Source organism: Nocardioides sp. T2.26MG-1, assembly GCF_950101795.1.
Lineage (GTDB): Bacteria > Actinomycetota > Actinomycetes > Propionibacteriales > Nocardioidaceae > Nocardioides.
The window spans coordinates 55,658-112,824 of record NZ_CATNLZ010000035.1; the positions used below are offsets into that span (position 1 = coordinate 55,658).

Sequence of the window (57,167 nt, forward strand, 5' to 3'; positions counted from 1 at the left end):
ATCGGCGACGCGGCCCTGATCCCGCTGCGAATCTTCCGGATCCGGGCGGCCGCGGTGACGATCTCGGCGAGCGTGATCGTCGGCATGGCGATGTTCGGCGGCATCATGCTGCTGCCGCTCTACATGCAGATCGCCCACGGCGCCTCGCCGACGGAGTCGGGCCTGCTGATGCTGCCGATGGTGGTCGGGATGATGGCGGCGTCGATCGGGTCCGGTCTGGTGATCTCCCGGACCGGGCACGTCCGGCTGTTCCCGATCGTCGGCTCCGGCGTGATGGTGCTCGGGCTCGGGCTGCTCTCGCTCGCCGGCGCCGACACGCCCCTGGTGCTGATCAGCCTCTCGATGTTCGTGCTCGGCATCGGGCTGGGCAACTGCATGCAGCCGCTGCTGCTGATCGTGCAGAGCGCGGTGCCGCCCACCGAGATCGGGGTGGCCACCAGCTCGGCGACGTTCTTCCGCCAGATCGGCGGCACGCTCGGCGTCGCGATCTTCCTCTCGGTGCTGTTCGGCGGCGTCGGCGGCAACATCGCCGACGCGATCGAGCACGACAGCCGGAGCCCCGCGTGGCAGCAGGCGGTCGCCGAGGGACACGGCCCGACCCCCGAGCTGATCGCCCAGGTCCAGGACGACTCCTCGGTCATCGAGCGCATGGATCCGGTGATCGCGCACCCGTTCAAGGTGGGCTTCGCCGAGTCGATGGACCTGGTGTTCCTGCTGGCCGCGGGCGTGGGGGTGCTGGCGTTCCTGATCCTGCTGCTGCTGCCACCGGTCGAGCTGCGGGCCACGTCCGCGAGCGCCGCGGCCCGCGCCGAGGCGGCCGAGCCGCCGGTCTGAGAACGAGAACGCGGGGCCTTCTCGTTCGAATGTGAACGCGCCCGAGAAGGCCCCGCTGCCGGTCAGCGTAGCCAATCGCGGATCGTCGGTGGCGCGCGCCGTCGGGCGGGCGAGTCCGGGCGGGTCCGGCCGGGTCTGTTTGGATGGTGCCATGAGCGACCGCGACATCGAGCCGGAGATCGTCGAAGCCGTCCTGAGTGTGGGCAACCGCTACGGAGCCAGCGGGCTGGAGGACCTCATCGCCCTCGCCGAGGAGCAGCTGGAGGTCGCCCGCGCGGCGCTCGCGGCGCTCGAGGAGATCGCCGCCGAGCCGGAGTGACGCCCCGGACGACGGTTCGCCCGCGGGTGGACGCCCGACGTACGCTGGATCCTTCGCCCATCCGTCGTCACGCCGTCCTGCGAGGTTAGTTCTGATGTCCGCGTCCGCGAACGTCCCCGAGTCGGTCTTCCCCCGCCTCGAGCCCCGGCTCCCGTCGGTCTCCAAGCCGATCCAGTACGTCGGCGGCGAGCTCAACTCCACCGTGAAGGACTGGGACTGCGGCGCCGTCACGCCCGAGGGCGAGACCGTCCGCTGGGCGCTGATGTACCCCGACGCCTACGAGGTCGGCCTGCCCAACCAGGGCGTCCAGATCCTCTACGAGGTGCTCAACGAGCGCGACTGGATCGTCGCCGAGCGCACCTACGCCGTCTGGCCCGACATGGAGCGGGTGATGCGCGAGGGCGACGCCCAGGGGCCGATCCCGCAGTTCACGGTCGACGCCCACCGGCCGGTGCGCGCCTTCGACCTGTTCGGCCTGAGCTTCTCCACCGAGCTCGGCTACACGAACATGCTCAACGCCCTCGACCTGGCCGGCATCCCGCTGCACGCCGCCGACCGCGGCGACGACGACCCGATCGTGCTCGCCGGGGGACACGCGGCGTTCAACCCCGAGCCGATCGCCGACTTCGTCGACGCGGCCGTGCTGGGCGACGGCGAGGAGGTCGTGCTCGCGATCTCCGAGGTCGTCCGCGAGTGGAAGGTCGAGGGCCGCCCGGGAGGTCGCGACGAGGTGCTGCGCCGGCTCGCGGTCAGCGGCGGCGTCTACGTCCCGCGGTTCTACGACGTCGTGTACGCCGAGGACGGCACCATCGAGGCGGTCGTCCCCAACCGGCCCGGGATCCCGTTCCGGGTCCGCAAGCACACGCTGATGGACCTCGACGCCTGGCCCTACCCCGCGAAGCCGCTGGTGCCGCTCGCCGAGACCGTCCACGAGCGGTTCTCGGTGGAGATCTTCCGCGGCTGCACCCGCGGCTGCCGGTTCTGCCAGGCCGGCATGATCACCCGCCCCGTGCGTGAGCGCTCGATCAAGACCATCGGCGACATGGTCGAGAACGGCATCCGCAAGTCCGGCTTCGAGGAGGTCGGCCTGCTCTCGCTGAGCAGCGCCGACCACACCGAGATCGGCGACATCGCCAAGGGGCTGGGCGACCGCTACGAGGGCTCCAACGTGTCGCTCTCGCTGCCGTCGACCCGCGTGGACGCGTTCAACATCACCCTGGCCAACGAGTTCTCCCGCAACGGGCGCCGCTCGGGCCTGACGTTCGCCCCCGAGGGCGGCTCGGAGCGGATGCGCCGGGTGATCAACAAGATGGTCACCGAGGAGGACCTGGTCCGCACCGTGGCGGCGGCGTACTCCCACGGCTGGCGGCAGGTGAAGCTGTACTTCATGTGCGGGCTGCCCACCGAGACCGACGAGGACGTGCTCGCGATCGCCGACCTCGCCAAATTGGTCATCGCCAAGGGCCGCGAGGTCTCCGGGCGCAACGACATCCGGTGCACGGTCTCGATCGGCGGGTTCGTGCCCAAGCCGCACACGCCGTTCCAGTGGGCCGCGCAGCTCGACCACGAGACCACCGACGAGCGGCTGAAGAAGCTGCGCGACACCGTCCGCGACGACAAGCGCTTCGGCCGCGCGATCGGGTTCCGCTACCACGACGGCAAGCCCGGCACGATCGAGGGACTGCTGTCCCGCGGCGACCGCAGGGTCGGCGCGGTCATCGAGCAGGTGTGGCGCGACGGCGGCCGGTTCGACGGGTGGAGCGAGCACTTCTCCTACGAGCGCTGGGTCTCCTCCGCGGACGCCGCGCTGGCCGGCACCGGCGTCGACTTGGCGTGGTTCACCACGCGTGAGCGGGAGTACGACGAGGTCCTGCCGTGGGATCACCTCGACTCCGGGCTCGACAAGGACTGGCTGTGGGCCGACTGGGAGGACGCGCTCGCGGCCGCCGATGGCTCCGACGTCGAGGTCGAGGACTGCCGCTGGACGCCCTGCTACGACTGCGGCGTCTGCCCCGAGATGGGCACCGAGATCCAGATCGGCCCCACCGGCCAGCAGCTCCTGCCCCTCTCCGTCGTCTGAGCCATTCGTTGATTCGTGACTTCTGACGTTGAGTCGGGAGTTGTGACGACCGAGTCCGGACTTCTGGCGGCCGGGGCTGCCACAACTCCCGACTCGACGGTCACAACTCCCGACTCGACGTGCAGAAGTCCCGACTCGACGTGCAGAAGTCCCGACTCAACGGGGGGAGGCGAGCTGGTCCTCGACGTAGCGGACCCGACCGACGTACGCCGCGAGCGCGAACAGCGGGAGCACCAGCACGAGCAGCATCAGCAGCGGCACGTTCCACCCGCCGGTGGCGTCGTGCACCACCCCGATCAGGAACGGCCCGATCGCGGCGACGAGGTAGCCCACCGACTGGGTGAACGCCGAGAGCGCCGCGGTCCCCTCGGGCGTGCGGGCCCGCAGCCCGATCAGGGTCAGGATCAGCGGGAAGGTCACGGTTCCGATGCCGACCAGCACCGCCCACAACGGGGCGAGCGAGTACGGCGCCGCCATCAGCCCGACGTACCCCACGGGATAGGCCGCGATCACCGCGAACAGCACGCGACGCGGGTCCGCGCTGCGGGCCAGCACGTTCGGCAGCCACAGCGAGAGCGGGATGCTCGTGCCGGCCACGACGCCCGCCAGCAGGCCGGCGACGCCCGCCGAGTAGCCGCTGTCGCGCCACAGCTGGGCGAACCACCCGAAGATCACGTAGGCCTGCAGCGACTGGAGACCGAAGAACAGCGCCATCGCCAGGCCCAGCGGGGTCCGGGCGACCGCGCCGAAGGTGATCGTCCGCCGAGCGCGCTCGAGGTGCCGGTCGTGGGCGATCAGCGACACCCACGGGACGGCGGCGAGCACCGCCAGCGCGGCCCACGCCCCGAGCCCGGAGCGCCACCCGCCGAACGCGTGCGAGATCGGCACGGTCAGCACCAGTGCCGCGGTGAGGCCGATCGACAGCGCGGTCGTGTAGATCGCGGTGACCCGTCCGATGTGGTCGGGGAAGTGCAGCTTGACCAGCGAGGGCAGCAGCACGTTGGCCATCGCCATCCCGCCGAGCGCGAGCAGCGACAGCAGCAGGAACACGGACTGGCTGTGCGTGAGCGCGCGGCCGGTCAGCCCGGCGATCGACGAGAGGATCGCCAGCAGCGTGACCCGGTGGACGCCGAGGGCCCGCGCCGCGGCCGGGGCGAGCGCCCCGAACACCGCGAACGCGATCACCGGCAGCGACGTGAGCAGTCCGGCCGCCGGCCCGGACATCGAGAACGAGTCGCGCACCTCGGCGAGCACCGGCCCGACGCTGACCGCCGTCGGGCGCAGGTTGAAGGAGAGGAGGACCAGCCCGACGAGGACGAGTGCTGACGTACGACGGGCAGGGGTGCTCACTCGCACCATCGTCTCATCCGGCTGTCGGCGGCACGGGGCAGGATGTCGCCATGCGAGTGGTGAGCGACACCGAGCGCCGCGCCCGGCTGGGCCGTCGGCACGCCCTGGCGCCCGGTCACCGGGCGACCGATCCCGAGGCGGCGACCCGGGCGATGACGGTGCTGCACGCCACCGAGGCGCCGACGGTCTACCTCTCGCTCTGGGCGCGGGTCGACGGCGTGACGGTCGCGGACGTCGACCGGGCGCTGTACGCCGACCGCACGCTGGTCAAGCAGCTCGCGATGCGCCGCACGCTGTTCGTCTTCCCGCGCGACCTGCTGCCGGCGGCCTGGGGGAGCGCCTCGGCCCGGGTCGCCGCCACCCACCGCAGCCAGCTGGCGAAGGTGGTCGAGCAGGCCGGTCTCGCATCCGACGGCCGGGCCTGGCTCGACGCCGCCGAGCGTGCGACGCTCGCCCATCTCGCGGGCGACGTCGAGCGGTCCGCGCAACAGCTGCGGGAGGAGGTGCCGGAGCTCGCCGGCCGCCTGGACATCGGCAAGGGCAAGTACGCCGCCAACGTCTCGGTCGCCCCGCGGGTCCTCACCCAGCTCGCGGTCGAGGCCAAGATCGTGCGCGGCAGCAATGCCGGCCACTGGCGCACGGCCCGGCCGCAGTGGACCGCGATGGAGACCTGGCTGGGTGAGGTGCCGGTGCCGGCCAAGGAGCGCGAGGGCTACGCCGAGCTGGTCCGCCGCTGGCTGGCCACCTTCGGGCCGGGCACGGAGGCCGACATCGTCTGGTGGCTCGGCGCGACCAAGACCGCTGTCCGCGCGGCCCTGGCCGACGTCGGCGCCGTGGAGGTCGGGCTCGACGGGGGAGCGGTGGGCTGGCTGCTGCCCGACGACCCGCTCGTCGAGGAGCCCGAGCCGCCGCTCGAGCCGTGGGCGGCGCTGCTCCCGGTCCTCGACCCCACGGTGATGGGGTGGAAGGAGCGCGCGTTCTACCTCGGCCCGCACGGGCCGGCGCTGTTCGACGCCAACGGCAACGCCGGCACCACCGCCTGGTGGGACGGCCGGGTCGTGGGCTGCTGGGTCCAGGACGCCGACGCCGTCGTCGTCCTGCACCTGCTCGAGGACGTCAGTGCGGAGGGTCGCGCGGCGCTGGCCGCGGAGGCCGAGCGCCTCACGGCCTGGCTCGACGGCCACAAGGTGAGCACCGTCTACCCCTCGGCCGCCATGAAGCAGGCATTGTCCCCGTAGCCTTGGGCGGTGCGCGACCAGCCCGAGCAGCAAGCCCCACCCGTCCAGCGGCTGCGGATCCGCTACGCCAAGCGTGGCCGGCTCCGGTTCACCAGCCACCGTGACTTCAGCCGTGCCTTCGAGCGCGCGATCTTCCGGGCCCGGGTGCCGATGGCCTACTCCTCGGGGTTCAACCCGCACCCCCGGATCTCGTACGCCGGCGCCGCGCCGACCGGGTCGGCCAGCGAGGCGGAGTACCTCGAGATCGGGCTCGCCGAGGTCCAGGACCCCGAGGTCGTGCGTCGGGCCCTCGAGGAGTCGCTGCCGGACGGCCTGGACGTGGTCGAGGTCGTCGAGGCGCCGGGGGGATCGCTCGCCGACCTGTTGGAGGCGAGCCACTGGCTGCTCGACCTCGACGTCGCGCCGGAGGCGGCCGGACCCGCCGTCGAGACGTTCCTGGCGGCCGAGACGGTGCCGGTGCAGCGGATGACCAAGAAGGGCCTGCGGGACTTCGACTGCCGCGCCGCGGTGGTGGCGCTCGCGGCCGAGCCGCGGGACGGCGGCACCCGGCTCGACCTGGTGCTGCGGCACGGCGTCCCGTCGGTCCGCCCCGACGACGTGCTGGCCGGGCTCGCGTCGGTCGGGGGGCTCGAGGTCGCCGGGGCGCCGTTGCTGACCCGGCTGGCCCAAGGTCCGCTCGATCCCGCGACCGGCGAGATCGGCGACCCGCTGCACCGCTGACCCTCGACGTTGGGGGTCCTCACCTCGACGTGTGCGATACTCGCTGTGATCGGCCCGGACACCCTGTCCGGAACGATCCGACGACGTTCTCGCCGGCCCACCCAGGGTCGGCACGCTGGTTGGACTTCGTCTCACCAGACCGCGACGCGGCCCGGTAGGTCGGTGACAGCGACCCATCGCGAGCTCCTCAGGACACAGGCCATGCGACCGCGGCAGGCGAGACGACGTGCACAAGTGACGCACCGCGGAGGGTGTCGCCGCCACACGAAGGCTTTGCGTCGCCGGCTCTGAACACTCGGGTGGGCGACGTCGGACTCGCCCGGCGCGGAGCGCACGGGCCTAGGAGCACACACGATGCCCGACGACCTCCAGCCCGGAGCAGAATCACCGGCCACCACGCCCGACACCACGTCGGAGCCGTCGGAGGCCACGGCCGGCCGGCCGGCGAAGAAGGCGGCCGCCAAGAAGACCGCCGCGCGCAAGACCGCGGCGAAGAAGACCGCGAAGAAGGCCGCCGCGCCGGCGGACGCCTCCGACACGCCCGCGTCCCCCGTCGACGTCCCGCTGCCCGAGCCGGTCGCCGACGCGCCCGGTGTGACGGCCGGTGAGACGGCGGGTGACGCGCCGGTCAAGAAGGCCGCCGCGCGCAAGAGCACCGCCAAGAAGGCGCCCGCCAAGAAGGCCACCACCAAGAAGACGCCCGCCAAGAAGGCCGCGACCGAGGCCGCGCCGCTCGAGGAGTCCGCGACGCCGCCGCACGGCGACCCGCTGACCGAGACGACCGAGACCAGCGACGCGCCGGCGGCGCCGGCGGTGCTGTTCCAGGCGCCCGAGCCGACCAAGGCCGCGAAGAAGGCCACCACCAGGAAGGCCGCCGCGAAGAAGACCGGCGCCAAGAAGACCGCAGCCAAGAAGGTCGGCGGGCGCGAGTCCGCCGAGGAGGTCGAGGACGCCGAGGAGACCGCGCTCGCCGCGGAGCCCCCGGTCGAGGCCCAGCAGCCCGACGGCGAGGACACCGGCGACGCCGGTGACACCGAGGCCGAGGGCGGTGACGGCACTGCCCGTCGGCGTCGCCGCCGCGGTGGCCGCCGCCGACGCAAGCCCGGCGACGGCGAGTCCGGGCAGAACGGCGCCTCCGACTCCGCTGCCCAGGACGACGACACCGACCAGGGCGACACCGAGCGCGCCGAGGCCGCCGGCGGCGAGGACTCCGCCGGTGACCAGGCTGACCAGGGCGAGCAGGGCGGCGAGGGCACCTCGCGTCGCCGGCGCCGCCGGCGCCGGTCGGGCGAGGACGGCGGTTCGTCGTCCGAGGACTCCGAGGGCACCGTCACCCGGGTCCGCAACCGCCGCTCGGCCGAGGACGAGATCACCGCGGTGTCCGGCTCCACCCGCCTGGAGGCCAAGAAGCAGCGCCGCCGGGAGGGCCGCGAGGCCGGCCGCCGGCGGGCCCCGATCGTCAGCGAGGCCGAGTTCCTGGCGCGCCGCGAGTCGGTCGACCGGGTCATGGTGATCCGCCAGCGTGAGGACCTGATCCAGATCGGCGTGCTCGAGGACCGGGTGCTCGTCGAGCACTACGTGGCCCGCGAGTCGCAGACCTCCCTGATCGGCAACGTCTACCTCGGCCGGGTGCAGAACGTGCTGCCCTCGATGGAGGCGGCGTTCATCGACATCGGCAAGGGCCGCAACGCGGTGCTGTACGCCGGCGAGGTCAACTGGTCGGCGCTCGGCCACAAGGACGGGCAGCCCCGCAAGATCGAGTCGGTGCTCAGCTCCGGCCAGTCGGTGCTCGTGCAGGTCACCAAGGACCCGATCGGCCATAAGGGCGCCCGGCTCACCAGCCAGATCTCCCTGGCCGGCCGGTTCCTCGTCTACGTGCCCGACGGCACGACGAGCGGGATCTCCCGCAAGCTCCCGGACACCGAGCGCAACCGCCTCAAGACGCTGCTCAAGGAGATCGTCCCGGACACCGCCGGCGTGATCGTCCGCACCGCGGCCGAGGGTGCCAGCGAGGACGAGCTGACCCGCGACGTCGAGCGGCTCAAGGCCCGCTGGGAGGACATCGAGAGCAAGGCCAAGGGCAGCGCCCCGCAGCTGCTCTACGGCGAGCCCGACCTGACCCTCAAGGTCGTCCGCGACCTGTTCACCGAGGACTTCTCCAAGCTGGTCATCCAGGGCCAGGACGCCTGGGACACCGTGCAGGGCTACGTGCAGCACGTCGCTCCCGACCTCGAGAAGCGGCTCGAGCGCTACGAGCCCGGAGCCGACGGCGCCGGTGGCAAGGCGGACGTGTTCGCGGAGTACCGCATCGAGGAGCAGATCTCCAAGGGCCTGGACCGCAAGGTCTGGCTGCCCTCGGGCGGCTCCCTGGTCATCGACCGCACCGAGGCGATGACGGTCGTCGACGTCAACACCGGCAAGTTCACCGGGTCGGGCGGCAACCTCGAGGAGACCGTCACCAAGAACAACCTCGAGGCCGCGGAGGAGATCGTCCGCCAGCTCCGGCTGCGCGACATCGGCGGCATCATCGTCGTCGACTTCATCGACATGGTCCTGGAGTCCAACCGTGACCTGGTGCTGCGTCGCCTGGTCGAGTGCCTGGGGCGTGACCGGACCCGCCACCAGGTGGCCGAGGTGACCTCGCTCGGGCTGGTGCAGATGACCCGCAAGCGGATCGGCACCGGTCTGCTCGAGGCGTTCAGCGAGAACTGCGAGCACTGCCAGGGCCGCGGTGTCATCATCCGCGAGGCTCCGGTCGAGCCCAAGCGCGGCGAGGACGACGCTCGTCGTGGTGGTGGCGGCGGCGCGAGCGGCGGCGGACGCCGCAGTCGCGGTGGCCGGGGTCGCGGCGCCGACCAGGACGTCAGCGCCACGCCTCCGAGGCCGCCCACGCCGCCGACGCCCAAGGACATCGCCGCGATGGCGCGCCCGGACGGCGCCGGCGACACCGAGCCTGCGGCCGAGGCCGACGCCGGTCCCGCCTCCGCCGTCGAGACGGCCGCCGAGGCTCCCACCGAGCAGACGCCGCCCCTCGCGGCCGACGAGACGCCCGAGCGCCCGGACGCCGAGCCCGTCGTTGAGCCCGTCGCTGAGCCCGTCGTCGAGCCCGTCGTCGAGTCCGTGCCCGAGCCGCCCAGGGTCGTCACCCGGACCCGTCGCCGTGCGGCGAGCCGGCCGGCCGGCCCGCCCGTGGCCGACGCGGCGGCCGAGGTCAGCCCCGTTGCCGACGTGGCGCCCCCGGGCGCCATCGGCAGCGTGGGCGTGCCGCCGATCACGGGCGCCGTGGAACCCGGCACCGCCGACGCCGAGCCCGGAGAGGGCTCGGTGATCGAGCACGTGCCGGTCAAGAAGAAGGGTTCGCGCAAGCGCTGAGCTGCCTCGCGTTTTGCCGTGAGGGTGCCCGGTCCGTAGTATTGATCCTCGGTGCGTCCAGGCGTGCCTTTCTCTGTGCGGCGCCCGAGTGTGTGCGCCCCAGGCCCCGACGTAACGCAACAGACATGACGAAGGAGACCGCGGTGTACGCGATCGTGCGCGCAGGCGCCAAGCAGCAGAAGGTTGCCGTCGGCGACGTCATCGAGATCGACAAGGTCGCCACGGCGGCCGGCGACTCCGTGAAGCTTCCCGTGGTCCTCGTCGTCGACGGTGAGACCATCACCTCGGACGCGAAGGCGCTGGACAAGGCGTCGGTGACGGTCGAGGTCCTCGGTGCGACCAAGGGCCCCAAGATCATCATCCAGAAGTACAAGAACAAGACCGGCTACAAGAAGCGCCAGGGTCACCGCCAGAAGTACACCCAGGTCAAGGTCACCGACATCTCCCTCTGAGCTCACGCTCCGAGACAGCTCCGAGACAGCTCCGAGACAGCAAGGACACGAAATGGCACACAAGAAGGGCGCCGCGTCCACCAAGAACGGCCGCGACTCCAACTCCCAGCGCCTCGGCGTCAAGCGCTACGGCGGCCAGGCCGTCAACGCCGGCGAGATCATCGTGCGTCAGCGCGGCACCCACTTCCACCCGGGCAGCGGCGTCGGCCGCGGCGGCGACGACACGCTGTTCGCGCTGATCGCCGGTGCGGTGCAGTTCGGCACCCGTCGGGGCCGTCGTGTCGTGAACATCGTCCCGGGCGAGTGACCTGACGCTCGCACCCCGCACCACCTCGAAGGGCGTCCCGGTCTCGGGACGCCCTTCGCGTTTCATCGTGACATTCTGAGAGAAGGCACCATGGCAGTCCCGACCTTCGTCGACCGCGTGACGTTGCACGTCAGCGCGGGACGGGGCGGCCACGGCGTCGCCTCCGTGCACCGCGAGAAGTTCAAGCCGCTCGGCGGCCCCGACGGCGGCAACGGCGGGCCCGGGGGCTCGGTGATCCTGCGCGTCGACACCGACGTGACCACGCTGCTCGACTACCACCACAGCCCCAAGCGGCGCGCCGAGAACGGCGGCCACGGCGCGGGTGCGCACCGCAACGGCGCCCACGGCTCCGACCTGGTGCTGCCGGTCCCGGACGGCACGGTCGTCACCGACCGCCGGGGCAACGTGCTGGCCGACCTGGTCGGGCCCGGCACCGAGCTGGTCGTCGCCCAGGGCGGGCGCGGCGGGCTCGGCAACGCCGCGCTGGCCTCGGCCAAGCGCAAGGCGCCTGGCTTCGCGCTGCTGGGCGAGCCCGGTGAGGAGCTCGAGATCGTCCTCGAGCTCAAGGTGGTCGCCGACATCGGCCTGGTCGGCTTCCCCAGTGCCGGCAAGTCCAGCCTGATCGCCGCGATGTCGCGTGCGCGCCCCAAGATCGCCGACTACCCCTTCACGACGCTGGTGCCCAACCTCGGGGTGGTCACCGCCGGCGACACGACGTTCACGGTCGCCGACGTCCCCGGGCTCATCGAGGGAGCCAGCGAGGGCCGCGGCCTGGGCCATGACTTCCTGCGCCACATCGAGCGGTGCGCCGCGATCGTGCACGTGGTCGACACCGCGAGCATCGAGCCGGGCCGCAACCCCGTCGACGACCTCGACGTGATCGAGAACGAGCTGGCCCGGTACGGCGGGCTCGAGGACCGGCCGCGCCTGGTGGCGCTGAACAAGGTCGACGTCCCCGACGGCCGCGACATCGCGGGCTTCGTGGTCGACGAGCTGCGCGAGCGCGGCCTCCAGGTCTTCCCGGTCTCCGCGGCGTCGGGGGAGGGGCTGCGCGAGCTCACCTTCGCGATGGCGGCAGTGGTCCAGGCCGCCCGTGATGCGAAGCCCGTGCTCGAGGCCACGCGCATCGTGCTGCGCCCACCGTCCGCCGACGGCAGCGACTCCTTCACCGTGACCTCGACCCCAGACGGCTGGCGGGTGCTCGGCGATCGGCCCGAACGCTGGGTGCGGCAGACCGACTTCAGCAACGACGAGGCCGTCGGCTACCTCGCCGACCGTCTCAACCGGCTCGGCGTCGAGAAGCGCCTGGTGGAGCTCGGCGCCGAGGAGGGCGATGCCGTGCTCATCGGCGACCCGGACAACGCGGTCGTGTTCGACTTCAAGCCCGGCATCGACGCAGCGGCCGAGATCCTCAGCCGCCGTGGCGAGGACCAGCGGTTCGAGGAGTCGCGGCCCGCCGCCCGCCGCCGGCGCACGATCGACGAGCTGATGCCCGAGCGCGGTAAGGGCGAGACGCGCGCCGACGTGGCCCGCCGCCTCGACAAGCCGGAGACCTATGGACCGCAGTCCTACGAGATCGGCGGCAAGGACGACCCCGACTGGGCCGAGAACGCCCCCGCGGACGAGTAGGGACGGGGAGTCGTGAGCGTGCGCCGCGAGGTGACGGAGGCCAAGCGGGTCGTCGTCAAGATCGGGTCCTCCTCGCTCACCACGGCTGCGGGCGGCATCGACCCGGGCCGGGTGCGTGAGCTCGTCGACGTGCTCGCGAAGCTGCGCGCCCGCGGCGCCGAGGTCGTGCTGGTGTCCTCCGGTGCGATCGCGGCCGGGCTGGCCCCGCTCGGCCTGCGTCGGCGACCCAAGTCGCTGCCCGCCCAGCAGGCCGCGGCCTCGGTGGGTCAGGGCCTGCTCGTGCACCGCTACACCGAGGAGCTCGCCCAGCACGGCGTGATCGCGGGACAGGTGCTGCTCACGGTCGACGACGTCACCCGCCGCTCGCACTACCGCAACGCCTATCAGACCTTCGCCAAGCTCCTCGAGCTGGGCGTGCTGCCGATCGTCAACGAGAACGACACGGTGGCGACCAGCGAGATCCGCTTCGGCGACAACGACCGGCTCGCCGCCCTGGTCGCGCACCTGGTCCACGCCGACCTGCTGGTGCTGCTCTCGGACGTCGACGGGCTGTACGACGCGGACCCGGCCGCGCCCGGCAGCTCGCTGGTGCCGGACGTCGTCTCGGTCGACGATCTCGGCGACGTACGCATCGGCAAGGCCGGCGCCGCCGGTCTTGGCACCGGTGGCATGCAGACCAAGCTCGACGCCGCCCGGATCGCCACCGGTGCGGGGATCCCCGTCGTGCTGACCTCCGCCGAGCGCGCCGCCGCGGCCCTCGCCGGCGACCCCGTGGGCACGCTGTTCCACACCACCGGCCGGCGCCGCCCGACGCGGCTGCTCTGGCTCGCGCACGCCACGGAGCCGAAGGGCACGATCGTGCTCGACCCCGGGGCGGTGCGGGCGGTCGTCGAGCGGCGCGCCTCGCTGCTCGCCGCGGGCATCACCGGGGTCACCGGCACCTTCGTCGCCGGCGACCCCGTCGACCTCACCGGCCCCGACGGGGTGCCCGTCGCCCGGGGCCTGGTGAACTTCGACGCCGAGGAGATCCCGCACCTCCTCGGCCGCTCGTCGCACGACCTCAAGCGCGAGCTCGGGGCGGGCTACGAGCGCGAGGTCGTCCACCGTGACGACCTGGTGCTGATACCTGCCCGGTAGTTTCGCCCCGTGCGTGCGCGGGTGGTGGTGTTCTGGCTGGCGCTCGCCGTGCTGCTCGTCCCGGCCGTGCTCGTGACGACGGCCCGGCTCGTCGAGCCCGGGACCGGGTTCTGGATCCAGCTCGAGGCCTTCACGCCGCTCTGCCTCGTCCTGTACGCCGCGGCGCTGCTGGTCGCGTCCGCCAGGCTGGTCGTGCGGAGGCGCCGGCGCTCGGCGACCACCGCCGTGGCCGTGCTGGCGGCGCTGGGCCTGGGCGTGCACTGTTGGTGGTTCGCCCCGATGGTGTCCGGCGCGAACCCGCCGCCCGCGGAGGGCGCCGAGACGCTCACGGTGATGACCGCCAACATCGCGCAGGGCGACGGCGACCCGTTCGAGCTGGTGCGGGTGGCCAGCCGGGAGCGGGTCGACCTGCTGGTGGTCGAGGAGATCACCGCCGCGGAGCTGGCCGACATGGAGCGCGCCGGGCTCGACGACCTGCTGCCGCACCGCGTCGGCGAGCCGCGCAGCGGCAGCAGCGCGACGATGGTGTTCGCCCGCGCCGAGCTCGCGGCGGCCGAGCCCACCGACACCTGGCTCGACGGCTGGGTGGTGACGATGGGTGACCTCGTGGTGGTCGCGACCCACCCGCAGGCCCCCACCGAGCCGGACCTGTGGCGGTCCGACCACGCGGCGCTGCTGGACGTCGTCCGCGATCGCCACCCCGACCTGGTCCTCGGCGACCTCAACGCGACCGTGGACCACGCTCCGCTGCGGGCGCTCGCCGACGCGGGCCTGCGGGACGCCGCCGAGGTCGCCAACGCGGGCTGGCAGCCGACCTGGCCCGCCGGTCGCCGGTGGGGGATGCTGCCGCCGGTGCCGCCGCTGGCCGGGATCGACCACGTGCTCGTGGGTCCGCGGCTGGCCGTCGTCTCGGTGCGGACCGTCGGCCTCCCGGGCAGCGACCACCGCGGGGTGGTGGCCGAGGTCGCCCGGAAGTGAGTTGCGCAAACCGGGTTGCAACTGGGGGTTGCAACCCGGTTTGCCGGACCACTATCGTCCGGAACACGTCCGCGCCCGGGAGGGGCGCGGCTCTCGGGAGGAGACCCACATGTCCATCCGCATGCCCGCACGACCCGCTGCACGACTCGCCGCCCTGGGCGCCTCCGCCGCCCTGACGGGCGGCACGTTCCTGGTGGCGGCCCCGGCCGCCGAGGCCGTGCCGGTCTCGCTGAAGAGCAGCTACACCTGCGCCACCGCCCTCGGCGACCAGACGATGGCGGTGACCATCAAGATCGACCTGCCGGCCAAGGTGAAGCGCGGCAAGCCCGTCGCGAGCCGCCCGGTCAAGATGACGGTCGTGATCCCGGAGACCCTGGTGACCCCGATGCGCGACGTGCTCGGCATCACCGCGCTGTCCGGCTCGGCGAGCGACATCCGCTACAGCGTCGGGGCGAAGAAGGTCCCGCTCGCGAACGTGAAGATCCCGCAGACCGACGTGCCCGACAGTGGCGCGATGACGCTGCGCGCCAGCGGGACCGCCAAGGGGTTCAGGCTGACCAAGCCCGGCAGGTACGTCGTGAAGATCCCCACGTCGTTCACCTTCAACGCCGCCAACCAGGACGGCCAGCCGGTCCCCAGCTCGCCGTTCCCGTGCACCGTCGCGGACGGCGCGCCCACGAAGCTCGGTGTCATCAAGGTCACCCGGTAGCGACCTCGCTCGGCCACCGGCCGAGCGGGTTGGGCTGGTCGTCGTGCCGCGCCGTACGCTGGGCGGTGCGATGACCAGCCCGACCGTCTACCTCGACCACGCCGCGACCACCCCCATGGTGCCCGCGGCCGTCGAGGCGATGACCGCCCACCTGCTCCAGGTCGGCAACCCCAGCTCGCTGCACGCCTCCGGCCGGCACGCCCGCCGCGTCGTCGAGGAGTCGCGGGAGACCATCGCGCAGGCGCTGAACTGCCGGCCGGGGGAGATCGTGTTCACCTCCGGCGGCACCGAGGCCGACAACCTCGCGGTCAAGGGCATGTTCTGGTCGCGCCGGGCGGAGGACCCCCGGCGCACCCGCGTGCTGACGACCGCCGTCGAGCACCACGCCGTGCTGGACCCGGTCCGCTGGCTCGGCGAGTCGGAGGGCGCCGACGTCGAGCTGCTCCCCGTCGACGATCGCGCCCGGCTCGACGTCGAGGCGCTCCGCGCCGCCGTCGAGCGCGACCCGGCAGGCGTCGCGCTGATCTCGGTGATGTGGGCCAACAACGAGGTCGGGACGCTGCAGCCGATCGACGAGGTGGTGGCGCTCGCGGCCGAGCACGGCATCCCCGTGCACACCGACGCCGTCCAGGCCGTCGGGCACGTGCCGGTCGACTTCGCGACCTCCGGCGTCGACGCGCTGACGCTCACCGGCCACAAGCTCGGCGGGCCGTACGGCGTGGGCGCGCTCGTCGTCGGCCGTGAGATCTCGGTGCGGCCGCTGGTGCACGGCGGCGGCCAGGAGCGCGACATCCGCAGCGGCACCCTCGACACCCCTGCGATCGCCGGGTTCGCCGCGGCCGTGGAGCTGGCCGTCAAGCAGCAGGCCGAGCACGCGGCCCGCGTCGGCGCGCTGCGCGACGACCTGGTCCGTCGCGTCATCGACGCCGTCCCCGACGCGCACCTGCACGGCGCTCAGCTGGACTCCGGGCAGGCGCGCCGGCTCCCCGGCAACGCCCACCTCGGCTTCCCCGGCTGCGAGGGCGACTCGCTGCTGATGCTGCTCGACGCGCGCGGCATCGAGTGCTCCACCGGCTCGGCCTGCTCCGCCGGCGTGCCGCAGCCCTCCCACGTGCTGCTGGCGATGGGCTGCACCGCCGAGGCCGCGCGCCACTCGCTGCGCTTCTCGCTCGGCCACACCACCACCCAGGCCGAGGTCGACGCCGTGGTCGAGGCGATCGGGCCGGTCGTCGAGCGGGCCCGCGCGGCGAGGCGCTGACGTGCGGGTGATCGCCGCCATGTCGGGCGGCGTCGACTCCGCCGTCGCGGCCGCACGCGCCGTCGAGGCGGGCCACCACGTCACCGGCATCCACCTCGCGCTGTCGCGCAACCCGGCGTCGTACCGCTCCGGCGCCCGCGGCTGCTGCACGATCGAGGACAGCAACGACGCCCGGCGCGCGGCCGACGTGATCGGCATCCCGTTCTACGTCTGGGACCTCAGCGAGCGCTTCCACGAGGACGTCGTCGAGGACTTCATGGACGAGTACGCCGCCGGCCGCACGCCCAACCCGTGCCTGCGGTGCAACGAGAAGATCAAGTTCGCCGCCGTCCTCGACCGAGCGCTCGGGCTCGGCTTCGACGCCGTCGCGACCGGCCACTACGCCCGGCTGCACACCGGACCGGACGGCCTCGTCGAGATGCACCGCGCGGTCGACCACGGCAAGGACCAGTCCTACGTGCTCGGTGTGCTCGACCAGCAGCAGCTGCGGCACTCGCTGTTCCCCCTGGGCGACTCGACCAAGGCCGACGTGCGCCGCGAGGCCGCCGAGCGCGGCCTGCTGGTCGCCGACAAGCCGGACAGCCACGACATCTGCTTCGTCGCCGACGGCGACAACGCCGGCTGGCTGCGCGAGAAGCTCGGCGACCGCGCGCCCAACCACGGCGGCGCGATCGTCGACGAGTCCGGCGAGGTGGTCGGCGAGCACACCGGCACCTACGGCTTCACGATCGGCCAGCGCAAGGGCCTGCGGCTCGGACGCCCGGCCGCGGACGGCAAGCCGCGCTTCGTTCTCGACATCGAGCCGGTCTCGGGCACGGTCACCGTCGGCCCGCGCGAGCGGCTCGCGGTCCACCGGCTGCGCGGCATCCGCCCGCGCTGGTGCGGCACCGTCCCCGGGCGGCTCGAGGGCACGGTGCAGCTGCGCGCCCACGGCGAGGAGCTGCCGGCCCGGGTCGACGTGGGGGAGGACGGGGTCGAGATCGAGCTGCTCGAGCCGGCGTACGGCATCGCCCCCGGCCAGGCGGCTGTCGTCTACGACGGCACCCGCGTGGTCGGCTCGGCCACCATCGCCGCGGCCGAGCGGGTTCCGGCGTGACCTCCGCGAGCGGCGTCGGATCCTGGCCCGGCGACGACCAGACGGCGTACGACGAGGCCGTGCGCGCCGTGCTCGGCGAGCTGGCGACCGACCACGGCCTGCCGCACCTGCCCGAGGTCCCCGGCCGCGGCGCGGCCGCGTCGATGACCGGGCGCGCGCTCGCGGTCGTGGCCGAGCTGGGCGTCGACCTCCAGCCCGCCGGCTGGCGGCTCACCGGCACCCAGGGCACGTCGGGTGTCGACCACCGCCGGGCCCGCAGCCTGCTCGCGCAGGACCTGGACTCGCTCGAGGAGCAGGCGCAGGACTGGACCGGCGCGTTCAAGATCCAGGTGGCCGGGCCCTGGACCCTGGCCGCCACCGTCGAACGGCCGCGCGGCGACAAGGTGCTGGCCGACCACGGCGCCCGCCGCGAGCTGGCCCAGGCCCTCGCCGAAGGGCTGGGCGACCACGTGCGCGACGTGCGCCGCCGGCTGCCCGGCGTCGAGCGGCTCGTCGTCCAGGTCGACGAGCCGGCCCTCGCCGCAGTGCTGGACGCTCGGGTGCCGACCGCGTCCGGGTTCGGCCGGCACCGCACGATCCATCCGCCCGAGGCGTCCGAGGCGCTCGAGTGGGTGCTCGGCGCCATCACCGCGGCCCAGGCGGAGCCGTGGGTGCACACTTGCGCGGCCGGTACGCCGCTCCGGCTGCTGCGCGGCGCCGGAGCCCGGGGCCTCTCGGTCGACCTCGCCGTGGCGACGGCGGCCGACCACGACGTGCTGGCCGAGGCGCTCGAGGCGGGCGAGTCCGTCGCGCTCGGCGTCGTACCCACCCTCGACCCCGCCGAGCCGCCCTCGGACGCGAGCCTGACCGAGGGGGCGCTGCGCTGGCTCGACATGGTCGGGCTCGACCCGGCGGAGGTGGGCGAGCGGCTGGTGCTCACCCCGTCCTGCGGGCTGGCCGGTGCGTCGCCGGCCTGGGCGCGCCGGGCGCTGGCCCTGCTGCACACCACCGCCGCCAACCTCGGCTGACCGACGCGTCCCCTGCCGGGTCGGTCGGCGCGGACGCCTCACCCGCGGACCGATCGGGGACCGGTCATCTGCGGGCGACGCCGCCCGCGCATCGGGGCCGCTCCAGACGGGTACCAGGCCCGCATGAGCGACCTGACCGGCAAGACCGTGGCCATCATCGCGACCGACTTCTTCGAGGAGGCCGAGCTCGTGGAGCCGCGCGACGCCCTGCGCGACGCGGGAGCGACCGTGCGGATCTACTCCACCGGCACCGACCCGATCCAGGCCGTCGAGGGCGACACGACGCCGACCCGGAAGGTCGAGGTGGACGGCACCCTCGACGACCTCGACGTCGGTGCCGTCAGCGCCGTCGTGGTGCCGGGCGGCACCGTGAACGCCGACCGGATCCGCACCGAGCCGCGGGCGCAGGACATCGTGCGCCAGGCGGTCGAGCTCAAGATCCCCCTGGCCGTGATCTGCCACGGGCCCTGGCTGCTGGTCTCGGCTGGGCTGGCCCGTGGCCGCCGGCTGACCAGCTATCCCAGCCTCGCCGACGACGTCCGCAACGCGGGCGGCACCTGGACCGACGAGGAGGTCGTCGTCGACGGCGCCCTCATCACCAGCCGCAACCCCGGCGACCTCCCGGCGTTCGTCAAGGCGCTGGAGGACGCCCTGTCCTGAGCCGGCTCGGAACGCGACGATGCCCACTCCCGCGAGCGGGGGTGGGCATCGTCTCTGTGCCACCGAGTGGGAGGGGACGTGTCAGCCCACGTGCGCAGGGGCCTCGGGTCCGTCGGTGGCGAGCTCCTGGTGCTTGACGTTGAGGAAGACCCAGGTCACCAGCGAGGCGACGACCATCAGGCCGGCCCCGAGCAGGAACGCGTCGGTGGCGCCCTCGGTGAAGATCTGGGTGAACGCCACCTTCTGCGCCAGCCCGGCCTGGGTCGGGTCCAGCTCGGCGGCGGCCTGCGCCACCCTCGGCATCAGGGTCGCGCTGCGGTCGTCCATCGTCTGGGTGGCGATGGTGCCGAGCAGCGAGAGGCCGAGCGCGCCGCCCACCTGCTGCATGGTGTTGAGCACGCCGGAGCCGATGCCCGAGTCCTCCACCCGCAGGTGGTGCACCGCGGTCAGCGTGAGGGGCACGAACACCAGCCCCATGCCGAACGCCATCATCACGATGAACGGCAGCAGGTCGGTGGCGTAGTCGCCCTGGACGTCGCCCACCGGGAACGAGGTGTCGTAGGGCAGCCGGGAGAACCCGAACAGCGCGACCGCGGCGAGCAGGGTGCCGACGCCGGCCAGGTACCGCGGGTCGATGCGGTTGGCGAGGTTCGACGAGATCCCGGCCGCGGCGACCAGGCCGAACACGAAGGGCAGGAACGCGACACCGGCCTTGATCGGGCTGTAGCCCATCACGGTCTGGATGTACTGGCTGAGGTAGAAGAACATCGCGAACATCGCCGCCGGGGCGAAGAACATCGCCACGAAGCTGGCCGCCCGGGTCCGGTTGGTGAAGACCCGCACCGGCAGCAGCGGGTGCTCGACGCGGCGCTCGAGGCTCAGGAACAGGCCCACCAGCGCGACACCGGCCGCGAGGCTGGCGATCGTCCAGGCGTCGCCCCAGCCGTCGGTGCCGGCCCGGCTGATGCCGTAGACGAGACCGAGGACGCCGAGGGTGCCGGTGACGGCGCCGGGCAGGTCGAGCTCACCGGGGTGGGTCTCGGACTCGGCGAGGAACCGGGGCGCGAGCATCGCGGTCAGCACGCCGATCGGGGTGTTGATCAGCAGCGTGAGGCGCCAGCCCTCGACGTCCATGCCGAGGAACGTGTCCATGCCGGTCAGCCAGCCGCCGAGCAGCAGGCCGACGGCGGCGCCCACGCCGGACATCGCGGCGTACACCCCGAACGCCCGGTTGCGGGCCGGGCCGGCCGGGAACGTCGTCGCGATCAGCGCGAGCGCGGCGGGGGAGGCGAGCGCGGCGCCCAGGCCCTGGAGGCCACGGGCGGCGAGCAGCAGCGGCTCGTTGGTCGCCAGGCCGCCCAGCAGCGAGGCGATGCCGAAGATGATCAGGCCGAGCATGAAGACTCGGCGACGGCCGTAGAGGTCGCCGAGCCGGCCGCCCAGCAGCAGCAGGCTGCCGAAGGCCAGGGCGTAGCCGGTCACGATCCAACGGAGGTTGGCGTCGGAGATGCCCAGGTCGCCCTGGATGTAGGGCAGCGCGATGTTCACGATCGTGCCGTCGAGGACCACCATCAGCTGGGCGATCGAGATGAGCACGAGCGCCCAACCGAGGTGGAGGTTCTTGCCGGGTGGCGCGGTGGTCTCCGCGCTCGCGGTGCTGGTGACTTCGGTCATCAGTCTTCCTGTTCCTTGAGGGAGTCCTTGTGGGACGGGGAGGAGGTGGTCGTCTGGAGTGAGGCCGAGCCGCAACAGGTGGCGGCCGGGAGGATGATCTGGTCGATCACGCGGGTGATGAGGTCCTCGCTGGGCTGCTCGCCCATCACGAACACGCGGTGCAGCACGATGCCGGCCAGGGCCGGCTCGAGCAGCGAGAGGTCGACGTCGGGGCCGATCTCCCCGCGCTCTCGGGCGCGCTCCCAGACCTGCTGGGAGAGCGCGATCTTGGGGCCGACCACCTCGCGGCGGAAGGCCTCGGCGAAGTCGGCGTCGCGGGCGATCGCGGTGAGCACGCTCGCGAACGTGGCCACGGTCTGCTGGTCGACGAGACCACCCATCCCGCAGAAGATGCCCTGGAGATCACCGCGGAGGGTCCCGGTGTCGGGGAGCTCGGTGACCCCCTTGGAGTGGTGGAGTGCCTCGATCACCAGGCTGACCTTGTTGTTCCACCGGCGGTAGAGCGTCGCCTTGGAGGCCTTCGCCTTGGCGGCGACGGCGTCCATGGTGAGCCGGTCGTAGCCGACGTCGGCCAGCACCTCGAGCGTGGCGTCGAGGATCTCCTGCTCGCGGTCGCCCTCGATGCGGGGGCGCTCGATCGGGGTCATCGTGTCCTTCGGCTGTCGTTAACCTGCATGAAACGAAACGGTTTCGTTTCATCGAGAACAGCGTAGGCGCGCGGGCCATTCCGTCCCAACCGACTTTTCGTGAACTTCTTCCCGGCACGCCTGGAGCCGGTCTAGACCGGAGCGTGGCGGGCGGGTCTCGGCGACTGTCGGTCGGCCCCGGCACAATGGCTCCCGTGACCGACCCACGCGACGAGCACCGCCTGCTGGCCGAGGAGATCGAGGAGGCGCGCTGGCGCTACTTCGTGCTCGACAGCCCCACGCTCGACGACGCCGACTACGACCGCCGGATGCGACGCCTTCAGGAGCTCGAGGAGGAGTTCCCGGAGCTGCGCACTCCCGACTCGCCGACGCAGAAGGTCGGCGGTGCGGTCTCCACCGAGTTCACCCCGGTCGCCCACCTGCGGCGCATGGAGAGCCTCGACAACGCGTTCTCGCTCGAGGAGGTCGAGGCGTGGTACGCCCGGCTCGGCCGCGACGGCATCGAGGCGCCGGCGCTGCTGTGCGAGCTCAAGGTCGACGGGCTCGCGATCAACCTGCTCTACGAGCAGGGCCGGCTGGTGCGGGCGCTCACCCGCGGCGACGGCACCACCGGCGAGGACGTCACACCCAACGTCAAGACCATCGACGCGGTCCCGCACCGGCTCACCGGCACGGAGGAGTTCCCGGTGCCCGAGCTCCTCGAGGTGCGCGGCGAGGTCTTCTTGCCGGTGGCGGCGTTCGAGCGGCTCAACGAGTCGATGACCGAGGCCGGCAAGCCGGTGTTCGCCAACCCGCGCAACGCCGCCGCCGGCTCATTGCGCCAGAAGGACCCCCGGGTCACCGCCTCCCGCGACCTGGGCATGGTCTGCCACGGCATCGGCGAGCGGCGCGGCTTCGAGCCCGTCGCCCAGTCCCACGGCTACGAGGCGCTGGCCGCCTGGGGCCTGCCGACCAGCGACCAGGTGCGGGTGGTGCCCACCCTGCGGGAGGTCGAGGCCTACATCGACAACGCCGGCGAGCACCGCCACTCGATCGTCCCCTACGAGATCGACGGGGTCGTGATCAAGGTCGACGACGTGGCGCTCCAGCGCCGGCTCGGCTCGACCAGCCGCGCACCCCGCTGGGCGATCGCGTTCAAGTACCCGCCCGAGGAGGTCAACGCCAAGCTGCTGGAGATCCGGGTCAACGTCGGCCGCACCGGCCGCGTCACGCCGTACGCCGTCATGGAGCCGACCAAGGTCGCGGGCTCGACCGTCGAGAACGCCACGCTGCACAACTACTACGAGGTCGAGCGCAAGGACGTGCGCCCCGGCGACACCGTGATCCTGCGCAAGGCCGGCGACGTGATCCCCGAGGTCCTCGGGCCGGTGCTGCCGCTGCGCCCCGAGGGTCTGCCCGCCTGGGTGGGGCCTACCGAGTGCCCGGCCTGTGGCACCACGCTGGTCGAGCAGAAGGAGGGTGACAAGGACCGGCGCTGCCCCAACCACCAGTTCTGCCCCGCGCAGGTGCGCGAGCGGGTCTTCCACGTCGCCGGTCGCGGCGCGTTCGACATCGAGGGCCTCGGCTACGAGGCCGCCGTGGCGCTGCTCGACGCGGGGGTGATCGCCAACGAGGGCGACGTGTTCGACCTCGACGAGGCCAAGCTGCTGCGGGCCCCGCTGTTCACCCGCGCGCCGAAGAAGGGCGAGGAGGGTCCCCAGCTCAGCGCCAACGGCCAGCGCCTGCTCGACAACCTGGCCAAGGCCAGGCGGGTGCCGTTGTGGCGGGTGCTGGTGGCGCTGTCGATCCGCCACGTCGGCCCGACCGCGGCCCGGGCACTGGCCCAGGAGTTCGGCTCGATGGCCGCGATCCGCGGCGCCAGCGAGGGGGAGCTGGCAGCGGCCGAGGGTGTCGGGCCGACGATCGCCGAGGCGGTCATCGAGTGGTTCAAGGAGCCCTGGCATGTGCAGATCGTCGACACGTGGGAGCGCGCCGGCGTCACGATGGCCGACGAGCGGGACGAGTCCGTGCCGCGCACCCTCGAGGGGCTGACGGTCGTCGTCACCGGCTCGTTGGTCGACTTCAGCCGCGACTCCGCCAAGGAGGCGATCCTGGCGCGTGGCGGCAAGGCCGCCGGGTCGGTGTCGAAGAAGACCGACTACGTCGTGGTGGGCGACAACGCCGGCTCCAAGGCGGACAAGGCCGAGCAGCTCGGCGTGCCCGTCCTCGACGAGGACGGGTTCAAGGCGCTGCTGGAGGGTGGGCCCCAGGCGCTGTGAGGGCTCACCCGACGTACGCCGGTAGGCCTGGGTCGAAGGTGAACCTCGTGTACGGCGCCTCGGCGGTCTCGTCCTGCGGCCACCTCGCGGTGCCGGTGTAGGCCGTGCCGTCGAGGGACACCTGCACCGTGTAGGTCACCGACCTGCCGGGGAGGGTGTCCAGCTCGGCGGGGGTGAGCTCGCGGCCCCGGAAGGCCACGGATCCGTCCGCCGCACAGCGCGACTTCTCGCGGCGCAGAGGGACGGTCACCGAGGCGCCGGATCGGTCGGTCGCCGTCCACGTGGCCGCAGCTTCCACCGGGGTGCGCTCCAGGTCGGTGAGGAACAGCTCGGGCCCGCCGTACGGCGCGACCCGCCTGCCGTCCTGGTCGGTGAACAGCGAGCCGGTCGCGTGGGGCTTGGGCATCGATCCGTCGGCCGGCGTGGTCCAGCGGACCGAGGCCACCGCGTCCCCGCCCGTTGGTGACCGGCCGAACACGTCCACCCGCCACTCGCCCGTGAGGCCGGCGGGGTCGACGCGGAAGACGCGGTCAGTCAAGGGCTCGGCGCGGACGGTGATGGTCCGCCCTCCGCACTCGTCGTCGACCGGGTTGAAGCTGACATCGTGGAACGTCCAGCCCGGGTAGTCGAGGGCGAAGTAGAGGGCGTCGGGCGAGCCGACCGAACGGACCGGCCGGGCAAGGCCCGGCGCGCCGTCCCAGCAGCCATTGCCCAGGCAGGCCGTCCACGGCTGCTCGTCGAGGACCCGACCCTGCTCGGTGAGGAAGTGGAAGATCTGGTCCTCCCACCGGAAGTCCGACGGGTCGCCGGGAGGTCCCGGTGCCAGCGCGCCGACCACATCGCGCTCACCGTCCGCCAGGTGTGCCGAAGGTGCGCGGGCGGGGACGCCGGAGGAGTCCGGTCCGGGTGGTGAGGCCCCCCGGGTGCCACATCCAGCAGCGGTCGTCGCCAGGACGAGCAGGACCAGCAGTCGTCGCGCGCGCATGACGCTGTGACGGTGCCGGCGCCGACGTGGTTCCCCCCCGGCCCGGACGGCCGGGGTGACTTGTGGCCCAGGGGTCGGGACATCCGACTCTCGTGACGTGGGTCTCACCCGGCCCATGCTCGGGGCATCAGCATCAGGTCCACGCACTGGGAGGTCGTCATGGTCGTGATCGCGTTGATGGTGGTCGGAGGCATCGTGATGGTGACCCTCGCGGCCTTCGCCCTGCTCCGCGGCTGGGGCACCGAGGTCAGCCGCACCGAGGCCGAGCTGCACGAGCCCGACGCCCATGCCGAGGTCGTCGGCGTCCCGCCGGGCCAGGACCCTGCGGTGCTGATGGCCGCGCTGCACGGCGCCGGCTTCGTGGCGATCGAGGAGACCCCGGAGCGGTTGCTGGTCGGCTGCCCGCAGCCCGGCGACGCCGAGCGGGTCCGCGCCCTGGTTGCGCACGCCCACCAGCACTGACGAGCGTTCAGGACTCGTACGGGTTGCCACCGATCCGGAGGTCGCCCGACGGTTGGTCGAACCGACGCGTCCGGCAGTTGCCCGAGATCGGTTGGCACACGGACAGCGAGCCCGCCCGCACCGTGAGGAGATTGCCGTCCGGGGTCCAGCCGAAGTCCTCGCCCGGGTCGGTGATCTCACGGGTCTCCCCGGTCGCGACGTCGTGCACCACGTCCTCGATCTCGTCGGTGGACTCCGACTCCGACCCATTGGGGAAGCTGCGCATGAAACGGCCATCGGGCGAGAAGAACGCATACCAGCCGCGACGCAGCCGCACCGTGCCGAGCGCCCGCGAATCCTCCATCGCCCGGATCGTCCAGGTCGACCCGCGCTGGACCGCGTAGCTGCCATTCTGGATCTCGTAGGTGCGGTCGGTCGCCGGCACCTCCTGGACGGCTCCGGTGCGCCAGTCGACCTCGGTCCAGTGCCCTTCGAAGTGGACCCAGACCAGGTCGCCGTCGATCGAGACCGGCGGCGCCGCCCAGCCGCCGAACGCCGTGCCTCGGACCGGGACCCGGGCCAGCTCCTCATCGGAGGCGGCGTCGTGGACGACCACGTCCCATCCGCCGCCCCGAGCCGAGTCCGCGTACGCGAACCGCGTGCTGTCGGGTTCGAAGCCCGGGATGCGGTCGGGGATGTCGACGTCGATGCTCGACACCTCGCCGTCCGCGCGGACGAGCGCATAGTCCTTCCCACGAACCACGACCCCCTGGGACGTGTAGTACATCGCGCGGATGTCGCTGTCCCAGTGGACGTGCTGGTCGCCGACGAAGACGTCGCGCCCGACGGCGACCGCCCCCCACCGCTCGAACTCGGCGATCCGCGCCGGGTTGACGGCTCGGTCCGACGAGCCGGATGTCAGAAGACCCACGGTGGCGGCGGCAAGGATGCCGAGGGCCAGCACGCCGCCCGCGGAGGCCAGCCGGCGCCGTCGGCGCAGCGCGCGCCCGGAGCGAAGGATGTGGCCCGCGGGGGTCGGCGGTACCTCGACCGCCGCGGCCGCCTCGCGGAACATGATCGCGAGTCGATCAGTCATGGTGGGCTCCCTGGGTCTGCGGCAGGACGTCATCGCCGAGCAGCCCGCGCAGACGGGGGCGAGCGCGTCGGAGGTCTGGCTCTTGACGGTCCCCTCGGCGATGCCGAGGGTGCGGGCGACCTCGTGGACGCTGAGGTCGTCGTAGTAGCGGAGCACCACCACGGCGCGCTGCCGGGGGGCGAGCGTCCTCAGGGCGTCGACGAGGGCCGGGCGGTCGCTGGGGTCCGACTGGACGCCGGCGTCGGGCAGCGTCTCGGTCGGCCGCTCGTTGCGCCACGACCGCCGCCGGAACCACGACGCGGCCGTGTTGGCGAGCACCACGCGGGCGTAGGCCGGCGCCGCTCCCGGGTCCTCGCCCTGCGCCAGGACGCGTAGGTCTTGGCAAGCGCCGTCTGCACCAGGTCCTCGGCGAGCTGGTGCTCGCCGAGCATCAGGTACGCCGTGCGGTACAGGCCCGGCCAGGCGGCGTGCACGAACTCGGTGAAGTCCTCGTCCGTCAGCGGTCTCGCCATCGATCCTCCTCGAGCGGTCGACTGACAAGACGTCGTGGCGGCCGCATCGGTTGGGGCGAGGCTACGAGCAGGCGGAGCCGGTCCCGGTCTCGGTCACCCAGGCCGGGAGCGGCCGCGGGTCGGGAGTCGGCCGGCCGTCGACGTCGTACGTCCACTGCGGTCCGTGCGCGACGAGCCGGGCCACCCCGGCCACCAGGCGGTCGACGTCCTCGGCGGAGGAGCCGAGGCCGAGGCTGGCGCGCACCGCGGTCCGGCCGTCGTTGAGCCGCTCCAGCAGCGGGTGGGCGCAGAACCGGCCGTCGCGGACGCCGACGCCGTGCTCGGCGGAGAGGTACTGCGCCACGAGCTCCGCGGTGTAGCCCTCGACGGTGAAGGTCACGACACCGATGGCCTGCACGGCACCGCGCCACAGGTGCAGGGTGCGCACGCCCTCGATCGCCTCGAGCCCCGCGAGCAGCCGGTCGCGCAGGCCCTCCTCGTGCAGCACGAGCTCGCCGTCCGGCAGCGCCGCGATCGCCTCGCAGGCCGCCGCGAGTGCGACCGCGCCGACGACGTTGGGGGTGCCGGCCTCGTGCCGGGCGGGTGCGTCGGCCCACGAGGTGCCGTCGAGGGTGACCTCGCGGACCGCGCCGCCGCCCGCGAGGTACGGCGGCGCCGCGTCGAGCCAGTCGCGGCGCCCGACGAGCACGCCGGCGCCGTACGGCGCGTAGAGCTTGTGCCCCGAGAAAGCCAGGTAGTCGATGCCGAGGAGCTCGAGGTGCACGCGGTGGTGAGGGACCAGCTGGGCGCCGTCGACGGCGATGCGGGCGCCGTGGCGGTGCGCGATCTCGACCAGGTCGGCCAGCGGCAGGATCTCCCCGGTCACGTTGGAGGCGCCCGTGACCGCGAGCAGCGCGGCGGGCGTGCGGGCGAGCTCGGCCTCGACCACGGCGAGCGTCTCGGTCACGGTCTCGTCCGCGGTGACCGCCCGGGCGCGCTCGCCCAGGCCCTGCCACGGCAGCAGGTTGGCGTGGTGCTCGACGTCGAGGTGCACGACGTCACCGGGGACGGCGGTCGCGAGCAGGTTGAACGCGTCGGTCGTGTTCCGGACCACCTGCACGACGTCGCCGCTGCGGGCGCCCACGAACGCGCCGATGGTGCGCCGGGCGGTCTCGTACGCCGCGGTGCTGACCGCCGAGGCGTAGCCCGCGCCGCGGTGCACGCTCGAGTAGTAGGGCAGGAACTCCGCCACGCGGTCGGCGACCGACTGGAGTGCGGGCGCGCTCGCTGCGATGTCGAGGTTGGCGTAGCGGGCCGTGTCGCCGGTGACCAGCGGCACCTGCTCGTCGGCCCCGACGAGCAGGGCGAGCGGGCCGGTGAGGCGGGCGTGCGTGGTGGCGTGGGGGGTGGTCGGGCGAGTGGTGGGCATGTCGGCACATCCGTCGGGTCAGGGACCCGCTCGTGCGAGTCCGCGCTTGCCGGCTGCACTTCGCAGCCGACCGTGTCCTCACCCGGGGCACCCCACCGCGGAGGAGGGTTGCCGACTGGCCAGCCGGGGCTTCGCACCAGTACTCGTGACAGGACCGAGGCTAGCAGCCGACGACGGCCCGGCGCGGCATCTCTCCTAGGATGGACACCATGCCTGAGATCACTCGCGACGAGGTCGCGCACCTGGCGGACCTCGCCCGGATCGACCTGTCCGACGCCGAGCTCGACCACCTCGCCCCGCAGCTGACGGTGATCCTCGAGTCGGTCGCGTCGATCAGCGGGGTCGCCGGCGACGACGTACCGCCCACCTCGCACGCGCTGCCGCTCACCAACGTCTTCCGCGAGGACGTCAACACCCCGTGCCTGACGCCCGAGCAGGCCCTGTCGGGTGCGCCCGCCGTCGAGCAGCAGCGCTTCTCCGTCCCGCGGATCCTGGGCGAGGAGGCCTGATGTCGATCATCCGCCGCACCGCCGCCGAGATCGCCGACGCGCTCGCCACCGGTGAGACGACCTCGGTCGAGGTCACCCGCGCCCACCTGGACCGGATCGCCGAGGTCGATGGCGCCGTCCACGCGTTCCTCCACGTCGACGCCGAGGGCGCGCTCGAGCAGGCGGCCGCGTCCGACGCCCGCCGCGCCGCGGGCGCCCCGCTGCACGCCCTCGACGGCGTGCCGATCGCGGTCAAGGACGTGCTCGCCACCGAGGGCCTGCCCACCACCTGCGGCTCCAAGATCCTCGAGGGCTGGATCCCGCCGTACGACGCGACCGTGGTGCGCAAGCTCCGCGCCGCCGGCCTGCCGATCCTCGGCAAGACCAACATGGACGAGTTCGCGATGGGCTCCTCCACGGAGCACTCGGCCTACGGCCCGACCCACAACCCGTGGGACCTCGACCGGATCCCCGGCGGCTCCGGCGGCGGCTCGGCGGCTGCCGTCGCCTCGTTCGAGGCGCCGCTCGCGCTGGGCACCGACACCGGCGGGTCGATCCGCCAGCCGGGTGCCGTGACCGGCACGGTCGGCGTGAAGCCGACGTACGGCGGGGTCTCACGCTACGGCCTCGTCGCGCTGGCCAACTCCCTCGACCAGGTCGGCCCGGTGACCCGGACCGTCCTCGACTCCGCGCTGCTGCACGAGCTGGTCGGCGGCCACGACCCGCTCGACTCCACGAGCATCGACCAGCCGCTCCCGTCGCTGGTCGACGCCGCGCGCCGCGGCGCCACCGGCGATCTCACCGGCGTGCGCGTCGGCGTGATCACCGAGCTCTCCGGCGACGGCTGGCAGCCGGGCGTGATGACCCGCTTCCAGGAGTCGGTCGAGCTGCTGGTCAAGGCCGGCGCCGAGGTCGTCGAGGTGTCCTGCCCGACGTTCGTGCACGCGCTCGCGACGTACTACCTGATCCTGCCCGCGGAGGCGTCGAGCAACCTCGCGAAGTTCGACGCGATGCGCTACGGGCTGCGGGTCTGGCCCGAGGGCCGTCCCGACGCCAGCGCCGAGGAGGTGATGCGCGCGACCCGCGACGCCGGCTTCGGTGACGAGGTGAAGCGCCGCATCATCCTCGGCACCTACGCGCTCTCCAGCGGCTACTACGACGCCTACTACGGCCAGGCCCAGAAGGTGCGCACGCTGATCTCGCGCGACTTCGAGGCGGCGTTCGCGAAGGCCGACGTGCTGGTCTCCCCGACCGCGCCGACCACGGCGTTCAAGCTCGGGGAGAAGCTCGATGACCCGCTCTCGATGTACCTCAACGACCTGGCCACGATCCCGGCCAACCTCGCGGGCGTGCCCGGCATCTCGGTGCCGAGCGGCCTGGCCGACGAGGACGGCCTGCCGGCCGGCTTCCAGATCCTGGCCCCGGCGCTCGCCGACGACCGGCTCTACCGGGTCGGCGCCGCCCTCGAGGCCGCGCTGACCGACCAGTGGGGCGGCCCCCTGCTCGACCGCGCCCCTGAGCTGAACGGAGACGTGCGATGACCGAGACCCTGGTGAGCTTCGAGGACGTGCTCGCGTCGTACGAACCGGCGATGGGCCTGGAGGTCCACGTCGAGCTGAACACCGTCTCCAAGATGTTCTGCGGCTGCCCGACCGAGTTCGGCGCCGAGCCCAACACCCAGGTGTGCCCGACCTGCCTGGGCCTGCCCGGCGCGATGCCGGCGGTCAACCGCAAGGCCGTCGAGTCGGCGATCCGGATCGGGCTCGCGCTGAACTGCCAGATCGCGGAGTGGTGCCGGTTCGCGCGGAAGAACTACTTCTACCCGGACATGCCGAAGAACTTCCAGACCTCGCAGTACGACGAGCCGATCTGCTTCGAGGGCTACATGGACGTCGAGGTGGATGGTGAGACGTTCCGCGTCGAGATCGAGCGCGCCCACATGGAGGAGGACACCGGAAAGTCCCTCCACGTCGGTGGCGCGACCGGCCGCATCCACGGTGCCGACCACTCGCTGGTCGACTACAACCGCGCCGGCATCCCGCTGATCGAGATCGTCACCAAGCCGATCCTCGGCACGGGGGACAAGGCGCCGCTGGTCGCGAAGGCGTACGTCGCGCAGCTGCGCGACCTGATCGTCGCGCTCGGCGTCTCCGACGCGCGCATGGACCAGGGCTCGATCCGGGCCGACGTCAACCTCTCGCTGTCGCCCAAGGGCACCGGCACCCTCGGCACCCGCACCGAGACCAAGAACGTCAACTCGCTGCGCTCGGTCGAGCGGGCGGTCCGCTACGAGATGTCCCGGCATGCCGCCGTGCTCGACTCGGGCCGGACGATCCTGCAGGAGACGCGGCACTGGCACGAGGACACGGGCGTGACCACGAGTGGCCGCGAGAAGTCCGACGCCGAGGACTACCGCTACTTCCCCGAGCCCGACCTGGTGCCGATCGCACCGACCCGCGCGTGGGTCGAGGAGCTGCGCGCCACGCTGCCCGAGAACCCCACCCAGAAGCGGGCCCGCCTGCAGGCCGAGTGGGGCTTCTCCGACCTCGAGATGCGAGACACCGTCGGTGCCGGCGCGATGCTGATCGTCGAGGAGACGATCGCCGCGGGCGCGTCGCCCCAGGCCGCCCGCAAGTGGTGGCTGGGCGAGATGGCGCGCCGGGCCAACGAGGCCGGCGTCGAGGTCGGCGAGCTCGGCGTCACGCCGGTCGACGTCGCCCGGGTGCAGGTGCTGGTCGACGAGGGCAAGCTCAACGACAAGCTCGCGCGCCAGGTCTTCGACGGCCTGCTCGCCGGTGAGGGCACGCCCGACGAGATCGTCGCGGCCCGTGGCCTCGGGATCGTCTCCGACGACGGCGCGCTCTCGGCCGCCGTCGACAACGCGATCGCCGCCAACCCCGACGTGGCCGACAAGATCCGCGAGGGCAAGGTCGCCGCCGCCGGTGCACTCATCGGTGCGGTGATGAAGGAGATGCGCGGCCAGGCCGACGCCGCCCGGGTCCGCGAGCTGGTGCTCGAGAAGCTGCAGTGACCACTGATCCACGTTGACCCGCCCGAAACTTTCGGGCGGGTCAACGCGGATGGACCGCCCGAGGCAGCGGGCTCGCCCAGCGATATGCTGCGCTCGCACCACCCCAACAACTCAAACACATTCACCACGCCCGCAGCGGGGGAAGCCGGTCCGAGTCCGGCGCTGACCCGCAACCGTAGGCCTCCCGACCAGCCAGGGCCGGGGGCAAGCCGGAGCACCCGATGCGACGCGTCCTGATCACACGCTGTCGAGGAACACAGCGGGTGGCCGACCGGGGACCTCCCCGACCGCCTCCCGCTGTCGCAGCGGGAAGGAACTCCATGCACCACGTCCTGCGCCGTACGGCCGCCGTTCTGGCGGTCCCGGCTCTCTCCCTCACCGCCCTGGGGGCGCTGCCGTCGCCCGCCGGGGCCGCCACCATCGACGCGGCCCCCGCCACTGCCGGCGCTGCCTGGCTGGCCGGCCAGGTGCCCGCCTCCGGGCTGTTCCCCAGTGACTACGGCCTTCAGTACGGCCTCGGGATCGACATCGCGCTGGGCCTGCACGCGGTCGGCGGCCAGGCGGACGCCGTCACCCGGATCCGGGACGCCGTGGAGGCCGGGGTCGATGACTACATTGCGTACTCGTACGTGGATGACCAGAACGTCACCCACACCGGTGAGGTCGGTGGTGCCACCGCCAAGGTGCTCGTGCTCTCGCAGCGGATCGGCGGCGACGAGAACGCCTTCGGCGGCGTCGACCTCGTGAAGCGCATGGAGTCACTGGTCGCCGACAGCGGCCGGGTCATCTCGACCGCCGACGGCGCTCCCGACGACAGCTACGACAACTCCTACATCCAGGCGCTCGCGGTCGAGGGTCTGCGCGGCACCGGCAGCGCGGCGTACGCAGACGTGGTCGACTACCTTCTCGACCAGCAGTGCGCGGACGGCTACTTCCGCGGGGAGATCCCGGCAGCGCCGGGTGCGCAGTCCTGCGCGGGCGATGCGCCGGACACGGACTCCACCGCTCAGGCCGTCCTCGCGCTGGCCGCCGACCAGGGCACCCCCGGAGTCCAGGAGGCACTCGCGAAGGCGGAGGCCTGGCTCCTCGAGGCCCAGCGGCCGAACGGCTCCTTCGGCGGCGGCCCGACCACCGAGGCCCCGAACGCCGACAGCACCGGCCTCGCCGGCTGGGCGCTCGGCACGCTGGGCGAGACCGACGCCGCCGCGGACGCCGCCGCCTGGGTGCGTGCGCACCAGGCAGCCAACGTCTCCAGCTGCGGGTACTACGCGGCCGCCGACCTCGGCGCGATCGCGTACGACGGCGCCGCGCTCCGGGCCGTCCAGAGCACGCCGATCGACGCGGCCACCCAGGGTCAGTTCCTCCTGGCGAGTGCGCAGGCCCTTCCGGTGCTCCAGTGGGCGCCGGCCGGCAGCGGCGACCCGCACGCGCTGTTCGCAGCGGAGTACGTCAAGGCCGGCGGCCGCAAGCCGGTCGGTGTCATCGGCGCGGCCCCCGGCGAGGCGCTCTGCGCGAAGCTCGGCGAGCAGTCCGTGCTCGGCTACGCGAACCGCAACGGCGAGGCCCAGCTGCGGGTGCGGATCCCGTCGACGACCGGCAAGAGCCGGGTCGCGGTGGCCAACGCCGCCGGCGCCGTCGGCACGGTGACCATCAACGCGCTCGGCGCGAAGAAGCTCACGCTCCGCTACCCGTCCCGCGTGGCCGCACGCACCAAGCTCGTCATCAAGGTCAAGGGCCTCGCCCCCGGCGAGACGGCCAGCGTCAACATCACGTGGCCGTCCAGGGCGGGCAGCGGGTCGGGTGAGGCCAGCGGCGGCCAGGCCAACCGCAAGGGCGTGTTCGTGGTCCACACGAAGGTGCCGCGCCGGCCGGGCAAGGCCACCATCCACGCCCGTGGCCAGTTCGCCAACCGCAAGGCCGGCGGCACCTTCACCGTCACCCGCTGACATGAGGATCCTGTCCCGGATCGCCGCCGGGGCCATGTTGGCCGCGGCGGCGTACGCCGGCATCCCCGCCGCGCCCGCCAGCGCCGCGGGCTGCCCATCCGCCGACGGCGTCACCGTGGTCGTGGACTTCCACGAGCTCGGCGGCGGCGTGAAGTCCGCGTGCGTCGCCGACGGCGGCGGTGACACCGCCGCCAGCCTGTTCCCGGCGGCCGGCTTCCCGCTGACCTACGTCCAGCGCCAGCAGAGCTTCGTGTGCCGGGTCTCCGGCCAGCCCGCCGACGACCCGTGCGTGAACACCCCGCCCGCCGACGCCTACTGGGCGCTGTTCTGGTCCGACGGGAAGTCGGGGTCGTGGACCTACGCCACGACGGGCGCCGGGTCGCTGAAGGTGCCCGAGGGCGGCTATGTCGCGTTCTCGTGGAACGGCTCGTCGGCCCGCTCGACGCCGGGGTTCAGCCCGTCGCCGCACGCGGCCGCGGACCCGTCGCCCACCAAGGCGCCGACCCGCACGCCGACCCACGCGCCCTCGCAGTCCGGGTCCGGCAGCGGTCCGTCCGCGTCCGGGCCGTCGGCGACGGCCTCGGGATCCGCCGCCACGGACGACCCGACGGCGTCGGCCGGCGCGTCGCGCCGACCCGGGCGGCACCACCGGTCCGGGTCCGCCGACCCGAGCCCTGGCCCGAGCCCGACCGAGGCCGTGACCACGTCGCCGACGGACGCGGCCACGACCGACGCCGCCCCTGTCTCGTCGGAGGCGGCTGAGCCTGCCGACGACGGGCTGCCCGGCTGGGTGGCCCCGGCGGTCATCGTGGTGCTGTTCGGTGCCGCCGGTGGCGCCGCGCTGGCCCGGCGCCGGAGGATCGGCCGGCCGTGACCCCCGACGTACGCCGTCACCGCGACCTGCACCCCGTGGCCTGGTGGCTGTGGGCGGTCGGGCTCGCGGTGGCGGCGTCGTTCACGACCAACCCGCTGGTGCTCTTGCTGCTCATCGGGGTCGCGGCCACCGCGGTCGCGCTGCGCCGCTCCGACCAGCCGTGGGCGCGCTCGTTCAGGCTCTACCTCTGGCTCGGCGTCGCGATCGTCGTGATCCGGGTGGTGTTCCGGCTGGTCTTCGGCGGCTGGGCCGACGGGCGGGTGCTGCTCGACCTGCCCGAGATCCCGCTGCCCGACTGGGTCGCCGGCATCACCCTGCTCGGCCCGGTCCACGCCGAGGCGCTGCTCTTCGCGCTGTACGACGGGCTCCGGCTCGCCACCATCGTGATCTGCATCGGCGCCGCCAACTCGCTGGCCAACCCCAAGCGGCTGCTGCGCTCGGTGCCGCCCGCTCTCTACGAGATCGGCACCGCGCTGGTGGTCGCGGTCAGCGTGCTGCCGCAGTTCGCCGACAGCGCGCGCCGGGTCCGGGCCGCCCAGGTGCTGCGCGGCGGCGAGACCGGCCGCGTCCGCCGGCTGCGCCGCTTCCTGGTGCCGGTGCTCGAGGACGCGCTCGAGCGCTCCCTGGCGCTGGCGGCCGGCATGGACACCCGCGGCTACGGCCGCGCCGCCGGCCTCACCCGCGCTCAGCGCCGGACGACGGGAGCCCTGATGCTGACCGGTCTCGGCGGCATCTGCGTGGGCACGTACGCCGTCCTCGACACGACCGCCCCGCGCTATCTCGCGCTGCCGATGCTCGCGCTCGGTGTCGTCGCCGCCGGCGCCGGGCTGTTCAGCGCCGGCCGGCGCGTCGAGCGCACCCGCTACCGCGCGGACCGGTGGCGCTGGCCCGAGCTCGCCGTGGCCGGCGCGGGCGTCGCCGTCGGCGTGATCGGCTGGTGGCTCGCGCACCACCAGCTCCTGGTCGCCTACCCGCTGCTCGACGCGGTCCCGCCGGTGAGCGCCGCCGCGCTCCTGGCGGCGGCCGTCGCGCTGGCCGGGGCCCTGTGCTCGCCGCTGCCGGCCCGGCCCCTGACCGCCACCCCACTCCGCGCCGACGCTCCCCAGGAGGTGGCGGCGTGATCGAGCTGCGCGACATCCGCTTCGCCTACGAGGACGGGCCTCCCGTGCTCGCCGACGTCGACCTCGAGATCGACGAGGGCGAGCTGGTGCTGGTCTCGGGCCCGACCGGCGCCGGCAAGTCGACGCTGCTGGGCGTGGTCACCGGGCTGGTGCCGCGCTTCACCGGCGGCACCCTGCGCGGCGACGTGCTGCTCGACGAGGTGAGCATCGTGCACGCCCCGCCGCGCGAGCGGGCGCACGCGATCGGCTTCGTCGGGCAGAACCCCGCCGCGGGCTTCGTCACCGACACCGTCGAGGAGGAGCTCGCCTACGGCATGGAGCAGCTCGGGCTCCCGCCGGACACGATGCGCCGCCGGGTCGAGGAGACCCTCGACCTGCTCGGCATCGCCGACCTGCGCGGCCGCGACCTGCGCACGCTCTCGGGAGGCCAGCAGCAGCGGGTCGCGATCGGCTCGGTGCTCACCATGCACCCCCGGCTGCTGGTGCTCGACGAGCCGACGTCCGCGCTCGACCCGACCGCCGCCGAGGAGGTGCTCGCGACGCTGACCCGCCTGGTCCACGACCTCGGGGTCTCCGTGCTGCTCGCCGAGCACCGCCTGGAGCGGGTGGTCCCGTTCGCCGACCGGATGTGCCTGCTGACCGGAGCTGGCCGCGTGCACGTCGGCGAGCCCGGTGAGCTGCTGGTGACCTCGTGCGTGGTGCCGCCGATCGTCGAGCTCGGCCGCGCCGCCGGCTGGCACCCGCTGCCGCTCAGCGTCCGCGACGCACGCCGCCGGGCCCGCGGGCTCGTCGAGCGGCTCGGCGTCGCCCCGGTCGTCGACGAGTCGCTGGCCGAGCCCGCCGTCGCCGTACGCCGGCTCGCGGTCGTCCACGGCGAGACCGTCGCGGTGCGCGACGTCGACCTCGTGCTCGGGGGCGGCCGGGTCACCGCGCTCATGGGCCGCAACGGCTCCGGCAAGTCGTCGCTGATCTGGGCGCTCCAGGGCAGCGGTCGGCGCGCGGGAGGCCAGGTCACCGTCGACGGCGTCGACCCGGCGGCGCTCTCGGCCGCCGAGCGGCGGGGGCTGGTCGGGCTGGTCCCGCAGAACGCCGCCGACCTGCTCTACCTCGAGACCGTGGCCGAGGAGTGCACCGCCGCCGACGGCGGCACCGGCACCTCCCGCGCGCTGCTCGAGGAGCTGGTCCCCGGCATCCCGGCCGACCAGCACCCCCGTGACCTCTCCGAGGGGCAGCGGCTCGCGCTGGTCCTCGCGGTGGTGCTCACCGCGCGGCCGCGGGTGCTGCTGCTCGACGAGCCCACGCGCGGGCTCGACTACGCCGCCAAGCACGTGCTCGCCCGGGTGCTGCGCGGGCTGGCCGCCGACGGGCGCACGGTGCTCGTGGCCACCCACGACGTGGAGTTCGTCGCCCAGGCGGCCGACGACGTCCTCGTGCTCGCCGAGGGCGAGGTGGTCTCGTCCGGGCCGGTACGCCGGGTGCTCGCCGAGTCGCCGTCGTTCGCGCCCCAGGTCACCAAGGTGCTCGGCGCCGGATGGCTGCGCGTCGACGAGGTGGTCCGCCGGCTCGACGAGCAGGCCAGCGCGTCATGAGCACCTCGACGGCGGCGGTGCGGATCTCGCTGCGCTCGAGCGTCGTGCTCGCGGTGGCGTCCGCGGCGGGGCTGATGATGCTCTGCTGGCCGCTGCTGCTGAAGGTGCCCGAGGGTGCCCGGGTGGACCCGCCGTTCCTGTTCGTCGGGCTGCTGCCGGTCGTGCTGGCCGTCGTGCTCGCCGAGCTCAACGAGGGCGGCATGGACCCCCGCGTGCTCGCGGTGCTGGGGGTGCTGAGCGCGGTCAACGCCGTCCTGCGGGGTGTCTCACCCGGGACCGCGGGGGTCGAGCTGGTGTTCTTCCTGCTGATCCTCGCCGGACGCGTGTTCGGCCCCGGCTTCGGGTTCGTCCTCGGGTGCACCTCGCTGTTCGCCTCGGCGCTGATGACCGCGGGCGTCGGGCCGTGGCTGCCCTACCAGATGCTGTGCGCGGCCTGGGTCGGTATGGGCGCCGGGCTGCTGCCCCGGCGGGTCCGCGGGCGGGCCGAGATCGCGATGCTCGCGGCGTACGGCGTGGCCGCGGCGTACCTCTTCGGGCTCCTCATGAACCTCTCGGGCTGGCCGTTCATCATGGGCATCGAGGTGCCGGGCCACGAGGGGTCGCTGTCCTACGTGGCCGGTGCCCCGCTGCTGGACAACCTGCACACGTTCCTCGTCTACACGCTGCTGACCTCGACCGGCAGCTGGGACAGCATGCGCGCGATCACCAACGTCGTCGCGATCGTGCTGCTCGGCCCCGCCGTGCTGACCACGCTGCGTCGGGCCGCGCGCCGGACCACGGTCACGGGGACGGTGGTCGGGCCGGTCACGGCTCGATGAGCAGGATCCGGTCGTCGTCCGGGCCCGGGTCGCCGCGGCCGTCGGTGTTGCTGGTGGTCAACCACAGCTGTCCCTCGGGCGTCGCCACGACCGTGCGCATCCGCCCGTACGTCCCGACGAAGAAGTCGACCGGGTGGCTGGCGTGGTCGCCGTGCACGTCGACCCGCCACAGCCGCTGGCCGCGCAGCGAGGCCAGCCAGAGGTGCCCGTCGAGCCAGGCGAGCCCGGAGGGCGACGCCACGTCGGTCTCCCAGACCACCTGCGGGTCGACGAGCCCGTCCTGGCCGCCGCGGCCCTCGACCATCGGCCAGCCGTAGTTCTCGCCCGGGTGGATCAGGTTGAGCTCGTCGAACGTCTGGTCCCCGAACTCCGAGGCCCACAGCCGGTCGTCGTCGTCGAAGGCCAGGCCCTGCACGTTGCGGTGCCCGAACGACCAGATCTCCGAGCCCGGGAACGGGTTGCCCGGCGCCGGCCTGCCGTCGGTGGTGATCCGCAGGATCTTGCCGGCCAGCGTGGTCTTGTCCTGTGCGAGGTCACCCTGGCCGGTCTCGCCGGTCGAGGCGTAGAGGTAGCCGTCGGGGCCGAACGCGAGCCGGCCGCCATCGTGGATGCCGCCGACCGGGATGCCGCTGAGGATCACGGTGGGGGAGCCCAGCCGCCCGCCCTCGAGCCGGGCCGCCACGATCCGGTTGTCGGAGGCGGTGCTGAGGTAGAAGAACAGCATCCGGTCGGCCGCGAAGTCCGGCGACACCGCCACCCCGAGCAGGCCCGCCTCGCCGCCGGTGTCGCCGTTGGAGACGGCCGCGTCGATCAGGCCGATCCGGCGCACGTCGTACGACGGCGCCTCGAGCAGCAGCACCCGGCGGGTGTCGCGCTCGGTGACCACGGCGTCGCCGTTCGGCAGGAACGCAACGCCCCACGGCGCCGCGAGGCCGGTCGCGATCGTGCCGACCACCCTCGCCGGGCCGTCGTCGGGGGGCGGCGTGTTGTCGCCGGTCGGCTTGGACGGCTCGGTCGTCGCTGACGACGGCTCGGTCGACTGCGGCGTGGCCGTCACGGTGCCGCCTCGGCCCTCGGGCTCGTCGTCGCCGCCGCACCCGGCCACGAGGGCCGCGCCGAGCACGGCGAGGCTGGCCAGGGCGGCGGCGCGTCGCATGTCAGCCGACCTTACGCAGGAACTCCAGCAGCAGGGCGTGGACGCGGTCGGGGTGCTCCATCTGCACGAAGTGGCTGCCGCGCAGCTCGGTGTAGGTCGCGCCCTCGATCCGGGCGGCCGCCTCGGCCATCGCGTGGGTGCCGGCGAGCACGTCGAACGTGCCGGCCACGAACGCCGCCGGGACGCCGACCCGGCTCAGCGAGACCCGCGGATGCTTGGAGGTGTGCAGGGCGACGTGGAAGTACCACTCGACCGGGGTCTCGAGGAACGCCGCGATCGTGCGCCGGGTCAGCTCGGGGTCGGCGACCGGGAGCATGAAGCCGCTGTGGCTCAGCACGTCGACGGTACGGCGTCCCACCCGGAGCCGGGTCGACAGCGGGGTGACCAGGTGCCCGCCGTACTTCAGCGCCCGGGAGAGGTTGACCGCGATGGCCTTGGCGGCGAACCGGGGGACGCGCAGGGGCCGCAGCATGGTGGCGAACGTGTCGCCGGGGACGCCCGCGACCGCGAACAGCCCGGTCACCCGCTCGGGGTGGCGCACCGCGATCTCGAACATCGTGTTGACGCCGATCGACCAGCCGATCAGCACCGCCTTGTCGATGCCGAAGTGGTCCATCACCGACAGGCCGTCCTCGGCGAACGCCTCGACGCCGACGTGGTCGGGGTCGGCCGGTCGCTCGGAGCCGCCGGTGCCGCGGTGGTTCCAGGACACGACGCGGACCTCGCAGTCCGGGTCGAGGAACGCCGGCCACGCCCACGGGCTCGTGCCGAGGCCGTTGCAGAGCACCACGGTCGGCCCGGGCCGGGTGCCGTCGGGGTCGTTGGTCCAGGCGCGCAGACGGGTGCCGTCGTCGGAGAGCACGTCGTGGAACGCGAGCGTCGGCGCGGGGAGCGCGCGGGCAGGGGTCGCGGACATGGGCCGATTCTGCCCTGCCGGGGCGCGGCCCGTCGGCTCGAGGGTCCTGACTGAGCCCACCGGGCGGCGTGGGAGAGGCCGTACCGCCCGGCGGACTCAGCCGTGTGCAGCCTGTGCTGCGACCTCCGGCACCGGAGCCTGGCGGCGAGCCGCCAGGAACTCCTCGACCTCGTCGAGCTCCGCACGCCGTTGTGCGAGAGCGGTGGAGGCGACCATCGCGTTGCGCCGGGCCGCGAGCTGCGACTCCTCCGGCCAACGTCTCACCGCGTCGACGATCCCCCCGAGGGGACGGCCGAGCAGGTGCGAGGCAACGTTCATCGTGGGCTCCCCATGAAGCACTCCCGAGTGGTGTGCTCTCCACGCTAGGCACGGCCCGATTCGCCCGCGTCAACGTCGTGTGACGGTTCCGTGAACTCCGGCGCGGTCCGCCGGCCCGGGCCCGGGACGTCATACGGAGGGAGCAACCGCTTGCTCCGCCCGTATGACGTCTCGGGGCGACCCGGTCAGTCGGGAGCCGGAGCCGCGGTGGGCGCCGAGCGGGTCGCTCCGACCGAGGCGACGACCACGCAGGCCATCGCGACCCACTGCTCGGCGCTGAGCAGCTCGCCGAGCACCACGATGCCGGCCAGGGCCGCGGCCGCCGGCTCGAGGCTCATCAGCACCGAGAACACCGACGGCCGCAGCGAGCGGAGCGCGACCAGCTCGCAGCTGTAGGGCACCACCGAGCTGAGCAGCCCGACCGCGGCCCCGAGCGCGAGGATCCGCGGGTCGAGCAGGTCGCCGCCGCCGGTGCCGATCGCGAACGGCGTCAGCAGCGCGGTCGCGACCAGCGACGCGAGCGCGAGCCCGTCGAAGCCCGGCCAGCGGCGGCCGGTCTGCGCGCTCAGCAGGATGTACGACGCCCACATCGCGCCGGCGAGCAGCGCGAACAGCACGCCCGCCAGCGTGAGGTCGCCGCCGCGCAGGCCGAGCAGCGCGACCCCGACCGCCGCGAGCAGCACCCACAGCAGGTCGCGCGCGCGGCGGGACCCGACGACCGCGAGCGTCAGCGGCCCCACGAACTCCAGCGTCACCGCGACGCCCAGCGGGATCCGCGCGAACGCCTGGTAGATCGCCCAGTTCATCACCCCGAGGCTGACCCCGAACCCGAGCACGACCAGCCAGTCCGAGCGGCTGCGCCCGCGCAGCACCGGCCGGGCGACCGCGAGCAGCACGATCGCGCTCGTCACCAGGCGCAGCCACACGATCGTGGTGGGCGCGACCTCGTCGAACAGGCTCTTGGCGATCCCGGCCCCGAACTGCACCGACAGGATCCCGGCGAGCACCAGCCAGACGGGCGAGACGGGGGAGACCAGCCCGCGCGATGAGTTCGGGGCGGTCACCCGGTCAATCTAGAAGGTTGTCCCCGCCGGGGTGCACCCTGGTCAGTCGAGGGGTCACACGAGGGGTCGCGAACACGAATGGAGCGGACATGGCAGACCGGACACTGCTGATCGTCGGGACCCGCAAGGGCCTGTGGCTCGGCACCTCGGACGAGGCGCGCACGGACTGGGAGTTCACCGGTCCGCACTGCGACATGGAGGAGGTCTACTCCTGCCTGGTCGACACCCGCAGCGACCCGCCCCGGCTGCTCGCCGGCGCGTCCTCGAGCTGGCTCGGCCCGCAGATCCGGCGCTCCGACGACCTCGGCGCCACCTGGCAGGAGACCCCCGGCGGCGCGATCCGCTTCCCCGAGGGCGCCGACGCGACCGTCGAGCGGGTCTGGCAGCTCACCCCCGGCGTCGAGGACGGGGTCGTCTACGCCGGCACCGAGCCGGGTGCGGTCTGGCGCTCCACCGACCGGGGCGAGACGTTCGAGCTCGAGCAGGGGCTCTGGGACCACCCGCACCGGCCCCAGTGGGGTGCCGGGTTCGGCGGCCAGGCCTTCCACACCGTGCTGCCGCACCCCACCGACCCGCAGTCCGTCACGGTCGCGATCTCGACCGGCGGGGTCTACCAGACCAGCGACGGCGGCGCGTCCTGGGCGCCGCGCAACCAGGGTATCCGCGCCGAGTTCCTGCCCGAGGGCCAGCAGTACCCCGAGTTCGGCCAGTGCGTCCACAAGATCACCCGCCACCCGTCCCGCCCCGAGCGGCTCTTCCTGCAGAACCACGGCGGTGTCTACCGCTCCGACGACCACGGCGGCTCCTGGACCTATATCGCCGATGGTCTCCCCTCCGACTTCGGCTTCGCGATCGTGGTGCACCCCCAGGAGCCCGACACGGTGTTCGTCTTCCCCAACGGCTCCGGCGACGGCCGCTACCCGCCCGGCGGCAAGGCCCGCGTGTGGCGCTCGCGCGACGCCGGCGAGACCTGGGAGGAGCTCGGCAACGGGTTGCCCGACTCGTTCTACGTCGCCGTCATGCGCGACGCGATGTGCGCCGACGGCCACGACCGCACCGGCCTCTACTTCGGCGCCCGCAACGGCGCCGTGTGGGGCTCGGCCGACGAAGGGGAGTCGTGGCGGCAGATCGTCTGCGACCTCCCCGACGTAATGGTGGTCAGGGCGGCCGCGATCTGAGTCCCTCCCGCGAGGGCTCCCGGGAGGTCATGCGCAGGGAGCGACCGCTCGCTCCAGCCGGATGACCTCCTCGACCTCACCGAGAGGCCCGCCGACCCACCGACATCTGCAGCGCAGACGCGCCGACTCGCGGCCAAGGAGTACGGTCGGAGCGCCTGGCTGAGGAGGCCCTCGTGAACTCGCGCCGCTGGTCGTTGCTCCTGCTGCTCGTCGTCTTGTTCCTCGCGCCCGCCGCACTCGCCCCGTTGGGTGGGCTCGGCCCGGTCGAGGTGACGATCTGGTTCGTCCTCCTCGCGGCGTGGGTGGTCGCGTTCGTCGTCTGGGCGAGGAGTCCTCGCGACAGGGTCGGGCCGTCGGGCACCACGAGCGGGTAGGACCGGCCGGCGGGGGGACGGGCTCGGGGGTCCGATCCCCCTGCTCCGGGCGATCGGTGCCTCACGTGCCGGGCAGGACCAGCCCGGTCTCGTAGGCGATGACGACCAGCTGCGCCCGGTCCCGCGCGCCGAGCTTGGCCATCGCGTGGCTGACGTGCGTCCGTGCGGTCGCGGGACTGAGGTGGAGCTCGGCGCCGATCTCGGCGTTGCTGAGCCCGCGCCCGACCAGGCCGAGGACCTGCCGTTCGCGCTCGGTCAGCACGGCGAGGCGCGCGTCGGCGTCGCGGTCCGCGGCCCGGCGCGCGGTGACCTGGGAGATGAGCCGACGGGTGACGCTCGGCGCGAGCAGGGCCTCGCCGGCCGCGACGACGCGCACCGCGTGCAGCAGCTCCGACGGGCCGGCGTCCTTGAGCAGGAAGCCGCTGGCGCCGGCCTCGAGGGCGTCGAAGACGTTCTCGTCGGTGTCGTAGGTGGTCAGGACCAGGATCCGGACACCCTCGAGTCCACGGGTCGAGGCGATCCGTGCGGTGGCCGCGATGCCGTCGACCTTCGGCATCCGGATGTCCATCAGCACGACGTCCGGTCGGCAGCGGATGGCCTCGTCGACGGCCTCGAGGCCGTTGGTCGCCTCGCCGACGACCGTGATGCCGTCCTCGGTGTCGAGCAGCATCCGGAAGCCCGACCGCACGAGCCCCTCGTCGTCGACCAGGAGGACCTTCACGGGGGCCGTGGCCGGCGTCGCGGTCATGCCCGCGCCTCGACAGGCGCGAACGGCAGGCGGGCCCCGACCTGGAATCCCCCGTCGGGCAGAGGCCCGGCGTCGAGGTCGCCGCCCAGCAGACGGCAGCGCTCCCGCATCCCGGCGATCCCGTGCCCGGCGTCGCGGGACCCGCCCTCGTCCTGCGTCATCGAGCCACCGGAGTCCGTGACGCGCACCTCGAGCGCGCGGTCGCCGTACACGATCGACACCCGCACCCGGGTCGGCCCGGCGTGCCTGATCACGTTCGTCAGCGACTCCTGGACGATGCGGTACGCCGCCCGGCCGACCGCGCCGGGCAGCGGGTCGGGAGGCGTGCCCGCCCAGGCGAGGTCGATGTCGAGGCCCGCCTGGGCGGCCTTCGCGGTCAGCTCCTCGACCTGGTCGAGGCCCGGTTGGGGGGCCCGGGCGTCGCCGTCGGCCCGGAGGACGCCGAGGACGGAGCGCATCTCCTCGAGCGCACGGGAGCTCGTCTGCTCGATCGTCTCGAGCGCCTCGCGGGCCTGCTCGGGACGCTGGTCGAGGACGTGCGCCGTGATGCCGGCCTGGACGTTGATGATCGCGATCGCGTGCGCCACCGTGTCGTGGACCTCGCGGGCGATGCGCAGCCGCTCGGCGTCGACGCGAGCCTGGGCCTCGATCTCGCGGGTGCGCTCAGCGCGTTCGGCGCGCTCGACCGCGTCGGCGGCGATCACCCGTCGGGAGCGGACCGAGTCGCCGAGCGCCGCGCTCATGACGGATGCTCCGATCCGGAACACGAGCCAGCCGAGCGCAGCCTGCGGCTCGACGTCGGCACCGGTCGTCACCCAGACGATCGAGAGGCCGACGATCAGTCCGGTCGCCACCCGGGCCGAGCGGCGGCCGTCGCCGTACGCCGTCAGCGTGTACAGGGCGACGAACAGCGACAGCCACACGGGCCCGTCGTGGAACTCGAGGCCGTAGTAGAGAGCGCTGGCCCCTGCCTCCAGCAGGACGACGGCGACCGGCCACCGGCGCCGGGCGATGAGCGCCGCCCCGCTCACCAGCAGCAGGGCAAGCCCCAGGTGGCCGAGGTCGTCGATCGGACGCCCCGCGACCTCGCTCGCGGCCGTCACCCGGCGGACCCCCTGCACCTGCACGTACGTGACGAACAGTGCGAGGGTCGCGTCCTGCGCGACGACCGACACGCGGGGCGGTGTCGCGGGCGCGGCCATGGATCGATCCTAGGTCCCGGTGGGTCCGCACGACTGCGTCGAGAAGCGCGGTCGCCTACGTCGGGAGGCGGTGGTCGCGGGTGCCCGGCGTACGGCGAGACCGCGGGCGGACGTCGCTGCTGGACCGACGCCGCCGGGGCTGCCGCGGCAGGACGATCGGTGCCGTCGACCCGACCGTGACCTACCCGTGGAGGACCTGATGACGGACCTGCTCGCCCGCTCCCAGACCGGCGCCGCGCCGCCGCGTGCCACCGGCCCGTTGGGGCGCCTCGCCCGCGCGTCCTACCGGCGGCGCCGGCTGGTCGTCGCCTGCTGGCTGCTCGCGCTCGGCGCCGCGATCGGACTCACCGCTGCCCTCGGCGGCGACCTCGCCAACGGCGCGACGCTGCCGGGCTCGGACTCCGAGAAGGCCCAGCATCTGCTCGAGCAGCGCTTCCCCGACCGCTCCGGCGACCAGCTCGACGTCGTCCTGCGCGCCGACGACATCACCGCCCCTCCGGTGCGGTCCGCGGTGAGCGACCTGCGCGAGGAGATGGCGGTGGTGCCGCACGTCACCCAGGTCTCCGACCCCTACACGACCCCGGGGGCGATCGCACCCGACGGCCGCACCCTCGTCGTCAGGGTGAGCCTCGACGCCGCCAACCCCAACGACATGCCGGTCGACGACACCCGGCGCCTGATGGATGCGGTCGCCGCGGCGGAGACCGACGCCCTCGAGACCGCGATCACCGGAGGCGCGGTTCAGATCGCCGAGATGCCCTCGCCGGGCGGCACCGAGGCGATCGGCCTGCTCGCTGCCGGGGTGATCCTGCTGGTGGTCTTCGGCTCCGTGGTGGCCGCGGGCCTGCCCCTGGGCACGGCGATCGCGGGGCTGGCGGTCAGCTCGAGCCTGGTCGGGCTGACCGCCGCCTTCCTCGACGTGCCCGACTTCGCGCGGATCCTCGGCTCGATGATCGGCATCGCAGTCGGGATCGACTACGCGCTCCTGATGGTGACCCGCTTCCGCGAGTGGCGGGCCCTCGGACTCGGTCCCGAGGAGGCCGCGGTCGCCACGCTCGACACCGCCGGGCGCGCCGTGCTGGTGGCCGGCCTGACCGTGATGGTCAGCATGGCGGGCCTGTTCGCGATGGGCATGTCGATCATGTACGGGACGGCCGTGGTGGCGATGACCGCCGTGCTGGTCGTGATGATCGCGGCGCTCACCCTGTTCCCGGCGCTCCTGGGCTTCGGGGGCCGCGCCATCGACCGGCTGGGCCTGCCGCTCCTGCGACCGCGTGCGGCCGAGGTCGCCGCCGACGGGCACCTGGCGCCGGCACCCGGCTGGCTTCGGTGGAGCCGGTTCGTCCAGCGGCACAGTGTGGCGGCGTCCGTCGCGGCGGTGGCCACGCTTCTGCTCCTGGCCGCGCCCTTCCTCGGAGCGTCGTTCGCGATCCCGGACGCCGGGAACGACCCGCCGGACTTCAACGGCCGGCAGGGCTACGACATGGTGGCGGGCTCGTTCGGCCCCGGGTACAACGGTCCGCTGCTGGTGGTCGCGGACCTGGCCGACGCGGACGGCAGCTCGAGCGCGCCGTACGTCGAGCGCCTCAGCGGGGCGCTGGCCGGGACCCCCGGCGTCGCCTCCGTCGCGCCGCCGGTGCTCAGCCCCGCCGGGGACGCCGCCCTGCTCACGGTGGTTCCGACGACCGGTCCCCAGGATGGCGCCACCACCGACCTGACGCGCGACCTGCGCGACCGCGTCATCCCGGACGCGCTGGTCGGCAGCGGGGTCCAGGCGTTCGTCGGCGGCAGGACGGCCACCGAGCTCGACATGAACGACGTCCTGATCAGCCGGCTGCCGTTGCTGATCGGCGGGGTCGTGGGCGTCTCGTTCCTCCTGCTGCTGGTGGCGTTCCGCAGCGTCGTCGTCGCCCTCACCGCGGCGGTCATGAACCTGCTGTCGGTGGCCGCGGCGTACGGCGTCACGGCGTTCTTCCTCGAAGGAGGGTGGGCCGGCGGCCTGATCGGGATCGACGAGCCCGCCCCGATCGCGGCGTACCTGCCGATGATCATGTTCGCCCTGCTCTTCGGGCTGTCGATGGACTACGAGGTGTTCCTGGTCAGCCGCATGCGCGAGGCCTGGGTCCGCACCCGTGACAACGACCAGGCGGTGCTCGCCGGCCTGGCCGGCACCGGCCGGGTCATCACCGCTGCCGCGACGATCATGATCGCCGTGTTCGCCGCGATGGTCGCCCTGCCGAACGTGATGATGAAGTCGTTCGGCGTCGGGATGGTGGCCGCGATCGTCGTCGACGCGACCCTCGTGCGGATGCTCCTGGTGCCGGCCGTCATGCAGCTGCTGGGCCGGCGCAACTGGTGGCTCCCGCGCGCCCTCGACCGGCGGCTGCCCCAGCTGCACGTCGAGGGGCGCGCCGACAGGTTCCTGCCCGCCGCACCCGAGCATGCGTCGAGCTGACCCGCCTCCGGCCGGCCCCGGCCGTCGCCCTACGGCGCCAGCGGCGGCGCGGGGTCGACGTACGCCGGCAGCTCGCCCGTGGTCTCCATGGGGTCCTCGGGCGGCAGGATCGGGTCGGGGACGCCGGCGGTGATCGTGCTGCCGTCGGCGCGGGTGCCGCCGATGATCGGGTGCTCCCCCAGCAGCCCGTCGATCCGGTCGCCCTGGTCGGGCAGCTCGACCACGAGCGGGGCGTCCTTGGTGAGCACGTAGTCCCGGCCGCGCACTGTGAGCGGCACCTCGGCCTGGCCGGCCTCCACGACCGTGAAGACCACCCGCTCCTGGGTGAGCTCGACGAGCATGCGCGAGCCCTGCCAGCACACCCGGAAGGTCAGGCTCGGCCAGGTGAGCGGCAGCCGCGGCTCGAAGCGGAGCAGGCCGCCGTGGTCGCGCATCCCGCCGAAGCCGAACACGAGTGCGCTCCACACGCCGCCGGTCGACGCGACGTGCAGCCCGTCGACGGTGTTGCCGTGCAGGTTGGCCAGGTCGACGTAGAGCGACTCGTGGAAGTAGTGCAGCGCCGCCTCGTGGTAGCCCACCTCGGCCGCGATCACCGACTGGACGACCGCCGAGAGCGTCGAGTCGCCGGTGGTGATCGGGTCGTAGTACTCGAAGTCCGCGCGCTTCTCCTCGAGGCTGAACCGGTCGCCCTGGAGGAACAGCGCGAGCACGACGTCGGCCTGCTTGAGCACCTGGAACCGGTAGATCACCAGCGGGTGGTAGTGCAGCAGCAGCGGCCGCAGCTCGGCCGGCGTGCGGGACAGGTCCCACACCTCACGGTCGAGGAAGAAGTCGTCCTGCGGGTGGATGCCGAGCCCCTCGTCGTACGGGATCGCCATGCCGTCCGCGCAGGCGCGCCACTCCTGGACCTCGTCGGGGTCGAGACGCAGGCGCGCCACCACCCGGACGTAGTCCTCGGGATGCTCGGCGCGGATCCACTCCATCGCCTCGACGGCCTGCTCGAGGTTGAAGCGGGCCATCACGTTGGTGAAGAGGTTGTTGTTGACGACCGTCGTGTACTCGTCCGGCCCGGTGACGCCGTGGATGTGGAACGACGGCTCCCCGTTGCTGCGCCAGAAGCCGAGGTCGGCCCACATCCGGGCGGTCTCGACCAGGATGTCGATGCCCTCGCGCAGCAGGAACCCGTCGTCGCCGGTGGCGCGGACGTACTTCACCAGCGCGTAGGCGATGTCGGCGTCGATGTGCACCTGGGCGGTCCCCGCCGCGTAGTACGCCGAGGCCTCCTCGCCGTTGATGGTGCGCCACGGGTACATCGCGCCGCTCTGCGCCATCTCGCGGGCCCGGTCGCGGGCCGACGGGAGCATCACCGAGCGGAAGTGCAGCGCGTTGCGGGCCACCTCGGGCCGGGTGTAGGTCAAGAAGGGCACCACGTAGATCTCGGTGTCCCAGAAGTAGTGGCCCTCGTAGCCGGAGCCGGTGAGGCCCTTGGCCGGTACGCCGAGCCCGTCGATGCGCCCGGTCGCCTGGGCGAGGCTGAACAGGTTGAACCGGATCGCCTGCTGCACGGCCGCGTGCTCGGGGGTGTCGCCGGCGAGCTCGACGTCGGCGGCGGCCCAGAAGTCGGCGTACCAGGACCGCTGGTCCGCCAGGTAGTGCTCGGCGCCGTGCCGGCGGGCCCGGTCGAGGGTCCGGTCGCAGCGGTCGGAGAGCTCGCGCACCGGTACCACGCGCGAGGTGTGGTAGGCGACCGTCTTCTGCAGCCGCAGCCTGGTGCCCCGCGTCGCGTCGATGCGGAACACCATCTTGGCCTGGTCCTCGTCGCACCGGGCGAGCACCTCGTGCTCGTCTGGCGTCTCCAGCACGTGGTCCGCCGCGACCGCGATCGTCATCCCGGAGTGGGCGCACTGGTAGCCGAGGCCCATCCGCTCCTCGGTGGCGTAGCTGAGCCGGGGGAGCAGCACCCGCTCGCCGAACGCCGCGGCCCGTCGGGGATCGACCGTCTCACTGGTCGGGTGCACCGCGCGGTACTCGTCGAGGCCGTCCTGCCGGTTGAGGATCTGCGAGGAGATCACGACCGGGGCGTCGCCGGTGAGCATCTCGACCTCGAGGGTCATGATCGCGAGGTGTCGCTGGGTCATCGACACCATGCGGGTCGAGTCGATCCGCACCCGCTTGCCCGACGGCGTGCGCCAGATCAGGTGCCGGCGCAGGATGCCGTCGCGGAAGTCGAGGCAGCGTTCGTAGTGCTCGAGGTCGGCGGTGCCGAACGTGAGCGGCTCGTCGTCGACGTAGATCTTCAGCACCATCGTGTCCGGCGCGTTCACGATCGTCTGGCCGGTGCGGGCGAAGCCGAACGCCGACTCCGCGTGCCGGATCGGCCACGTCTCGTGGAAGCCGTTGACAAACGTGCCGTGGGCGTACGCCGGGCGCCCCTCCTCGGGGTTGCCGCGCATGCCGAGGTAGCCGTTGGCGACCGAGAACAGCGTCTCGGTCACGCCGAGGTCGACGGGGCTGTAGCCGGTCTCGACGAGCGCCCACGGGTTGGCGGGGAAGCGGCCCCGGTCGATCGGGTCCGGGCCGACCTCGTCGCCGAAGCTGCGGGTCATCGTCCGTCCTCGGTCTCACCCGGGACGAGCTCGGCCAGGTCGGAGACGACGACGTCCGCCCCGGCCTCGGCCAGGGTCGCGTGGCCGGCGCCGCGGTCGACCCCGATCACCAGTCCGAAGCCGCCGGCGGCGCCTGCGCGCACTCCTGACACGGCGTCCTCCAGCACGACAGCACGATCGGCCGGGGCGCCGAGTACCTGAGCCGCGTGCAGGAAGGTGTCGGGCTCCGGCTTGCCGGGCAACCCGAGCTCGTGGGCGACGGTGCCGCTCACCACGGTGCGGAACCGGTCGGCGAGGCCGGCGGCCTCCAGCACGGCGGGGGCGTTGGCGGACGACGAGACCACGGCCAGCGGGATGCCCAGGCGCTCGAGGTGGTCGAGCAGCAGCACCGAGCCCGGGTAGGCGGTGACCCCGTCGCGCTCGAGCACGATGTTGAACGCGTCGTTCTTGCGGTTGCCGAGGCCGCAGACCGTGTCGGCCGACGCCGGGTCGGCCGGGGTGCCCTCGGGCAGCACGATGCCGCGCGAGGACAGGAAGTCGCGCACCCCGTCGTACCGGGGCTTGCCGTCGACCTGCGCGAAGTAGTCGACCTCGGTGTACGGCGAGCTGTCGCCGTCCCCCGTGTAGGAGGACAGGAACGCGTTGAACATGTCCGACCAGGCGCGCATGTGGGCCTCGGCGGTGGGGGTGACCACACCGTCAAGGTCGAACAGCACGGCGTCGTACCGCCGCCATCTCACCGAACTCACCCGAAAAGGTTAGGGCCCACCCGTGGCGGGGCGTCGCAGATGCTCCACAACGTCATCCAGTTGTCACGTGCGTCACCCTCGACGGTGGTCGAGCCCCGTTCTCGGTGGTCGGGCCACCTTCTCGGTGGTCGAGCCTGTCGAGACCACCCGGCCCCGTCCGGAATACCCTGGCCGCATGACCGACCCCACGACCCGCCCCGACATCAAGCCCCGCTCCCGCGACGTCACCGACGGCCTGGAGAAGGCCGCCGCGCGCGGCATGCTGCGGGCGGTCGGCATGGGGGACGACGACTTCGCGAAGCCCCAGATCGGGGTCGGGTCGAGCTGGAACGAGATCACCCCCTGCAACCTCTCGCTCGACCGCCTCGCCAAGGCCGTCAAGAACGGCGTGCACGCGGCCGGCGGCTACCCGCTGGAGTTCGGCACCATCTCGGTGTCCGACGGCATCTCGATGGGCCACGAGGGCATGCACTTCTCGCTGGTCTCGCGCGAGGTGATCGCCGACTCCGTCGAGACCGTGATGATGGCCGAGCGGCTCGACGGCTCGGTGCTGCTGGCCGGCTGCGACAAGTCGCTGCCCGGCATGATGATGGCGGCCGCGCGGCTCGACCTCGCCAGCGTCTTCCTGTACGCCGGCTCCACGATGCCCGGCCAGGTCGACGGCAACGACGTGACGATCATCGACGCCTTCGAGGCCGTCGGCGCCTGCCTGGCCGGCAAGATCACCCGCGACGAGGTCGACCGCATCGAGCGGGCGATCTGTCCCGGCGAGGGCGCCTGCGGCGGCATGTACACCGCCAACACGATGGCCTCGGTCGCCGAGGCGATCGGCATGTCCCTGCCCGGATCGGCGGCGCCGCCGGCCGTCGACCGGCGCCGCGACGGGTTCGCCCACCGCTCCGGCGAGGCCGTGGTCAACCTGCTGCGCGAGGGCATCACCGCGCGCCAGATCATGACCCGCGAGGCGTTCGAGAACGCGATCACCGTGGTGATGGCGCTCGGCGGCTCGACCAACGCCGTGCTCCACCTGCTGGCGATGGCCCGCGAGGCCGACGTCGACCTGACGATCGACGACTTCAACCGGATCGGCGACAAGGTGCCGCACCTCGGCGACCTCAAGCCGTTCGGCAAGTACGTCATGAACGACGTCGACAAGATCGGCGGCATCCCCGTGGTGATGAAGGCGCTCCTCGACGCCGGCCTCATGCACGGCGACTGCCTCACGGTCACCGGCAAGACCCTGGCCGAGAACCTCGAGGACCTCGCGCCCCCGGCCCTCGACGACGAGGTCATCCGCAGCCTGGACCGGCCGATCCACAAGACCGGCGGGCTCACCATCCTCAAGGGCTCGCTCGCCCCGGAGGGAGCCGTGGTCAAGACCGCCGGGTTCGACGACTCCGTGTTCACCGGCACCGCCCGGGTCTTCGACGGGGAGCGCGCCGCGATGGACGCCCTCGAGGCCGGCGAGATCCAGGCCCACGATGTCGTGGTGATCCGCTACGAGGGCCCCAAGGGCGGCCCCGGCATGCGCGAGATGCTCGCGATCACCGGCGCCATCAAGGGCGCGGGCCTCGGCAAGGACGTCCTGCTGATCACCGACGGCCGCTTCTCGGGCGGTACGACGGGCCTCTGCGTCGGCCACATCGCGCCCGAGGCCGTCGACGGCGGCCCGATCGCGTTCGTCCGCGACGGCGACCAGATCACCCTCGACGTCGCCAACCGGCTGCTCGAGGTCGAGATCGCCGACGAGCAGGAGTGGGAGACACGCAAGGTCGGCTGGGAGCCCAACCCGCCCAAGTACACCCGCGGCGTGCTCGGCAAATACGCCAAGATCGTCCAGTCGGCCGCCCACGGCGCCATCACCGGCTGAGCGCCGGCCCGATCATCAATCGAGTGACGCAGCAGCAGCCGGACCAGCGGGGTCCCGTCCTCTTCCTGGTGCTGCTGCTGATCGTCGGTCTCCTGGTCGTGGCCTGGGGCGTCGGCCAGGAGGACGCGGACGGCGCAGCGGCGATCGACGTGCGCCGGCCTTCGCTGGTCGAGCCGTCCCCGTCGGTGGCCGGGCCGTCCCCGTCGGTGGTCGAGCCGTCCCCGTCGGTGGCCGGGCCGTCCCCGTCGGTGGTCGAGCCTGTCGAGACCACCCCACCGGCCACCCTCCCCGGCGGCGGCACCCAGGTCTTCGGCGGCAACCACGTTCTCGTCGCCTACTACGGCACCGGCCAGACCGCCTCGATGGGCGTGCTCGGCGAGAGCGACCCCGACACGATGGACGCGCGACTGCGCCGCGCGGCCCGTCCGTTCGCGGCCGAGGCCCGGCCGGTCCGTCACGTCTACGAGCTGATCGTGACGATCGCCGACGGCCACCCGGGCACCGACGGCGACTACAGCCACGACGTCCCGCGGTCGGTGGTCGAGACCTACATCGAGGCGGCCCACCGCAACGGCGCGCTGCTGCTGCTCGACCTCCAGCCCGGGCGCACCGGCTTCCTCGACGTCGCGAAGCGCTGGGCCTGGGCGCTGCGCGACCCGTGGGTCGGCCTGGCGCTCGACCCGGAGTGGCGGATAGGCCGGCGCCAGGTGCCCGCCCGCACCATCGGGCAGGTGAGCGCCGCGGAGGTCAACCGGACCACCGCGTGGCTGGCCCGCCTGAACCGCGACGCGGGCCTGCCCGAGAAGCTGTTCGTGCTGCACCAGTTCCGCACCGACATGGTGCTGGGGATCGGCCAGGTGCGCGCCCGCGCCGGGCTGGCGATGGTCCAGCACGTCGACGGCTTCGGTACTCGGGGGCAGAAGCGGTCGACGTACGCCGCCGTCGCGCGTCCCGGGCAGTTCACGATGGGCTTCAAGCTGTTCTACGACGAGGACGTCCGCCGGATGGGCCCGCGCGACGTGTTCGGTCTGCGGCCGAAGGTCCGGCTCGTCAGCTTCCAGTGATGCGACCGCGACCGGCGCGACGTTGCGTTACGCCGGGTCGGCCCGGGGTGGCCGGGGGTCAGCTCCCCGAGATCGTGAACGACGCCCGGTGCGTCTGGCCGGGCTCGAGCACCACCAGGTCGACGCCGGAGCGGAACGCGTCCGGCGGGCAGGTGGTCGGCTCCACGGCGATCGAGCGCCGGGGCGGGTCGTGGGTGTCGGAGGTGAAGACGTGCAGCCAGTCGTACCCCTCGTGCAGCGTGAGCGTCGTCGTCGCGCCGCCGGGTGCGGCGATCGTGGCGACGGTGCCGGCGAGCCCGCCGAACGGGTGGTCGATGACGGCGCCGTCGATCGCGCGTCCCTCCCGGAAGTCCCACGTCGTGCCGTCGACCGGCTCGGCCGGACCGGCGAGGCCGCGCTCGTCCATCGGGCACCAGGTGGAGGCGGGGAGCGTCAGTGTGAGGTCCTCGATCGGCTCGTCGCCGAACGTGAAGTACGGGTGGTGCCCGGTGCCGTACGGCGCCGCCACGCCGCCGGCGTTGGTCGCGGTGAGCGTGATCCGCAGGCCGTCGTCACCCAGTGCGTAGTCGGCCGCGAGGTCGAGGACGAACGGGTAGCCGGTGGTCGGCACCAGCGGGAGCGTCAGCGACGCCCGGGTCGCGTCGTGGTGGACGACGGTCCACTCCGCCCAGCCGGACATCCCATGCAGGGCGTTGTGCTTCTCGGGCTCGTTGAGCGGGAGCTGGTGGCGCTGCCCGCCGAACTCGTACGCGCCGTCGCCGACGCGGTTGGGCCACGGCATCAGCACCCAGCCGCGGTAGTCGCGGCAGACCTCGCCCACGGGCCAGCCGGCGAGCATCGGGCGGCCGTCGTACGACAACGACCGGAGACCGGCCCCGACCGTGACGACCTCCGCCCGGTAGGAGCCGTGGGAGAGGACGAGGTTCTGGCCGGCCGGATCGCGCACGCGCTCACCCTAGATCCCCCTGTGGCCACGCTCCCACCCGGACGGGACTAACCTCTGCTCGTGCCACTCGTAGCGGGGGTCGACACCTCCACCCAGTCCTGCAAGGTCGTCGTCTGCGATGCGGAGAGCGGTGAGCTCGTCCGCAGCGGGACGGCCGCCCATCCCGACGGGACCGAGGTCCACCCCGACGCCTGGTGGGAGGCCTTCCAGCAGGCGAGTGCCGCCGCGGGCGGGCTCGACGACGTCGAGGCGATCGCGGTCGGCGGCCAGCAGCACGGCATGGTCTGCCTCGACGAGGCCGGCGAGGTCGTGCGCCCGGCCCTGCTGTGGAACGACACCCGCTCCGCGCAGTCCGCGCTGGACCTGATCGACGAGCTGGGCGGCCCGGCCGCGTGGGTCGAGGCGACCGGTCTCGTGCTGGTGGCGTCGTTCACCGTCACCAAGCTGCGCTGGCTCGCCCGGCACGAGCCCGAGAACGCCGCGCGCACGGCGGCGGTCTGCCTGCCCCACGACTGGCTGACCTGGAAGCTGTCGGGCGCGGCCTCCCTCGACACCCTCGTCACCGACCGGGGCGACGCCAGCGGCACCGGCTACTGGTCGCCGACCACCGGCCAAGGGAATCTGGGGGAGTACCGCCGCGACCTGCTCGAGCTCGGCCTCGGCCACGACGCGATCCTGCCGCGCGTGCTCGGCCCGTCCGAGATCGCGGGCCGGACCCCCGCCGGCCAGCTGCTCGGCCCCGGCACCGGCGACAACGCCGCGAGCGCCCTCGGACTCGGCGCCGTCCCCGGCGACGTGATCGTCTCGATCGGCACCTCCGGCGTGGCGTGCGCGGTCGCGGAGCAGCCGGTCGGCGACGTGTCCGGCGCCGTCGCCGGGTTCGCCGACGCCACCGGTCGGTTCCTGCCGCTGGTGGCCACCATGAACGCCGCCCGGGTGCTCGCCGCCGCCGAGCGGATCCTCGGCGTCGACCACGACGAGTTCTCCGACCTCGCGCTCGCGGCGCCCGCCGGCGCCGGCGGCATGGTGCTGGTGCCCTACCTCGAGGGTGAGCGCACCCCCAACCGCCCCGACGCCACCGGCGCGCTCCACGGCATGCGGCTGGAGACCACCAACCCGGCGTACCTCGCCCGCGCCTCCGTCGAGGGCATGCTCTGCGGCCTGGCCGACGCCGTCGACGCCGTCCGCGCGCTCGGCACCCCGGTCGAGCGGATCATCCTGGTCGGCGGCGCTGCCCGCTCGCGCGCGGTCCGCGAGATCGCCTCGGCCGTGCTCGGCCTGCCGGTGAGCGTCCCGCAGCCGGGGGAGTACGTCGCCCGCGGCGCCGCCCGCCAGGCCGCCTGGGTGCTCTCCGGTGCCGCCGAGCCGCCGCAGTGGCCGCTGGCCGACGTGGTCGAGACCGAGGTCGAGCCGACCCCCGCGGTGCGGCAGCGGTACGCCGAGGTGCGCGACCTGACGGCCAGCCGCCCGTGACGGATCCGGCCGGCCACCACGCCCTCGACGCCGACGACCCGCTGGCGCCGTACCGTGACCGCTTCGTCGGCGCCGACCAGCCGCTCGTCTACTTCGACGGCAACTCGCTCGGGCGGCCGCTCGCGGTCACCGGCCCGCGGCTCGCGCGCTTCGTCGAGGCGGAGTGGGGCGGGCGGCTGATCCGCGGCTGGGACGAGGGCTGGCTCGAGCTGCCGCAGGTGATCGGCGACGACCTCGGGCGGGTGGTGCTCGGTGCCGCGCCCGGCCAGACGGTCGTCGGCGACTCGACGACCGTGCTGCTCTACAAGCTGATGCGGGCCGCGGTCGCCGCCCGGCCCGGGCGCACCGAGATCGTGATCGACCGCGACAACTTCCCGACCGACCGGTACGTCGCCGCCGGGATCGCCGACGAGTGCGGGCTGACCCTGCGCTGGATCGACGTCGACCTCGACGCCGGCGTCACCGCCGCGCAGCTCGAGGCGGCGGTCGGCCCGGACACCGCGCTCGTGGTGCTCTCGCACGTCGCCTACCGCTCGGCCTGGCTCGCCGACCTGCCCGCGCTGACCGCCATCGCCCACGACGCGGGGGCGCTGGTGCTGTGGGACCTCTGCCACTCCGCAGGCTCCGTGCCGGTGGCGCTCGACGCGGCCGGCGTCGACCTCGCGGTCGGCTGCACCTACAAGTACCTCAACGGCGGGCCCGGTGCCCCGGCGTTCGCCTACGTGGCGTCGCGGCATCTGGGGGAGCTGACCCAGCCGATCCAGGGGTGGATGGGGGCCGTAGACACGTTCCTGATGGGGCCGACCTACGCCCCGGCGCCGGGCATCCGGCGCTTCCTGTCCGGCACCCCGCCGATCGTCGGGATGCTGGCGATGCAGGACATGCTCGCGCTCGTCGAGGAGGCTGGCATCGACGCGGTGCGCACCAAGTCGGTGGCGCTCACGTCGTACGCCGTCGACGTCGCCGACGAGCTGCTCGCCCCGATCGGCGTCACGCTCGCCTCGCCGCGCGACC

The 57,167-nt window shown here is 73.3% G+C and carries 48 protein-coding genes, 1 pseudogene and 1 riboswitch (2 of these 50 running past the window's edge); of the genes and pseudogenes, 33 read left to right on the forward strand and 16 right to left on the reverse strand.

All coding sequences use genetic code 11. From position 1 onward, the window contains the following. The 3 genes from QQZ14_RS22175 to QQZ14_RS22185 form a co-directional block, all read left to right on the forward strand. Window positions 1-834, forward strand: partial view of an MDR family MFS transporter gene (locus tag QQZ14_RS22175; RefSeq protein ID WP_284536601.1) — the 3' portion only. Its footprint begins 804 nt before the window's first position; 834 of the gene's 1,638 nt are visible here — the last part of the coding sequence; the start codon falls outside the window, past its left edge; the stop codon is at window positions 832-834. A 151-nt stretch (window positions 835-985) separates the two neighbouring features. Next, entirely contained in the window at window positions 986-1,153 is a 168-nt protein-coding gene (locus QQZ14_RS22180; RefSeq protein WP_284536602.1) for a hypothetical protein, read from the forward strand. Window positions 1,154-1,247: 94 nt separating this feature from the next. Further along, complete coding sequence (locus QQZ14_RS22185; protein WP_284536603.1) at window positions 1,248-3,233, forward strand: TIGR03960 family B12-binding radical SAM protein; 1,986 nt, start codon at window positions 1,248-1,250, stop codon at window positions 3,231-3,233. A 156-nt stretch (window positions 3,234-3,389) separates the two neighbouring features. On the opposite strand, the gene QQZ14_RS22190 is transcribed toward QQZ14_RS22185, so the two are convergent. Beyond that, entirely contained in the window at window positions 3,390-4,583 is a 1,194-nt protein-coding gene (locus tag QQZ14_RS22190; RefSeq protein WP_284536604.1) for an MFS transporter, read from the reverse strand. 50 nt (window positions 4,584-4,633) lie between these two features. Between QQZ14_RS22190 and QQZ14_RS22195 the strand changes: the two genes are divergently transcribed. The 13 genes from QQZ14_RS22195 (at window position 4,634) to QQZ14_RS22255 (ending at window position 19,146) form a co-directional block, all read left to right on the forward strand. After that, the gene (locus tag QQZ14_RS22195; RefSeq protein WP_284536605.1) at window positions 4,634-5,821 is read left to right on the forward strand and encodes a winged helix DNA-binding domain-containing protein; all 1,188 of its coding nucleotides are present in this window, start codon (window positions 4,634-4,636) and stop codon (window positions 5,819-5,821) included. Between the two features lie 9 nt (window positions 5,822-5,830). Next, window positions 5,831-6,541: a TIGR03936 family radical SAM-associated protein gene (locus QQZ14_RS22200; RefSeq protein WP_284536606.1), complete on the forward strand. Its 711-nt coding sequence runs from the start codon at window positions 5,831-5,833 to the stop codon at window positions 6,539-6,541. A 354-nt stretch (window positions 6,542-6,895) separates the two neighbouring features. Next, window positions 6,896-9,913 (forward strand): Rne/Rng family ribonuclease, encoded by a 3,018-nt coding sequence (locus tag QQZ14_RS22205; RefSeq protein ID WP_284536607.1) that lies wholly within the window; start codon window positions 6,896-6,898, stop codon window positions 9,911-9,913. Window positions 9,914-10,056: 143 nt separating this feature from the next. Beyond that, window positions 10,057-10,365, forward strand: a complete 309-nt coding sequence (rplU, locus tag QQZ14_RS22210; protein WP_284536804.1) for a 50S ribosomal protein L21 — start codon at window positions 10,057-10,059, stop codon at window positions 10,363-10,365. Window positions 10,366-10,417: 52 nt separating this feature from the next. Further along, window positions 10,418-10,672 carry a 50S ribosomal protein L27 gene (gene rpmA, locus QQZ14_RS22215; RefSeq protein ID WP_125039258.1) on the forward strand — a complete coding sequence of 85 codons (255 nt, stop codon included), beginning with the start codon at window positions 10,418-10,420 and terminating at the stop codon, window positions 10,670-10,672. 90 nt (window positions 10,673-10,762) lie between these two features. Beyond that, window positions 10,763-12,301 (forward strand): GTPase ObgE, encoded by a 1,539-nt coding sequence (gene obgE / locus QQZ14_RS22220; protein ID WP_284536608.1) that lies wholly within the window; start codon window positions 10,763-10,765, stop codon window positions 12,299-12,301. A gap of 12 nt (window positions 12,302-12,313) precedes the next feature. After that, on the forward strand, window positions 12,314-13,438 hold the full coding sequence (gene proB / locus QQZ14_RS22225) for a glutamate 5-kinase (protein WP_284536609.1): 1,125 nt from the start codon (window positions 12,314-12,316) through the stop codon (window positions 13,436-13,438). Window positions 13,439-13,447: 9 nt separating this feature from the next. After that, complete coding sequence (locus tag QQZ14_RS22230; protein WP_284536610.1) at window positions 13,448-14,416, forward strand: endonuclease/exonuclease/phosphatase family protein; 969 nt, start codon at window positions 13,448-13,450, stop codon at window positions 14,414-14,416. 109 nt (window positions 14,417-14,525) lie between these two features. After that, a complete protein-coding gene (locus tag QQZ14_RS22235; RefSeq protein ID WP_284536611.1) occupies window positions 14,526-15,125 on the forward strand; it encodes a DUF6801 domain-containing protein in 600 nt (199 codons plus the stop codon). Window positions 15,126-15,195: 70 nt separating this feature from the next. Further along, entirely contained in the window at window positions 15,196-16,383 is a 1,188-nt protein-coding gene (locus QQZ14_RS22240; protein ID WP_284536612.1) for a cysteine desulfurase family protein, read from the forward strand. Between the two features lies 1 nt (window position 16,384). After that, window positions 16,385-17,479: a tRNA 2-thiouridine(34) synthase MnmA gene (gene mnmA / locus QQZ14_RS22245; protein ID WP_284536613.1), complete on the forward strand. Its 1,095-nt coding sequence runs from the start codon at window positions 16,385-16,387 to the stop codon at window positions 17,477-17,479. After that, window positions 17,476-18,486: a methionine synthase gene (locus tag QQZ14_RS22250; RefSeq protein WP_284536614.1), complete on the forward strand. Its 1,011-nt coding sequence runs from the start codon at window positions 17,476-17,478 to the stop codon at window positions 18,484-18,486. The genes mnmA and QQZ14_RS22250 overlap by 4 nt, the downstream gene beginning before the upstream one ends. 123 nt (window positions 18,487-18,609) lie before the next feature. After that, window positions 18,610-19,146 carry a type 1 glutamine amidotransferase domain-containing protein gene (locus tag QQZ14_RS22255; RefSeq protein ID WP_284536615.1) on the forward strand — a complete coding sequence of 179 codons (537 nt, stop codon included), beginning with the start codon at window positions 18,610-18,612 and terminating at the stop codon, window positions 19,144-19,146. Between the two features lie 81 nt (window positions 19,147-19,227). On the opposite strand, the gene QQZ14_RS22260 is transcribed toward QQZ14_RS22255, so the two are convergent. Together QQZ14_RS22260 and QQZ14_RS22265 are read right to left on the reverse strand one after the other, a co-directional pair. Continuing rightward, a complete protein-coding gene (locus QQZ14_RS22260) occupies window positions 19,228-20,820 on the reverse strand; it encodes an MFS transporter (RefSeq protein ID WP_284536616.1) in 1,593 nt (530 codons plus the stop codon). Next, window positions 20,820-21,467 carry a TetR/AcrR family transcriptional regulator gene (locus QQZ14_RS22265; RefSeq protein WP_284536617.1) on the reverse strand — a complete coding sequence of 216 codons (648 nt, stop codon included), beginning with the start codon at window positions 21,465-21,467 and terminating at the stop codon, window positions 20,820-20,822. The genes QQZ14_RS22260 and QQZ14_RS22265 overlap by 1 nt, the downstream gene beginning before the upstream one ends. A 185-nt stretch (window positions 21,468-21,652) precedes the next feature. On the opposite strand from QQZ14_RS22265, the gene ligA reads away from it, so the two are divergent. Next, entirely contained in the window at window positions 21,653-23,725 is a 2,073-nt protein-coding gene (gene ligA / locus QQZ14_RS22270; RefSeq protein ID WP_284536618.1) for an NAD-dependent DNA ligase LigA, read from the forward strand. A 4-nt stretch (window positions 23,726-23,729) separates the two neighbouring features. Here ligA and QQZ14_RS22275 read toward each other — a convergent pair whose 3' ends face one another. Beyond that, window positions 23,730-24,710 (reverse strand): hypothetical protein, encoded by a 981-nt coding sequence (locus QQZ14_RS22275; protein ID WP_284536619.1) that lies wholly within the window; start codon window positions 24,708-24,710, stop codon window positions 23,730-23,732. Window positions 24,711-24,869: 159 nt separating this feature from the next. On the opposite strand from QQZ14_RS22275, the gene QQZ14_RS22280 reads away from it, so the two are divergent. Further along, entirely contained in the window at window positions 24,870-25,172 is a 303-nt protein-coding gene (locus QQZ14_RS22280) for a hypothetical protein (RefSeq protein WP_284536620.1), read from the forward strand. 7 nt (window positions 25,173-25,179) lie between these two features. On the opposite strand, the gene QQZ14_RS22285 is transcribed toward QQZ14_RS22280, so the two are convergent. The 3 genes and pseudogenes from QQZ14_RS22285 to QQZ14_RS22290 form a co-directional block, all read right to left on the reverse strand. Then, window positions 25,180-26,565 carry a sigma factor-like helix-turn-helix DNA-binding protein gene (locus tag QQZ14_RS22285; protein ID WP_284536621.1) on the reverse strand — a complete coding sequence of 462 codons (1,386 nt, stop codon included), beginning with the start codon at window positions 26,563-26,565 and terminating at the stop codon, window positions 25,180-25,182. A gap of 77 nt (window positions 26,566-26,642) precedes the next feature. Continuing rightward, window positions 26,643-26,759, reverse strand: a pseudogene (locus QQZ14_RS25465) (SigE family RNA polymerase sigma factor); the annotation flags it as partial. A gap of 61 nt (window positions 26,760-26,820) precedes the next feature. After that, the gene (locus tag QQZ14_RS22290) at window positions 26,821-28,167 is read right to left on the reverse strand and encodes an aminotransferase class V-fold PLP-dependent enzyme (protein ID WP_284536622.1); all 1,347 of its coding nucleotides are present in this window, start codon (window positions 28,165-28,167) and stop codon (window positions 26,821-26,823) included. A 37-nt stretch (window positions 28,168-28,204) separates the two neighbouring features. After that, window positions 28,205-28,318: riboswitch (SAM riboswitch) on the reverse strand. A 58-nt stretch (window positions 28,319-28,376) separates the two neighbouring features. On the opposite strand from QQZ14_RS22290, the gene gatC reads away from it, so the two are divergent. The 8 genes from gatC (at window position 28,377) to QQZ14_RS22330 (ending at window position 38,034) form a co-directional block, all read left to right on the forward strand. Further along, window positions 28,377-28,676 carry an Asp-tRNA(Asn)/Glu-tRNA(Gln) amidotransferase subunit GatC gene (gene gatC, locus QQZ14_RS22295; protein WP_284536623.1) on the forward strand — a complete coding sequence of 100 codons (300 nt, stop codon included), beginning with the start codon at window positions 28,377-28,379 and terminating at the stop codon, window positions 28,674-28,676. After that, complete coding sequence (gene gatA / locus QQZ14_RS22300) at window positions 28,676-30,196, forward strand: Asp-tRNA(Asn)/Glu-tRNA(Gln) amidotransferase subunit GatA (protein ID WP_284536624.1); 1,521 nt, start codon at window positions 28,676-28,678, stop codon at window positions 30,194-30,196. The genes gatC and gatA overlap by 1 nt, the downstream gene beginning before the upstream one ends. Next, the gene (gene gatB, locus QQZ14_RS22305) at window positions 30,193-31,686 is read left to right on the forward strand and encodes an Asp-tRNA(Asn)/Glu-tRNA(Gln) amidotransferase subunit GatB (RefSeq protein WP_284536625.1); all 1,494 of its coding nucleotides are present in this window, start codon (window positions 30,193-30,195) and stop codon (window positions 31,684-31,686) included. Before gatA ends, gatB begins: the two co-directional genes overlap by 4 nt. 320 nt (window positions 31,687-32,006) lie before the next feature. Then, window positions 32,007-33,632 (forward strand): hypothetical protein, encoded by a 1,626-nt coding sequence (locus tag QQZ14_RS22310; protein WP_284536626.1) that lies wholly within the window; start codon window positions 32,007-32,009, stop codon window positions 33,630-33,632. 1 nt (window position 33,633) lies between these two features. Beyond that, entirely contained in the window at window positions 33,634-34,506 is an 873-nt protein-coding gene (locus QQZ14_RS22315; RefSeq protein ID WP_284536627.1) for a hypothetical protein, read from the forward strand. After that, window positions 34,503-35,627: an energy-coupling factor transporter transmembrane component T gene (locus QQZ14_RS22320; RefSeq protein ID WP_284536628.1), complete on the forward strand. Its 1,125-nt coding sequence runs from the start codon at window positions 34,503-34,505 to the stop codon at window positions 35,625-35,627. Before QQZ14_RS22315 ends, QQZ14_RS22320 begins: the two co-directional genes overlap by 4 nt. After that, window positions 35,624-37,216, forward strand: coding sequence for an ABC transporter ATP-binding protein (locus QQZ14_RS22325; protein ID WP_284536629.1), 1,593 nt, complete (start codon window positions 35,624-35,626; stop codon window positions 37,214-37,216). The genes QQZ14_RS22320 and QQZ14_RS22325 overlap by 4 nt, the downstream gene beginning before the upstream one ends. Then, entirely contained in the window at window positions 37,213-38,034 is an 822-nt protein-coding gene (locus tag QQZ14_RS22330) for an ECF transporter S component (protein WP_284536630.1), read from the forward strand. Before QQZ14_RS22325 ends, QQZ14_RS22330 begins: the two co-directional genes overlap by 4 nt. Here QQZ14_RS22330 and QQZ14_RS22335 read toward each other — a convergent pair. The 4 genes from QQZ14_RS22335 to QQZ14_RS22350 form a co-directional block, all read right to left on the reverse strand. Further along, on the reverse strand, window positions 38,021-39,190 hold the full coding sequence (locus QQZ14_RS22335) for a PQQ-dependent sugar dehydrogenase (RefSeq protein WP_284536631.1): 1,170 nt from the start codon (window positions 39,188-39,190) through the stop codon (window positions 38,021-38,023). The two genes, QQZ14_RS22330 and QQZ14_RS22335, sit on opposite strands and share 14 nt — an antisense overlap. A 1-nt stretch (window position 39,191) precedes the next feature. Further along, the gene (locus tag QQZ14_RS22340; RefSeq protein WP_284536632.1) at window positions 39,192-40,106 is read right to left on the reverse strand and encodes an alpha/beta fold hydrolase; all 915 of its coding nucleotides are present in this window, start codon (window positions 40,104-40,106) and stop codon (window positions 39,192-39,194) included. Between the two features lie 96 nt (window positions 40,107-40,202). Beyond that, a complete protein-coding gene (locus tag QQZ14_RS22345; protein WP_284536633.1) occupies window positions 40,203-40,424 on the reverse strand; it encodes a hypothetical protein in 222 nt (73 codons plus the stop codon). A gap of 185 nt (window positions 40,425-40,609) precedes the next feature. Further along, window positions 40,610-41,488: an EamA family transporter gene (locus QQZ14_RS22350; RefSeq protein ID WP_284536634.1), complete on the reverse strand. Its 879-nt coding sequence runs from the start codon at window positions 41,486-41,488 to the stop codon at window positions 40,610-40,612. A gap of 89 nt (window positions 41,489-41,577) precedes the next feature. Between QQZ14_RS22350 and QQZ14_RS22355 the strand changes: the two genes are divergently transcribed. After that, window positions 41,578-42,666 (forward strand): WD40/YVTN/BNR-like repeat-containing protein, encoded by a 1,089-nt coding sequence (locus tag QQZ14_RS22355; protein WP_284536635.1) that lies wholly within the window; start codon window positions 41,578-41,580, stop codon window positions 42,664-42,666. Between the two features lie 173 nt (window positions 42,667-42,839). Beyond that, window positions 42,840-43,040, forward strand: coding sequence for a hypothetical protein (locus tag QQZ14_RS22360; RefSeq protein WP_284536636.1), 201 nt, complete (start codon window positions 42,840-42,842; stop codon window positions 43,038-43,040). Window positions 43,041-43,101: 61 nt separating this feature from the next. Here the strand turns inward: QQZ14_RS22360 and QQZ14_RS22365 are convergent, their stop codons facing one another. After that, window positions 43,102-43,788 carry a response regulator gene (locus tag QQZ14_RS22365; protein ID WP_284536637.1) on the reverse strand — a complete coding sequence of 229 codons (687 nt, stop codon included), beginning with the start codon at window positions 43,786-43,788 and terminating at the stop codon, window positions 43,102-43,104. Beyond that, window positions 43,785-44,990 carry a sensor histidine kinase gene (locus QQZ14_RS22370; RefSeq protein ID WP_284536638.1) on the reverse strand — a complete coding sequence of 402 codons (1,206 nt, stop codon included), beginning with the start codon at window positions 44,988-44,990 and terminating at the stop codon, window positions 43,785-43,787. Before QQZ14_RS22370 ends, QQZ14_RS22365 begins: the two co-directional genes overlap by 4 nt. 199 nt (window positions 44,991-45,189) lie before the next feature. Here QQZ14_RS22370 and QQZ14_RS22375 point away from each other — a divergent pair, with 199 nt between their 5' ends. Beyond that, window positions 45,190-47,445, forward strand: a complete 2,256-nt coding sequence (locus QQZ14_RS22375) for an MMPL family transporter (RefSeq protein WP_284536639.1) — start codon at window positions 45,190-45,192, stop codon at window positions 47,443-47,445. Window positions 47,446-47,474: 29 nt separating this feature from the next. Here the strand turns inward: QQZ14_RS22375 and QQZ14_RS22380 are convergent, their stop codons facing one another. Then, window positions 47,475-50,051, reverse strand: a complete 2,577-nt coding sequence (locus QQZ14_RS22380; protein WP_284536640.1) for a glycoside hydrolase family 65 protein — start codon at window positions 50,049-50,051, stop codon at window positions 47,475-47,477. After that, the gene (locus QQZ14_RS22385) at window positions 50,048-50,791 is read right to left on the reverse strand and encodes an HAD family hydrolase (RefSeq protein ID WP_284536805.1); all 744 of its coding nucleotides are present in this window, start codon (window positions 50,789-50,791) and stop codon (window positions 50,048-50,050) included. Before QQZ14_RS22385 ends, QQZ14_RS22380 begins: the two co-directional genes overlap by 4 nt. A gap of 184 nt (window positions 50,792-50,975) precedes the next feature. Between QQZ14_RS22385 and ilvD the strand changes: the two genes are divergently transcribed. Both ilvD and QQZ14_RS22395 read left to right on the forward strand, forming a co-directional pair. Further along, complete coding sequence (gene ilvD, locus QQZ14_RS22390; protein ID WP_284536641.1) at window positions 50,976-52,670, forward strand: dihydroxy-acid dehydratase; 1,695 nt, start codon at window positions 50,976-50,978, stop codon at window positions 52,668-52,670. Between the two features lie 23 nt (window positions 52,671-52,693). Continuing rightward, the gene (locus QQZ14_RS22395) at window positions 52,694-53,734 is read left to right on the forward strand and encodes a hypothetical protein (RefSeq protein ID WP_284536642.1); all 1,041 of its coding nucleotides are present in this window, start codon (window positions 52,694-52,696) and stop codon (window positions 53,732-53,734) included. 58 nt (window positions 53,735-53,792) lie between these two features. Here QQZ14_RS22395 and QQZ14_RS22400 read toward each other — a convergent pair whose 3' ends face one another. Continuing rightward, a complete protein-coding gene (locus tag QQZ14_RS22400; protein ID WP_284536643.1) occupies window positions 53,793-54,680 on the reverse strand; it encodes an aldose 1-epimerase family protein in 888 nt (295 codons plus the stop codon). Between the two features lie 60 nt (window positions 54,681-54,740). On the opposite strand from QQZ14_RS22400, the gene xylB reads away from it, so the two are divergent. Further along, window positions 54,741-56,153, forward strand: coding sequence for a xylulokinase (gene xylB / locus QQZ14_RS22405; protein ID WP_284536644.1), 1,413 nt, complete (start codon window positions 54,741-54,743; stop codon window positions 56,151-56,153). Continuing rightward, window positions 56,150-57,167 carry the 5' portion of a kynureninase gene (locus QQZ14_RS22410; protein WP_284536645.1) on the forward strand. 203 nt of this gene lie beyond the right edge of the window, so 1,018 of the gene's 1,221 nt are visible here — the first part of the coding sequence; its start codon is at window positions 56,150-56,152; the stop codon falls past the right edge of the window. Before xylB ends, QQZ14_RS22410 begins: the two co-directional genes overlap by 4 nt.

Coding starts and splice junctions, on each gene's coding strand:
- QQZ14_RS22180 (WP_284536602.1), top strand. CDS start 986: ATGAGCGACCGCGACATCGAGCCGGAGATCGTCGAAGCCGTCCTGAGT.
- QQZ14_RS22185 (WP_284536603.1), top strand. CDS start 1,248: ATGTCCGCGTCCGCGAACGTCCCCGAGTCGGTCTTCCCCCGCCTCGAG.
- QQZ14_RS22195 (WP_284536605.1), top strand. CDS start 4,634: ATGCGAGTGGTGAGCGACACCGAGCGCCGCGCCCGGCTGGGCCGTCGG.
- QQZ14_RS22205 (WP_284536607.1), top strand. CDS start 6,896: ATGCCCGACGACCTCCAGCCCGGAGCAGAATCACCGGCCACCACGCCC.
- rpmA (WP_125039258.1), top strand. CDS start 10,418: ATGGCACACAAGAAGGGCGCCGCGTCCACCAAGAACGGCCGCGACTCC.
- obgE (WP_284536608.1), top strand. CDS start 10,763: ATGGCAGTCCCGACCTTCGTCGACCGCGTGACGTTGCACGTCAGCGCG.
- QQZ14_RS22235 (WP_284536611.1), top strand. CDS start 14,526: ATGTCCATCCGCATGCCCGCACGACCCGCTGCACGACTCGCCGCCCTG.
- QQZ14_RS22240 (WP_284536612.1), top strand. CDS start 15,196: ATGACCAGCCCGACCGTCTACCTCGACCACGCCGCGACCACCCCCATG.
- QQZ14_RS22255 (WP_284536615.1), top strand. CDS start 18,610: ATGAGCGACCTGACCGGCAAGACCGTGGCCATCATCGCGACCGACTTC.
- QQZ14_RS22260 (WP_284536616.1), bottom strand. CDS start 20,820: ATGACCGAAGTCACCAGCACCGCGAGCGCGGAGACCACCGCGCCACCC.
- QQZ14_RS22265 (WP_284536617.1), bottom strand. CDS start 21,467: ATGACCCCGATCGAGCGCCCCCGCATCGAGGGCGACCGCGAGCAGGAG.
- ligA (WP_284536618.1), top strand. CDS start 21,653: ATGGCTCCCGTGACCGACCCACGCGACGAGCACCGCCTGCTGGCCGAG.
- QQZ14_RS22275 (WP_284536619.1), bottom strand. CDS start 24,710: ATGCGCGCGCGACGACTGCTGGTCCTGCTCGTCCTGGCGACGACCGCT.
- QQZ14_RS22280 (WP_284536620.1), top strand. CDS start 24,870: ATGGTCGTGATCGCGTTGATGGTGGTCGGAGGCATCGTGATGGTGACC.
- QQZ14_RS22290 (WP_284536622.1), bottom strand. CDS start 28,167: ATGCCCACCACTCGCCCGACCACCCCCCACGCCACCACGCACGCCCGC.
- gatC (WP_284536623.1), top strand. CDS start 28,377: ATGCCTGAGATCACTCGCGACGAGGTCGCGCACCTGGCGGACCTCGCC.
- gatA (WP_284536624.1), top strand. CDS start 28,676: ATGTCGATCATCCGCCGCACCGCCGCCGAGATCGCCGACGCGCTCGCC.
- gatB (WP_284536625.1), top strand. CDS start 30,193: ATGACCGAGACCCTGGTGAGCTTCGAGGACGTGCTCGCGTCGTACGAA.
- QQZ14_RS22310 (WP_284536626.1), top strand. CDS start 32,007: ATGCACCACGTCCTGCGCCGTACGGCCGCCGTTCTGGCGGTCCCGGCT.
- QQZ14_RS22315 (WP_284536627.1), top strand. CDS start 33,634: ATGAGGATCCTGTCCCGGATCGCCGCCGGGGCCATGTTGGCCGCGGCG.
- QQZ14_RS22330 (WP_284536630.1), top strand. CDS start 37,213: ATGAGCACCTCGACGGCGGCGGTGCGGATCTCGCTGCGCTCGAGCGTC.
- QQZ14_RS22335 (WP_284536631.1), bottom strand. CDS start 39,190: ATGCGACGCGCCGCCGCCCTGGCCAGCCTCGCCGTGCTCGGCGCGGCC.
- QQZ14_RS22340 (WP_284536632.1), bottom strand. CDS start 40,106: ATGTCCGCGACCCCTGCCCGCGCGCTCCCCGCGCCGACGCTCGCGTTC.
- QQZ14_RS22345 (WP_284536633.1), bottom strand. CDS start 40,424: ATGAACGTTGCCTCGCACCTGCTCGGCCGTCCCCTCGGGGGGATCGTC.
- QQZ14_RS22355 (WP_284536635.1), top strand. CDS start 41,578: ATGGCAGACCGGACACTGCTGATCGTCGGGACCCGCAAGGGCCTGTGG.
- QQZ14_RS22365 (WP_284536637.1), bottom strand. CDS start 43,788: ATGACCGCGACGCCGGCCACGGCCCCCGTGAAGGTCCTCCTGGTCGAC.
- QQZ14_RS22370 (WP_284536638.1), bottom strand. CDS start 44,990: ATGGCCGCGCCCGCGACACCGCCCCGCGTGTCGGTCGTCGCGCAGGAC.
- QQZ14_RS22375 (WP_284536639.1), top strand. CDS start 45,190: ATGACGGACCTGCTCGCCCGCTCCCAGACCGGCGCCGCGCCGCCGCGT.
- QQZ14_RS22380 (WP_284536640.1), bottom strand. CDS start 50,051: ATGACCCGCAGCTTCGGCGACGAGGTCGGCCCGGACCCGATCGACCGG.
- ilvD (WP_284536641.1), top strand. CDS start 50,976: ATGACCGACCCCACGACCCGCCCCGACATCAAGCCCCGCTCCCGCGAC.